General features: G+C 48.2%; 40 protein-coding genes and 1 rRNA gene (1 of these 41 cut by a window edge). 19 read left to right on the top strand and 22 right to left on the bottom strand.

Annotated features, from left to right (window positions below; all coding sequences use genetic code 11):
• From rrf to aroA, 3 genes are all read left to right on the top strand, one after another.
• A 5S ribosomal RNA gene (rrf, locus tag NC996_RS15135) occupies window positions 1-112 on the top strand; the annotation flags it as partial.
• 137 nt (window positions 113-249) lie between these two features.
• A complete protein-coding gene (locus tag NC996_RS15130; protein ID WP_190689086.1) occupies window positions 250-1,587 on the top strand; it encodes a hypothetical protein in 1,338 nt (445 codons plus the stop codon).
• 202 nt (window positions 1,588-1,789) lie between these two features.
• Entirely contained in the window at window positions 1,790-3,136 is a 1,347-nt protein-coding gene (aroA, locus tag NC996_RS15125; protein WP_190689083.1) for a 3-phosphoshikimate 1-carboxyvinyltransferase, read from the top strand.
• A gap of 95 nt (window positions 3,137-3,231) precedes the next feature.
• Here the strand turns inward: aroA and NC996_RS15120 are convergent, their stop codons facing one another.
• From NC996_RS15120 to NC996_RS15105, 4 genes are all read right to left on the bottom strand, one after another.
• Window positions 3,232-4,221, bottom strand: a complete 990-nt coding sequence (locus NC996_RS15120; RefSeq protein WP_190689081.1) for a glutathione S-transferase family protein — start codon at window positions 4,219-4,221, stop codon at window positions 3,232-3,234.
• Window positions 4,222-4,334: 113 nt separating this feature from the next.
• Window positions 4,335-4,625: an Asp-tRNA(Asn)/Glu-tRNA(Gln) amidotransferase subunit GatC gene (gene gatC, locus NC996_RS15115; protein ID WP_190414356.1), complete on the bottom strand. Its 291-nt coding sequence runs from the start codon at window positions 4,623-4,625 to the stop codon at window positions 4,335-4,337.
• 90 nt (window positions 4,626-4,715) lie between these two features.
• Complete coding sequence (locus NC996_RS15110; protein WP_190430410.1) at window positions 4,716-5,237, bottom strand: photosystem I assembly protein Ycf3; 522 nt, start codon at window positions 5,235-5,237, stop codon at window positions 4,716-4,718.
• Between the two features lie 318 nt (window positions 5,238-5,555).
• Entirely contained in the window at window positions 5,556-6,203 is a 648-nt protein-coding gene (locus NC996_RS15105; protein WP_190689079.1) for a pentapeptide repeat-containing protein, read from the bottom strand.
• 68 nt (window positions 6,204-6,271) lie between these two features.
• On the opposite strand from NC996_RS15105, the gene NC996_RS15100 reads away from it, so the two are divergent.
• On the top strand, window positions 6,272-7,597 hold the full coding sequence (locus NC996_RS15100; RefSeq protein ID WP_190689077.1) for a hypothetical protein: 1,326 nt from the start codon (window positions 6,272-6,274) through the stop codon (window positions 7,595-7,597).
• Here the strand turns inward: NC996_RS15100 and NC996_RS15095 are convergent.
• Both NC996_RS15095 and NC996_RS15090 read right to left on the bottom strand, forming a co-directional pair.
• Entirely contained in the window at window positions 7,592-7,816 is a 225-nt protein-coding gene (locus NC996_RS15095; protein ID WP_190689075.1) for a hypothetical protein, read from the bottom strand. The two genes, NC996_RS15100 and NC996_RS15095, sit on opposite strands and share 6 nt — an antisense overlap.
• A 130-nt stretch (window positions 7,817-7,946) precedes the next feature.
• Entirely contained in the window at window positions 7,947-9,092 is a 1,146-nt protein-coding gene (locus NC996_RS15090) for a SpoIID/LytB domain-containing protein (RefSeq protein WP_190430423.1), read from the bottom strand.
• A gap of 471 nt (window positions 9,093-9,563) precedes the next feature.
• On the opposite strand from NC996_RS15090, the gene NC996_RS15085 reads away from it, so the two are divergent.
• On the top strand, window positions 9,564-10,529 hold the full coding sequence (locus NC996_RS15085; protein WP_190414364.1) for a ribonuclease Z: 966 nt from the start codon (window positions 9,564-9,566) through the stop codon (window positions 10,527-10,529).
• A gap of 24 nt (window positions 10,530-10,553) precedes the next feature.
• On the opposite strand, the gene NC996_RS15080 is transcribed toward NC996_RS15085, so the two are convergent.
• Together NC996_RS15080 and cobU are read right to left on the bottom strand one after the other, a co-directional pair.
• Window positions 10,554-10,976, bottom strand: coding sequence for a hypothetical protein (locus tag NC996_RS15080; protein WP_190689071.1), 423 nt, complete (start codon window positions 10,974-10,976; stop codon window positions 10,554-10,556).
• Window positions 10,977-11,089: 113 nt separating this feature from the next.
• The gene (cobU, locus tag NC996_RS15075; protein WP_190414368.1) at window positions 11,090-11,644 is read right to left on the bottom strand and encodes a bifunctional adenosylcobinamide kinase/adenosylcobinamide-phosphate guanylyltransferase; all 555 of its coding nucleotides are present in this window, start codon (window positions 11,642-11,644) and stop codon (window positions 11,090-11,092) included.
• A gap of 315 nt (window positions 11,645-11,959) precedes the next feature.
• On the opposite strand from cobU, the gene NC996_RS15070 reads away from it, so the two are divergent.
• The 4 genes from NC996_RS15070 (at window position 11,960) to hpsU (ending at window position 15,353) form a co-directional block, all read left to right on the top strand.
• Entirely contained in the window at window positions 11,960-12,697 is a 738-nt protein-coding gene (locus NC996_RS15070; RefSeq protein WP_190689067.1) for a hypothetical protein, read from the top strand.
• A gap of 93 nt (window positions 12,698-12,790) precedes the next feature.
• Window positions 12,791-13,753: a glycosyltransferase family 2 protein gene (locus NC996_RS15065; RefSeq protein ID WP_190526341.1), complete on the top strand. Its 963-nt coding sequence runs from the start codon at window positions 12,791-12,793 to the stop codon at window positions 13,751-13,753.
• 51 nt (window positions 13,754-13,804) lie between these two features.
• Window positions 13,805-14,758: a glycosyltransferase family 2 protein gene (locus tag NC996_RS15060; RefSeq protein WP_190689064.1), complete on the top strand. Its 954-nt coding sequence runs from the start codon at window positions 13,805-13,807 to the stop codon at window positions 14,756-14,758.
• Window position 14,759: 1 nt separating this feature from the next.
• Window positions 14,760-15,353 (top strand): hormogonium polysaccharide biosynthesis acetyltransferase HpsU, encoded by a 594-nt coding sequence (hpsU, locus tag NC996_RS15055; protein ID WP_339380476.1) that lies wholly within the window; start codon window positions 14,760-14,762, stop codon window positions 15,351-15,353.
• 61 nt (window positions 15,354-15,414) lie between these two features.
• On the opposite strand, the gene NC996_RS15050 is transcribed toward hpsU, so the two are convergent.
• Window positions 15,415-16,791, bottom strand: coding sequence for a proton extrusion protein PcxA (locus NC996_RS15050; protein ID WP_190531662.1), 1,377 nt, complete (start codon window positions 16,789-16,791; stop codon window positions 15,415-15,417).
• A gap of 44 nt (window positions 16,792-16,835) precedes the next feature.
• On the opposite strand from NC996_RS15050, the gene NC996_RS15045 reads away from it, so the two are divergent.
• Window positions 16,836-19,028, top strand: coding sequence for a recombinase family protein (locus tag NC996_RS15045; RefSeq protein WP_190689061.1), 2,193 nt, complete (start codon window positions 16,836-16,838; stop codon window positions 19,026-19,028).
• A 22-nt stretch (window positions 19,029-19,050) separates the two neighbouring features.
• Here NC996_RS15045 and NC996_RS15040 read toward each other — a convergent pair whose 3' ends face one another.
• The 3 genes from NC996_RS15040 to NC996_RS15030 form a co-directional block, all read right to left on the bottom strand.
• The gene (locus NC996_RS15040) at window positions 19,051-20,238 is read right to left on the bottom strand and encodes a serine/threonine-protein kinase (RefSeq protein WP_190689058.1); all 1,188 of its coding nucleotides are present in this window, start codon (window positions 20,236-20,238) and stop codon (window positions 19,051-19,053) included.
• A 106-nt stretch (window positions 20,239-20,344) separates the two neighbouring features.
• Window positions 20,345-21,712, bottom strand: coding sequence for a type IV pilin-like G/H family protein (locus tag NC996_RS15035; RefSeq protein ID WP_190689054.1), 1,368 nt, complete (start codon window positions 21,710-21,712; stop codon window positions 20,345-20,347).
• Between the two features lie 73 nt (window positions 21,713-21,785).
• Window positions 21,786-23,204, bottom strand: a complete 1,419-nt coding sequence (locus NC996_RS15030; protein WP_190689051.1) for a serine/threonine-protein kinase — start codon at window positions 23,202-23,204, stop codon at window positions 21,786-21,788.
• Between the two features lie 25 nt (window positions 23,205-23,229).
• Between NC996_RS15030 and NC996_RS15025 the strand changes: the two genes are divergently transcribed.
• Window positions 23,230-23,460, top strand: a complete 231-nt coding sequence (locus NC996_RS15025; RefSeq protein ID WP_190427812.1) for a hypothetical protein — start codon at window positions 23,230-23,232, stop codon at window positions 23,458-23,460.
• Here NC996_RS15025 and NC996_RS15020 read toward each other — a convergent pair.
• Complete coding sequence (locus NC996_RS15020; protein ID WP_190427814.1) at window positions 23,457-24,656, bottom strand: phosphoglycerate kinase; 1,200 nt, start codon at window positions 24,654-24,656, stop codon at window positions 23,457-23,459. The two genes, NC996_RS15025 and NC996_RS15020, sit on opposite strands and share 4 nt — an antisense overlap.
• Window positions 24,657-24,833: 177 nt before the next feature.
• Between NC996_RS15020 and NC996_RS15015 the strand changes: the two genes are divergently transcribed.
• On the top strand, window positions 24,834-25,256 hold the full coding sequence (locus NC996_RS15015; RefSeq protein ID WP_190433305.1) for a universal stress protein: 423 nt from the start codon (window positions 24,834-24,836) through the stop codon (window positions 25,254-25,256).
• A gap of 77 nt (window positions 25,257-25,333) precedes the next feature.
• Complete coding sequence (gene ylqF, locus NC996_RS15010; RefSeq protein WP_190433307.1) at window positions 25,334-26,197, top strand: ribosome biogenesis GTPase YlqF; 864 nt, start codon at window positions 25,334-25,336, stop codon at window positions 26,195-26,197.
• Window positions 26,198-26,244: 47 nt separating this feature from the next.
• Here the strand turns inward: ylqF and NC996_RS15005 are convergent, their stop codons facing one another.
• Window positions 26,245-27,768, bottom strand: coding sequence for a protein kinase (locus NC996_RS15005; protein WP_190689097.1), 1,524 nt, complete (start codon window positions 27,766-27,768; stop codon window positions 26,245-26,247).
• 529 nt (window positions 27,769-28,297) lie between these two features.
• On the opposite strand from NC996_RS15005, the gene NC996_RS15000 reads away from it, so the two are divergent.
• Both NC996_RS15000 and NC996_RS14995 read left to right on the top strand, forming a co-directional pair.
• A complete protein-coding gene (locus NC996_RS15000) occupies window positions 28,298-29,908 on the top strand; it encodes an adenylate/guanylate cyclase domain-containing protein (protein WP_190526322.1) in 1,611 nt (536 codons plus the stop codon).
• Between the two features lie 403 nt (window positions 29,909-30,311).
• Window positions 30,312-31,964, top strand: a complete 1,653-nt coding sequence (locus NC996_RS14995) for an adenylate/guanylate cyclase domain-containing protein (RefSeq protein ID WP_190689045.1) — start codon at window positions 30,312-30,314, stop codon at window positions 31,962-31,964.
• An 8-nt stretch (window positions 31,965-31,972) separates the two neighbouring features.
• Here NC996_RS14995 and NC996_RS14990 read toward each other — a convergent pair whose 3' ends face one another.
• Entirely contained in the window at window positions 31,973-33,145 is a 1,173-nt protein-coding gene (locus NC996_RS14990) for a tetratricopeptide repeat protein (RefSeq protein ID WP_190689095.1), read from the bottom strand.
• Between the two features lie 270 nt (window positions 33,146-33,415).
• Between NC996_RS14990 and NC996_RS14985 the strand changes: the two genes are divergently transcribed.
• Window positions 33,416-33,826 (top strand): VOC family protein, encoded by a 411-nt coding sequence (locus NC996_RS14985; RefSeq protein ID WP_190689042.1) that lies wholly within the window; start codon window positions 33,416-33,418, stop codon window positions 33,824-33,826.
• A gap of 52 nt (window positions 33,827-33,878) precedes the next feature.
• On the opposite strand, the gene NC996_RS14980 is transcribed toward NC996_RS14985, so the two are convergent.
• Together NC996_RS14980 and NC996_RS14975 are read right to left on the bottom strand one after the other, a co-directional pair.
• On the bottom strand, window positions 33,879-36,074 hold the full coding sequence (locus NC996_RS14980) for a pentapeptide repeat-containing protein (protein WP_190689039.1): 2,196 nt from the start codon (window positions 36,072-36,074) through the stop codon (window positions 33,879-33,881).
• Window positions 36,075-36,250: 176 nt separating this feature from the next.
• The gene (locus NC996_RS14975; RefSeq protein ID WP_190414387.1) at window positions 36,251-36,601 is read right to left on the bottom strand and encodes a hypothetical protein; all 351 of its coding nucleotides are present in this window, start codon (window positions 36,599-36,601) and stop codon (window positions 36,251-36,253) included.
• 246 nt (window positions 36,602-36,847) lie between these two features.
• On the opposite strand from NC996_RS14975, the gene NC996_RS14970 reads away from it, so the two are divergent.
• Window positions 36,848-37,282, top strand: a complete 435-nt coding sequence (locus NC996_RS14970) for a hypothetical protein (RefSeq protein ID WP_190689036.1) — start codon at window positions 36,848-36,850, stop codon at window positions 37,280-37,282.
• A gap of 58 nt (window positions 37,283-37,340) precedes the next feature.
• Here NC996_RS14970 and NC996_RS14965 read toward each other — a convergent pair whose 3' ends face one another.
• From NC996_RS14965 to petB, 5 genes are all read right to left on the bottom strand, one after another.
• Window positions 37,341-37,721: a hypothetical protein gene (locus tag NC996_RS14965; protein WP_190414389.1), complete on the bottom strand. Its 381-nt coding sequence runs from the start codon at window positions 37,719-37,721 to the stop codon at window positions 37,341-37,343.
• 114 nt (window positions 37,722-37,835) lie between these two features.
• Window positions 37,836-38,984: a glycosyltransferase gene (locus tag NC996_RS14960; protein ID WP_190689033.1), complete on the bottom strand. Its 1,149-nt coding sequence runs from the start codon at window positions 38,982-38,984 to the stop codon at window positions 37,836-37,838.
• 18 nt (window positions 38,985-39,002) lie between these two features.
• The gene (locus NC996_RS14955) at window positions 39,003-40,004 is read right to left on the bottom strand and encodes a GDP-mannose 4,6-dehydratase (RefSeq protein WP_190689029.1); all 1,002 of its coding nucleotides are present in this window, start codon (window positions 40,002-40,004) and stop codon (window positions 39,003-39,005) included.
• Window positions 40,005-40,193: 189 nt separating this feature from the next.
• Window positions 40,194-40,676, bottom strand: a complete 483-nt coding sequence (petD, locus tag NC996_RS14950; RefSeq protein WP_190414392.1) for a cytochrome b6-f complex subunit IV — start codon at window positions 40,674-40,676, stop codon at window positions 40,194-40,196.
• Between the two features lie 210 nt (window positions 40,677-40,886).
• Entirely contained in the window at window positions 40,887-41,555 is a 669-nt protein-coding gene (gene petB, locus NC996_RS14945) for a cytochrome b6 (protein ID WP_190430667.1), read from the bottom strand.
• 181 nt (window positions 41,556-41,736) lie between these two features.
• On the opposite strand from petB, the gene ctpA reads away from it, so the two are divergent.
• Window positions 41,737-42,972 carry a carboxyl-terminal processing protease CtpA gene (ctpA, locus tag NC996_RS14940; RefSeq protein WP_190689026.1) on the top strand — a complete coding sequence of 412 codons (1,236 nt, stop codon included), beginning with the start codon at window positions 41,737-41,739 and terminating at the stop codon, window positions 42,970-42,972.
• A gap of 656 nt (window positions 42,973-43,628) precedes the next feature.
• Window positions 43,629-45,543, top strand: the 5' portion of a protein-coding gene (locus tag NC996_RS14935; RefSeq protein ID WP_190689023.1) for an ATP-binding protein. 1,034 nt of this gene lie beyond the right edge of the window; only the first 1,915 of its 2,949 coding nucleotides appear in the window; its start codon is at window positions 43,629-43,631; its stop codon lies off the right edge, out of view.

The following is a 45,543-nucleotide window of genomic DNA, read 5'->3' as shown; positions in this document are numbered from 1 at the left end:
GCTACTAGCGTTGTGGAACCACACCGACTCCATCCCGAACTCGGAGGTGAAACGCAACTGCGGCGAAGATACTCGGTGGGTGACTGCCTGGGAAAATAGCTCAGTGCCAGGTTAATTATCAAAAAGCTCTCTTGCCCAATGATTATGGATGCAAGTGAGCTTTTTTGCTTTTTGTATTGGGGGATAAATACTTTTGCTTAATTTCTTGAATAACCTTTAACCTAGAATTGTTGAACGAGAGATTGAGCTGTGGATGCCATATTAGAGCGATCGCATGAATTAAAACAAGCCTTAATTGAGTTTGTCTTGGAGGCGGAAGGAGAGCTGGCGCAATCGCTAGAAGCTTATGCCGCTGCTCAGCAACACCGAGAGCGTCAGGATATTGCACAAAGAGACCTAATTATTGATACCTTCTTAACTGAAGGAAAAGTAGGGGATGGGGATAAAGACGTTTTGGATTTGTTTCTGGAGAGCCAGCCAGAATTGTCCGAAAACGATCGCAACTTAGTCAGTAGCTGGCGGTGCAGCTTCATTGGCTTGTTTGCTACGCTTCAAGTCTTATCAGATGGCTTTGAGTTGATGAACTGGCTGACCGCTAAGCGCTACATCGTCAAGCCAAACACGCTTCTAACATGGCAGGAGATGAGCCGGTTTAAAGAGGGAGAAATTTTACTCACTCGCATTGCACCTGTAACCGAGAGCGTCTGGATGTTTTCTGGTCCTTGTATCCCAATGGGGAGATTAGGAAAACCCAAGCTGGCAGTGGCAATCGGAAATTTTAAGGAAAATTACAACAAATCGCTTTATAGTGACGCTCCAGAACTTCTAGAACTGGCATGGCAATCAGTAGAACAATATCACCAGGATTTTCTGAGCTTTTTTGGTAGCGACGAAGTCGTAATGCCTGGGTACCAGATGAATAAGAGGATAGAAGAATTTCAGGAATTACTAACTAAGAAACGCTTAGCAGCGGCAGGCATTGATGAAAATAAATCGCTCTCGGAAATAGCCGCAGAAGCTGGGGTTACAGAAGAGGAAATGAAAGCAGCCGCAGAAGAATCAGGTGCCGATTCAAAAGCGATCGCTCAGATGTTTGACAGCAAAAACCCAACTAAGATGGTGACACCTAAAGTTGAGTTGCCTGCAAATCTCAAGAAAGCCGAACAGCTAACAGCCCTCACCCATCCTCGTTGGGGTCAAATATTTCTGCCTACATACAGCCGGTTCAAGGCAATGCTAGAAGCAGAAGACTGGCAGAACAACATTGAAAACACTGAGAAGCTGGTTCGTCAGTATCTAGAAGACTCGACGATTAATGCCTTCATTTGGCATCGCTTAGCCGAAACTTATCCAGCCCAAATGGAAAAGCTGTTGAAAACAGTGTTACAGCGTCCAGAATTGAAAATTGACCGCGATTTAGACGCTTTACTCCAAGAATATAACAAGGCGTTAGAGCCTGATTTACCGGAGATTGCCAGTGTGCCAGTGCATTTACATGATTTATTTCAGGAAGCGCTGGCAGATGTTAATAAATCAAAATCTAAGGGCAAGAGTAAAAAGAAGATAGGAATAGGCTTTCAAAAGTAGCGATTGGGGCTGAAGTGGTTACTGTAGCACTTCTCAGTTGGATGGAATGTATTGGGGTTCTAAGGTTTGGTAGGGGCTTTTTGATTGCCATGCCCCTACAGATGTATCGCAACCCAATCGAGAACTGCTATAACTCCAGTGCTATCTTCAGTGTCAGCAATTGGTAGAATCACTATTTGCAACTTCATCCCAGTCCCTCTTCATGCCAGCCGCAGTTGTCACGCTAAAAAACACTGAAAATCAGGATCGTTTAATCATTCAGAATCCCGCAGCAGGGCTATCCTTGCAGGGACGTATTCGGGTACCAGGGGATAAATCTATCTCCCACCGGGCTTTGATGTTGGGAGCGATCGCCCAAGGAGAAACCACCATTCAGGGACTCCTCTTGGGAGAAGATCCCCGCAGCACTGCTAGCTGTTTTCGGGCGATGGGTGCCGAAATTTCGGAACTGAATACGGAAATGGTGCGAATTCAGGGCATCGGACTCGGCTGCCTACAAGAACCAACCTCAGTCTTGGACGCCGGTAACTCAGGTACTACCTTGCGACTGATGCTGGGGCTTCTCGCCTCTCATCCGGGACGTTTTTTTGCTGTGACGGGGGATAGCTCGCTGCGCTCGCGCCCAATGTCTCGCGTTGTTAAACCGTTACAAGAGATGGGCGCTCAAATTTGGGGACGTCAGAACGACTCTTTAGCGCCTCTAGCAATTCAAGGACAACAACTGCGACCGATTCACTATCACTCTCCGATTGCTTCAGCACAAGTCAAATCTTGTATCCTCCTAGCTGGATTGATGGTGGAAGGACAAACTACCGTTACCGAACCCGCCCTCTCCCGCGACCATAGCGAACGGATGCTCAAAGCTTTCGGGGCAGAACTCAGCATCGATCCAGAAACCAATAGCGTCACCATTACTGGCTCAGCCAAGCTGCAAGGGCAGCCGGTGGTTGTGCCTGGGGATATCAGCTCAGCTGCCTTTTGGCTGGTTGCTGGGGCGATTGTACCGGGTTCGGAGTTGTGCGTGGAAAATGTAGGGGTCAATCCCACCCGCACCGGCATTCTGGAAGCTCTGGAGAGGATGGGCGCTGACATTCAGATGGAAAATCAGCGGATTGTCGCGGGTGAGCCAGTAGCAGATTTGCGGGTACGTTCCAGTGCCCTTAAAGCATGTGAAATTGCTGGCGATCTAATTCCTTGCCTGATTGATGAGATTCCGATTTTGGCTGTAGCGGCAGTGTTTGCCCAAGGAACTACTGTAATTCGAGATGCAGCAGAGTTGCGGGTCAAAGAAAGCGATCGCATTGCCGTTATGGCATCTCAGCTCAACCGCATGGGTGCCAAGGTTACAGAAAGACCCGATGGGTTAGAAATTACGGGGGGCACTCCTCTCATCGGCACTGATGTTGATAGTCATACCGACCATCGAATTGCCATGAGTTTAGCAATTGCTGCCCTGAATGCAGAAGGCACTACCACAATTGGGCGTGCCGAAGCAGCCGCTATTTCTTACCCGGACTTCTTTCAATCCTTAATCGGGATTATCAAGTGATATTTAAGCTCAGATGCTTACAGCATTTGCGTTTTTACTCTAGTTATTAAAAAAAGCAAGGTGGGTAGTATCCACCTTGCTTTTTAAATGAGGAATCACACAGCGGTCGCCTTAGCTTTAGGCGATAATTGTTCGCGGTTATGAGGTTCCTCAAAATCAATTAACGGCCCTTTCGGAACAATTCTGGTGGGATTAACTTTTGGGTGGCTTTTATAGTAATGGCGTTTGATATGGTCGAGGTTGCAGGTTTCCTTTACCCCCGGCACCTGGTAGAGGTCTTTCAGGTAATTCCAGAGATTGGGGTAATCCACAATCCGGCGTAAATTGCACTTGAAGTGGACATAGTAAACGGCATCGAAGCGCAAGAGAGTGGTAAACATACACCAATCTGCCTCGGTGAGGCTTTCTCCACACAGATAGCGGTGCTCCGCTAACACTTTTTCCCAACGATCGAGAGCATCGAATAGTTCCGTCACCGCTTCATCGTAGGCGGCTTGGCTAGTCGCAAATCCTGCCCGATAAACGCCATTATTAATCGGTTGGTAAATTGCATCAATCGTCTTATCAACCACCTCCTGCAATTCTGTTGGATAAAAATTCATCTCAGACTTGGCGAAATCATCGAATTCTGTATCAAACATCCGAATGATCTCGCGGGATTCATTATTCACAATCGTGGCAGTTTCTTTATCCCAAAGAACTGGGACAGTCACCCGCCCATTGTAATTAGAATCCGCTTTAAGATAAACTTCCCACAAATAGCGAGTCTTATTTACCGTATCGGGGATAGAACCTGGTTCTTCTGAGAATTCCCAACTATTTTGATCAATTTCGGGTGCCACAACTGAGAGACTGATAACATCTTCTAATCCCTTCAATTGGCGCATAATTGCGGTTCGTTGCGCCCAAGGACAAGCCCAGGAAATATAGAGATGATAGCGACCCGGTTCAGCCTTAAAGCCACTATAACCATCAGCTGTAATTTTGTTGCGGAAGGTTGTTGATGGGCGAATAAATTTTCCTTGGGAGTCTTCTTGTTCTCGTTCGCTAACCCACTTTCCATCAATCAAAAGACCTAAACCCATAACGTTCTCCTTTGAGAGTATGAAGGGCAACCCCAGGAAGATTGCCCCACACTTATTGGGTCAGGTTCTCACCTAAAATTCATCGGTCTTAGGTGCAAAATAGGGCGATTACCTTACTCAGCGCTGAGGATTTTTGGCACTTTGAAAAAGTCACCCTCTTGATCTGGGGCACCTGTGAGAATAGCTTCCCGGTTGGGAAAGGGTTGCAGTTCATCAGGGCGTGTCACATTGCTGACATCAATTGCCCTTGTTGTGGGTTGCACATCACTGACATCAAGTTCGCTTAATTGTTCAAAATACTCCAAAATACTGCCTAGTTGGGTTGTAAATTGGGCTTCTTCTTCGGGGGTCAGTTCTAGGCGAGCCAGATGGGCAACTTTGCGAACTTGTTCGCGGTCAATCATAACAGTGGTAATGGCTTATTGGTAATTGGTCATTGGATAGTAGGTAGTAGGTAATTTTTTCTCTTTTGTTGATTACCTATTCCCTGTTACCTAAAAGAAGATATCCATCGTAGAGCGCCCAGTCGTTTTGAGCCAATTTTGGGCTTCGATGTAGTTATTCGGAGCCATACTAATCGCTTGTTTCCAATATTCTCCTGCTTTGTCAAACAAAGCTTCAGCAGCTTCGGGATCTCCATCTTCCTTGATCTTTTCACCCTGGAAGTGGTAAATGACGGCAATATTATTCAACGCTTGAGGCAGGCGGGGATTACAGTCAAGCGCTTGGTGGTAGTATTCCAAAGCCTGCTCGTGGTCACCATTGCTGGCGTATATCAGCCCCATATTGTAGAGGATATAACTGCGGTCGTAAGTGTCTTCCTCTAGCGTTAGGGCTTCTCTGTAATTGTCTAGAGCTTCGGCGTATTCACCATCTGCCTGCGCTGACATACCATCGCGGTAGTAGATGAAGGCTTCTTTTGCTTTCTTGTTGGCAGGCAGGATTTTCAGGATTATATCCGCCATTACCGTGAAGCTCTTGTCAATGAAGTTATCGTTTTTTTGCGTTCTTGGCATATCCGGCTCTGTAATGCTGCGCTAATTAGGAGAGTGTAGACTGGTCAGTTTATCGCTCAGTGATGCTCTTTAAGCTAATTTAACGCGCTCTGGGAGTCAACTGGATTGAGATTAACAAATGCGATCGCGCATTTGTTGTTCTTTCCTCAATCAACCGAGTTCCTCAGTATTTTTTTCGCAGACGTATTATTTTATACAAAATAAATACTAGTTCTTGTGTATATTTAGAGAATGGAAATCTGTGCGCTTATATATACGGAATTAAAGCTTGGCGATCGCTCAGCCGTAAGGCTAATGCACCCTTGACTATGGTTGGGTTTAATAATGCAAAGTGCCATCTGGGAGAATTGCACTATTGAGCTGGACGCCTTCGAGAAGCGCATTCTCAAAATCAGCATTTCGCAAATCTGCCCCCCGCAAGTCCGTTCCTCGGAGAATGGCATTGCTCAAGTCAGCACTAATCAGATTAGTTTCCCGCAAATCAGCCTTTGTGAGGTCAGCGCCCGGTAACTTCGCCATCGTCAACTCAGAACCGGCAAGGTTAGCGCCTGTGAGATTGGCTTTAATCAACGCCGCTAAATTCAAATTAACGCCGCTCAAGTTAGCACCGCTGAGGTCACTATTAATAAAGCTGGCACCGCCTAGATTTGCCCCACCAAAGTTGGCACCTCTTAAATCGGCAGCACTGAGATTGGCACCGGCGAGATCGGCACGCCTCAAGTCAGCCGCCCTTAAGTCCGCATCTCTCAACTCAGCACCCCTCAAGTCACACTGAGGACATTGTTTAGTTTTTAGCAAATGTTGAACGTGTTCCAGATTGGCTGCTTTGAGTGGTGTGGTTAATCCCAAAAGTGAGAATAGGAGAGCGAACAGCCACGTTAGCGTTGCCAAGCGGCGCTTCGGTTTAGGGTGGCATACGCTAAGAGCGAATAGGTTAAGAGCGATCGCGCGAGTTCTTGGTTTCATAATCTGCCTGCTGGAATTTGCCAAAATTTTATACTGGTGATAGTAGCCTCCGTCCTTGAGGAAAGCACATGGCTCCCAATCCCACCCTCATGCAAGCAGTTGAACACCTGGGCTACCGTGTCACAGTTGGCGATGTGGCAACCCAAGCTGGGTTAAATGTCAACATGGCTCAGGCTGGATTACTCGCTCTGGCATCCGACGCCGGTGGACACTTGCAGGTAGCAGAAACCGGCGAGATAGTCTACCTTTTCCCTAAGAATTTCCGGACAGTTCTCCGCAATAAGTTCTTGCGGTTGCGACTGAAGGAATGGTGGGAAAAAATTTGGAAAGTTTTGTTTTACCTGATCCGGATTTCCTTCGGGATTATCCTGATTGCTTCCATTGTCCTAATTTTTGTCGCGATCGCAGTTATTCTAATCGCCGTCAATAGCAGCCGCGACAGCGATGATTCCGGCGGCGGTCATCACGGTGGCGGCGGTATGGTTTTTATGCCCCGCTTCTGGTTTGGCCCTGACATCTGGTGGTTTTTCTATCCAGACTATAGCGATCGCTACCAGCAGCGTCGTGTCTCATCCCCCGAAGGCAAGAGACAGATGAACTTCTTAGAAGCCGTCTTCTCCTTCCTGTTTGGCGATGGGAATCCTAATGCCGATTTAGAAGAACGCCGCTGGCAAGAAATTGCCACTGTAATCCGCAATAACCAGGGTGCTGTCACCGCCGAGCAAATCGCACCTTATCTCGATGACATGGGCAAAGGCTGGGGCAAAGAATACGAAGATTATATGCTTCCCGTCCTCACTCGTTTTAATGGGCAACCAGAAGTCAGCCCAGACGGGGAAATCGTCTATCACTTCCCAGAATTACAAACTACAGCGCAAGAGCGAAATTCGCAGCCGGTGGCTGCTTATCTTCGAGAGCGTCCTTGGCGCTTTAGCCAAGCCGATAGCGGACAAATTATGCTCTCTGCTGGATTAGGTGCCGTGAATATTATCGGTGCTTTAGTTCTTAATTCCCTGTTACGGGGTGAGATAGGAGTTCAATTAGCACAATCTGGCGGACTCATCGCCTTCGTGCAGTCAATTTACTGGATTTTACTGAGTTACGGCATCGCCTTCCTGTCAATTCCCCTAATCCGCTATTTCTGGATTCAGTGGAGAAATCAGCGAATTGAAGCCCGAAATCAACAACGACAAGAACGAGCCATCTTGTTGAATCAAGCGAATTCTGCTTTGCAGAAGAAAATTGCTTATGCTCAACAATTTGCTGCGAAAACAGTAATCGGTCGCGAGGATTTAGCCTACACGACCGAAACCGAGCTGATAGAACAGGAGATTGAGCAAGCCGATAAGATTGATGCAGAATGGCAGCGTCGCCTCAACCAAAGTGGTTCATAAAGATTCTTTGGGGCGTTTAAAAATCAAGAAACCATAACCATAACCCGGATGGGAATTCACGCCGGTTAATTCCCAGCCTTCCTGTCCTAGTTGATTGGATAATTCATGGAGAGGTGGGAGGTCTTGTTTATCTCGAAAGTCTTTTTCGTTGACACTTTTGGGTCGGAGATCGCCTGCAAAGTAGTCAAACCGAACAAAGAGATACTCCCACTTTTTCACAGCAATCCTTCTGGCGTTTGATTAAGTCAGCTGAAAAGCAAGGAGCGATCGCTCCGGGATGAGCGAAGCGATGTCACTTGGTGGCTACCGCTTCGCTCATCGCGACTTTGGGGAGGTAACAGCCCCGCCTCTACTGCACTTTCATGCTAGCGATCGCGGTGCGCTGGTAATAATGCCCCAAAATTTGCTGGTAGTTTGTCCCCTGCTGAGCTAAATTGTAAGCCCCCCACTGGCTTAAACCAAGACCGTGACCGAAACCACGACCGTTGAGCTGAAAACCCGTTCCTGTAGAGCTAACCGTGAACAACGTACTCCTAAGCTTCAGTGCTTGACGCAGCTGACTTCCAGTCATCCGCCGCGTGCTACCACTTCCAACGACTTTCATCGTCATAATCCGTCCGCTAGGAGTGGTGCGTTCCGGTATCAAAGATTTAACATTGCTTACACCCAGAAGCCGACTAAGTTCGTTGCGGGAGAAGCTTTTCTGCCACTGGTAGCCCGGTGTCCCTTGGTCGTAGTCTGGAACGCCGCGCAGGTAAGCCAAGGGTTCCGACCAAACATTTTCCACATTTTCCGTGTGTCCTCCAGAAGCGGAGTGGAAGACAGCAAGAATAATTTGACCGTTGTAGGTTAAAACTTGCCCAGCCGTGGCATTCACAGCCATTTGCGTTGACTCGGCTTCGGTTTCCAGACCTTTGTAAACTTGCCAAGTCTGGGTATCGCCGACATCAAAAACGCTATTGCCAGCAGTTTGACGCTTATACAGGGCGTAGGAACGAGCGGCGACAGCTTGCGCCTTCAAGGCTTCCAGAGGCCAATTAGCACTCATTTCCGAGCCTAAGACGCTGTAAAGATATTGTTCTAAATCAACTTGGTTGACGGCGGTGAGTCCTTTGCCGGTGCGAACCAATCGAGTGCGTCCCCGATACCAGCGATCGCCGATCCAAACATAACCGCCAGCCGTCGGTTCCACTATCAGTTGCGTGCTTTGCTCTCCGCCCAGCGCCACGCCACCGCCTGTAGGACGGGCTTCCATGCCATCCATTGCCGCCATTTGCCCTACTACTCGACCGGCACTATCGCGGATTACGGCTTTGGTGGAACTGCCCACGGTAATCTTGCTGACGCCTTCTTGAATCGCTACGCGCAGTTCCATCGCTTTCGCAGGAGCAACCAGCATGAGCCACAACAAAAAAGTCAGCCACCATTTAGAAGGATGTAGCCGCCCGGAGGACGCCTTCCCGAAGCCTAAGATGAAGCAAGAAGTCTGAAGCATGAAGGATTTCTGTTTGCCTAGGAGCTGTTTAGTTACCATCTATTAAAATCTCCTCACACGATGCCAAATAGAGTGCTAGGGATAGTCATTATTAAATTCCACTTAAATTGAACATGAGAGCAAGAATCCCGTCCTTGAACTTCTCTTAGGAAGGTGGATTTATTAAGTCCCAATTCAAAAGCGTATGGGTATGGCACAGAAAAAGCCCTTACATGAAGATGAATGAGTGTCAGTTATTTAATCCACGTTCCTTAGTTCAAGACCCTTGAGAGCTGATCCGCTTATAAATTGGCACAACCCACTGACTTTTCTTATCGTGGATATATTTACCATGTTTGCTGCCGGAGTGCTACTCATAAACCTTGTGAACTTTTATCCTGAGTCTTCAGCGGAACTGCGTGTTCCTCAGATGCTGTGTCAGGATAGTTACGGAAGGCAATTCCTAGACTTTGTGACCGTTTTCTTGCCAAAATGCAAATTACTTTTTTAGGGACAAGCTCCGGTGTACCGACGCGATCGCGCAATGTGTCCAGCGTGGCTTTACGGCTACCTCAACGAGGAGAACTCTGGCTGTTTGACTGTGGTGAAGGTACCCAACACCAGCTATTACGGAGTGACCTGAAAATCGGTCAACTGAACCGTATTTTTATCACCCATATGCACGGAGACCATATATTCGGCTTAATGGGTCTTTTAGCAACCTGTGGTTTGGCTGGCAATGTTCAACGCATTGACCTCTACGGTCCCCCCGGTCTCAATGAATACCTGCGTGCTTGCAGACAATACTCTTCAACCCATTTTTCCTACCCGGTTCAGGTTCACATCGTACAGCCTGGAGTGGTGTATGAAGATGAAGAATTTATCGTTACCTGTGGTCCCCTGAAGCATCGCGTCACTGCTTTTGGCTACCGAGTCACCGAAAAAGACCGTCCGGGGCGCTTTGATGTAGAAAAAGCCGCAGCCCTCTCAATTCCTCCGGGTCGGGTCTATGGGCAACTCAAACGCGGCGAAACGGTGACGCTGCTAGATGGGCGGCAAATTCATGGGGCGGATCTGTGTGGACCGACAGAAATCGGTCGCAAAATTGTTTACTGTACCGACACAGTTTATTGTGACGAGGCGGTGGAACTTTCGCAGGATGCGGATGTGTTAATTCACGAAGCGACCTTTGCCCACCAAGACGCCCAGCTAGCTTTTGATCGCTTGCACTCCACTTCAACGATGGCGGCTCAAGTTGCTCATACTGCTGGTGTTAAGCACTTGATCATGACTCATTTCAGTCCCCGCTATGCCCCCGGTAATGCCATTGTGCTGGATGACCTGCTTACGGAAGCGCGTGCCATTTTTCCGAGTACGGAATTGGCTTATGATTTTCTAAATTATGAGGTGCCTCGGCGGCGGGAAGAGGAATTAAAAATTAAAAATTCTCTTTTTTAATTTTTAATTGTGCATTGTTACTGTTTACAGACCGCTGGCGTTCCGCAGCCGGTCGCGTATTTCAACGAGACGGTTTTGACTGCTGATGGGCGATCGCGGTAGCGGAACTTCTGTGTTGGGCCAGCCGCTGAGATCGTTACAAGGACACGCTAAAGGCGGCATTCCTACAGTCCGGACGGGGACGGGCATGGTGCAACGAGAACAGGGTGACACATCCCATGCTGGTGTCAGCAACTGGGCAATTGGTTCTGCGGTGCCCTCTAAGTAGCAGTCCCCCGAGTCTGGGGAGAGGATTTGCTGCCAGCAGTTTTCAAATTCTTGCGAGTAGCGATCGCCCCGAATCACGGGTTGTGGCAGCAGCGCTTCTTGACCATTCCGAATCAAAACTTTTTTGCCTAACTGAAACCAATAAGCAAGATACTGTTTGACTTGGTGTTGAGATGCCATAGCAAAGGAGTGAATGGTAATAGGTATAGGGTAATGAACAACTCGCTTTTTCTCAATTAGCAATGAGTCATTCGCAATTGCCAGTTTGCCTTTAAGTCTTTCTATGCTAGCGCCTATGATAATTTTGGTAACGGCGTTCCCAGGTGGCTCAGGTTGAGAACGTGACCGGCAGTAACTAAGTAGACTGGGTTAGCGATCGCGCCCACTCGACGCACCAGCCTTCCCAAGCGATCGCGGAACATTCGACCGAGGGGATAGGCGGGAACAACGCCCCACCCCGTTTCCTCTGCCACCAAAATCGCATCACTGACGCTACTTTCCAAACTTTCCAGCAACTCCTGGCACGTCCTTTCCCAAGATTCATCGTCTTGGTCTAAAAAATTCGCCACCCAAGTTCCCAAAGAATCAACGAGGAGACAACTAGAATTCTGAGATGCCCGAATCGTTGCCGCCAGTGTTAGCGGCACTTGCAGCGTTGTCCATTCCCTAGGGCGTCGTTGTTGATGTTGTTCAATTCGAGCCAGCCATTCTAGATCGTTGGGGTCAACGTGAGCCGTTGCCACATAGATAACCGGCTTACCCGAACGCATTGCCAGAGTCTCCGCCCACTCACTTTTCCCGGAACGGGCTGGACCAGTCACTAAGATTAAATGCTTAACAGAAGTCATTCAGATGCGATCGCAAAGAACTTTTTTATCCGTTTCCGGCGAGTTGTGCATTAAAGTTAAATTCAACAGTGGCAGGATTTGTATCTTACCCACCTGTACAGTGTCCGGGTTATTCTAGCGGTCAGGCTTCCCATAAATTTTCATTTTGTGCATCGAGACCGTTAATCCTACCAGACAAATAAACAAATAAAATAGAAACACAAAGCATAGAAACACAAACCAAGTAGAAATACCAGGAAAAGCACCAATCCCAATCTTTTAGAGATTCTAGCGGCAGTTAACAGGTTTGATTTGCAGGAGTGGCGTCAGATAACTATGAAACCAGAATTAAAACGGATTGAGACAACACTGGATCGATTGGCGGATCAAAGTCCTGTCATAGACAATCCGTCCCCTTGGGAAGATCGGCCCGATCCGAAGGGGTGGGGTTCAGAGGCATCATCAGATGCCAATCGCTCAATTTCAATGACCGTACAGGCTTTCTCTGACCAAAAGCAATCTGGCAAGACACCCGTCCTGCCAAAATTAAAAACTCCCAGTTTCACTAACCATCGGAACGCTGCCAATCCTGCCTTGGCGATGACCCTGTTGCAAGAAATTGAAGCGATTGTTGGGGGTTGGCAGAAGGAACTTCATCAAACCTTGCGCCAAATTCAAGATATTTATCTAGAAGGGCCGATTGTTGATGGTTGGTTAGAGTCTCATTCCCGCGAACCAGAGGTTGGGGTTGAGGCGCTGCGTCAGGTGGTAGACAAGGGTCATGCCAAGTCCGTACACCAGCTGATGGACTATGTAGAAGAACAGTGCAATCAACCCGATGAAAAGGTGACTTGTGAATCTCCACGGGCTGGATACCGCCTGGTAGGAATGGATGAGAATGGTCAATTTTGGTCGCGTCCCTGTCCACCCGAACAGATTCCGAGTGTGAGTGTCGCGATCGCTCGTTATCAAAAGCTGCGCTTGCTGCTGAATCGCAAAGAGGATCTGGAAACCCGCCTCAGCCAACTGGCGGAAACACTCGTTGTTCTACATAGTCATCTAAGTGAGAATTAAAAATACAAAATTAAAAATTAAAAAGTTCAGAAATTCCTGATTTTTAATTTTTAATTTTGCTTTTTTAATTGAGCTAGCCCTAACCCCAAATTTATGACAGAGCCTAAAATTTCTGCGATTATATGTACTCACAATCGAGAGCAGTATTTAGGTGCTGCCATTGATAGTTTGCTGAATCAGGATTTTCCGGATTTTGAAGTCGTGGTAGTGGATAATGCCTCCAGCGATCGCACATCCGAGATAATCAAAGCACGACCGGGGGTAAAATACGTCTACGAAGGCGTTATGGGTCTATCTGTCGCCCGCAACACGGGTGCCAAGGAAGCCAAAAGTGAAATTCTCGCCTATTTAGATGATGATGCCGTTGCTAGCCCGTCTTGGCTGTCGGCACTCTATGATGCTTATCAAAGCAATGAAAAACTAGCGATCGCGGGTGGCAAAGTTACCTTAATCTGGCCCGATGGCATCACGCCTCCTCTGTGGCTTTCCCCTGGACTATCTGGGTGCTTGGGAGCATACGATTTAGGAGATTCCATCGTCTATATCAAACAACCTGGTATGACCCCCAGAGGCTTGAATTACTCGCTCAGACGTACGTTTTTAGAGCAAATTGACGGGTTCGATGTTAATCTGGGTCGAGTCGGAAAAAATTTGTTATCAAATGAAGAATTACACATGACAGAACGGGCACTCAAATTAGGTTGGCAAGTTGCCTATCTGCCTGACGCCTTAGTTGCCCACAATGTCTCCCCCGAACGCCTTGAACAAGCTTGGTTTTTAAGCCGAGGCTGGTGGCAGGGCATTAGTGAATGTTACCGCGAACAAATCGCTGGTAAGGCAGGACCGCGCCAGCTACTGTTAGGAGGCGAACGACTCGTGCGAGGTCTCTACAAATCTGTTAAATATTTTGGCGATGCCGCCCAACGCTTCGATAATCTCGTGTATGCCTACGGTCAAGTGGGTTATTTGAGTGCAGCAATTCAAGGGATGTTATCTGCTCCTTTCAAAGTGCAAAACCCAGAGCCGGAATTAAAAATTGAAAAAGAAAATTCTTAATTTTTAATTCTTAATTGCTAATTTCTAATTGTTCTTTCATCCTTCACGGTCATGACCTCCACACCCTCCAAACTTCCTGTTTCGGTTCTGATTCCCGCTAAAAATGAACAAGCAAATCTGGCGGCTTGCCTGGAGAGTGTAGCCAGGGCTGATGAAGTGTTTGTCGTAGATTCCCAAAGTAGCGATCGCTCGATTGAAATTTCCGAAAGTTACGGCGCAAAAGTTGTCCAATTTCACTTCAACGGTCGCTGGCCTAAAAAGAAAAACTGGGCTTTGGACAATCTGCCTTTTAGTAACGAATGGGTGCTAATTGTTGATTGTGATGAGCGGATTACCCCCGAACTCTGGGATGAAATTGCAACTGCCATTCAGAATCCAGAATACGAAGGCTACTACCTGAACCGTAAAGTATTTTTCCTCGGCAAATGGATTCAACATGGCGGTAGGTATCCCGACTGGAACCTGCGTTTGTTTAAGCACAAAACAGGTCGCTACGAAAACTTGGGGACAGAAGAAATCCGCAACACAGGCGACAACGAAGTTCACGAACACGTCATTTTGCAAGGCAAAGCAGGCTATCTGAAAAACGATATGCTGCACATTGACTTTCGGGACGTGTTCCACTGGTTGGAACGACATAACCGCTACTCGAACTGGGAAGCCCGCGTTTATTTAAATATCCTGACTGGCAAAGACGAAAGCGGTACGATTGGCGCTAATTTGTTTGGGGATGCGGTACAGCGCAAGCGGTATCTCAAAAAAACTTGGGTGCGCCTTCCATTCAAACCGTTGATTCGGTTTATTTTGATTTACATTATTCAGCGAGGCTTTTTGGATGGGAAAGCTGGATACATCTATGCACGGTTGATGAGTCAATACGAGTATCAAATTGGCGTCAAACTTTATGAATTAATGGAGTTTGGCGGTCAGTTGAACGTAGCGGCTTCCTCCTCCGTGCCTCCCCAGTCCGTACCCCAGCCAGATTCATTAAAAGGAAGCGTGTAGGGTGTTGGAACCAGGCGAACAACCGCCAGCGATCGCGTCGGAATCTCTTGTTGATTTACGCCGCTACGACCAATCCTGGTTTGACAGAGGACGACCGGGTTGGTTTGTCTTGCTGTGGTGGTTGGTACAAGCGATCGCCTTTCCCTTAACTCCCCATCCCTCTAGCGGTATCCGCTGCTGGCTTTTGCGTCTGTTTGGGGCAAAAATCGGCAGCGGCTTAGTCATCCGACCAACCGCCCGCTTTACTTATCCCTGGAAAATCGAAATCGGAGATTATAGCTGGATTGGGGATGATGTCGTTTTATACAGCCTTGACCGCATTCAGATCGGTCAGCACTGCGTCATTTCCCAAAAAAGCTACCTCTGTACCGGCAGTCATGACATCCAAGACCCAGCTTTCAAGCTAATGACAGCCAGTATCACGATTGGCAACGGCGTCTGGATTGCCACAGATTGCTTTATTGCGCCTGGGGTTGAAATCGGAGCGAATTCTGTGATTGGGGCACGTAGCAGCGTTTTCGGTAACATTCCACCCCAGCAGGTCTGCTGGGGCAGTCCTTGCCGTCCCCACTACCCTAGAGAAATTAAAAATTAGAAATTAAAAGTGGTGGAAAGAATCCCTTTTCTTTAGTTTTTAAGTTTGCATTTTTAATTATTCATTCATTCATATTCCGATAAGTAGCAACGGCTGACGGAGAGATTCGGTTTAAGTAGCGGAAAATCCAATACTTAAATATCGTGTCCAAAATGACGGGAAAGGTAGCAATAAATAGAAAGTTAAAATCTCTGTTTTCTGGTAAGCCTAAATGCCTTGCCGTTCCTTCCAGAATCACTTCCCAGCCGTGAGGAGAGTGAAATCCCACAAAGATGTCAGTGAACAAGATAATAATAAAAGCTTTAGCACTGTCACTGAGACCATAAACTACGTCATCTATAAAAGCTTTGAAAACTGCAATTTCTCTTTGGCTATTAAGCAGCAAAAGGTAAAGAGATCCCGCTGCAATAAGATCGGCAAAAACATTTTTGATAGCGTTGGCACTTCTGTAACTATATTCTTCCCCAATTTTTAATGCCTTCTCTTTAACTTCTTCTTCCATTTCCTCCTTAGATAATTGAGGAGCTACACCGATTAAGCTTTTGAATTTTAGTAATTCTTCAAATCTTTGCAATTCCTGAAAGGCTTCTTCTTCTAGATCAACATTCAGGAAAATTTCAGTTCTGTTTGGCTCCCGGAAGCGATCGACAAGAGGGCCGACGAAGAAAGTTTTACTTACTTGTTGAGTTAATAGAGGAACTAAAATTAAAACTAAAATAAACCGAATAGAAACAATGGTTTTCGTTTGAGAAGTACGAAAACTTTGAACAACTTCTTCTTCTGAATTCGGGTCAAAGTTTCTCTTGAGTCGATCTAGCGTACTCAAGATTGAGCGAGGCACAAAACTGGTTGTGTCAGTCATTGTTTCTGCCTCATCAGCCACTCGGTCGTCTGTAGAAAACAAAGTTGGCTGATTGACTAGATTCTTCGCTTCAATCCGGTCAACCTTCCTCAAATTTACTTCTACAGATTTAGATTTAGGAACAGGGACTAAGGCTGATGAGGAACGATTTTTTTCAGGCTTGTATTTAGATAAAACATCATCAATAAATTTAAGCTTTTCTAAAGTTATGGATTGTTTATCTTGAGGTTCAAAATCTTCTGTTCTAAAATTTGCCGCTCCAGTCGTCCTTGTTTTTCTTGTTACATCTGGATTAGAACGAGTCACTACTGAAGTGCTGGCCTGAAACTCTGCTAGCCCAAATTTAGCCGTTTTTAAATATTTTTTAAGTTTCGTTTCAAAAAAAGACATGGCATTTTCACGGTATTTTTGACCATCGGGGGAGATTTTTTTACCGTCAAAATGTTCATCTTCCAAAGCCTTAATCATTAAGGCTGCCTTATATGCGCGATCCAAGGCTCTCTCAGGAGTTTCTGAGAACCACTGGTTGGCAGTTCCTAAGTAAGATTGGAGCTGTGACAAGAAAGATAGTTTCATAATAGAAACCGAACGATTACACAAGTATCACTCAGCGTTTAGCAATGTTAACGCAATCGCAGACCATCTGGATCGTCGGGCCGACTCGCAGTGGAAAGACAACTCGCCTCGTAAACCTGTTTTGCCAGTGGGTTGAACGGGGATCTCAACCGCGAGGTTCGCGTCGGAAGGCGGGAAGGCGGGAGCAGGCACCGACAATTTTAGTCTTTGCGGCTAATGATGATAATCGGAGCGAATTAGCTGACCGCTTGGCTACGGCAACACAGGGGCGGTATCCGATTCAATCTAAAACGCCTTTGGGTTTCTTTCAGGATGAGGCGATCTTATTTTGGCCTTTATTGATTCAGCGGTTGAATCTTAGGGCACAATTTCCAGTTAGACTGCGCCCAGAAACTGAGCAGGAGTTAGCCACCCGGTTGTGGCGTCCGGAGTTGGATAATGGTAGCCTTCAGTTGTTGGGGGTGAGCGAGTCTCGTTCGGTGCGTCGCATTCTGGACTTGTTGCAGCTGTGCGCGATCGCAGGACGACCTATTGAGGAAATTCCCAGTCTTCTCGAACAAGGTTTCGCAGAGCAACAAGGGTTTGCCAGGGACGACGATCCGGTGGTGGAGCGCCCCGACTGGGAAAAAATCGGAAAATTGCTGATTGATTGGCGGCAATGGTGTTTAGACCGGGGATTGCTGACCTATGGGATTATTTGCGAACTTTATTGGCGTTATCTGCTGCCAGACGAAGCTTATCAGCAGCACTTGATTCGCCGGTATCAGGGAGTACTGGCGGATAATGTGGATGATTATCCAGCGATCGCCTGCGATCTATTCAACTTCCTTTTAGATAAAGGAGCAGCCGGAGCCTTTACCTATAATCCGGATGGGGCAGTGCGACTCGGTTTGAACGCCGATCCAAATTATCTAGCCAGTCTAGAGTGGCGCTGTCAGGTAGAAACTTTGAGCCAGGAACCGAGCAGTGTGGCGGCACTTTACGGAAAGCCGGTGGTGGAAGCGGTGAGCGACCCCATGTTTCTGTTGACCTTACCAGAGTCGGTACAGTTGATTCAAACCACATCCCGCGCTCAGTTGTTGCGAGAAACCGCTTTAGCGATCGCAACGGCGATACACAACGGACAGGTGCAGCCTCAGGAAGTGGCAGTGATTGCCCCTGGTTTGGATGCGATCGCCCGCTATACCTTAATCGAAATCCTCAGCAGCCAGGAGATCCCCGTCCAAACCTTGAGCGAACAGCGCCCCCTGAATGCTTCCCCGACGATCCGGGCGCTGCTGACGCTGCTGGCGCTCGTTTATCCAGGCTTGGGGCGTCTGGTAGACCGGGATTCCGTGGCGGAAATGCTGGTGGTACTGAGTCAGGAGTCCGGATTCAGGAGTCCGGAGTCAGGAGGTAGCACCCATTCATCCCCGATCGTTCATCCTTCATCCTTCAAGATTGACCCAGTCAGGGCGGGTTTATTAGCCGATTACTGCTATTCCCCCGATCCAGAGCAACCCCGGTTGCTGCCGGTGACGTATTTCCCCCGCTGGGATCGGCTAGGGCACTCAGCCTGTGCTGCTTATGAAGAGATTTTGCAGTGGCTAGAAGTGCAACGAGGTCAGCTGGAACAGCGTCTGATTCCCAACTGCGTCGCCCTGCTTGACCGGGCAATTCAGCAGTTTTTGTGGAAAGGCAGCAATCTCCCCTACGACCAGCTAGCCGCCTTACGCGAACTGATGGAAACCGCCCAACACTACTGGGAAGTTGATGGACGGTTGCGGCAGAGCGATCGCATTGAAACCCCAGATTACACCACGATCGATCGGTTTATCTGCTTGTTGCGTCGCGGTACTGTCACCGCGAACCCTTACCCCGTGCGCCCCCTCGGTCTTGACCGTCACGCCGTGACTTTGGCAACCATCTTCCAATATCGGGCGGCTCGTCGGTTCCACCGATGGCAATTTTGGCTGGATGCCGGTTCGCACCTCTGGTCAAAAGGCGGTGCTGCCACTCTCTACGGTGCCCCTTTGTTTCTCAAGGATTGGTCGGGAGAGGCGCTAACCGAAGAAGATACCCAAGAAGCAGATGAGCAAAGACTGCGGCGGATTTTGCTGGATTTACTGGGGCGAGTGGGGGAGCGAATTTATCTGTGCCATAGCGATTTGGCGACCAATGGACAGGAGCAAACTGGCCCGTTATTGTCCTTAGTCAATGCTTCAATTCCTTTGAACCCTGATTATGCACTCAGCTAACCACGCGATCTTGGCGAGGTTTTTAGAGGGCATGGAGAAAAAGGGTGAGTATCCAGATATATGCCCAAGCCATCGGTATCCCGATAAATAATCCCGCGATCGCCCAGCCTCTTTGATGGGCTTTGAATTGTTCAATACTCCGCCATTTTTTACTTTTCCAAGCCCATTCATTGCCCTTAGAACCGAGGGCGAACCCCATCAACCAACCGACACTCGGTATCCAGGCTAAAAGTCCAATCCAAACATGATTGCTCAAAGGCCATAGATAAGGCATCAGAAATGCGCCCCAATTCCAACCTTTGATTTCATCGGGTACTGGTACTGTCTCATCCAATAAACCGCCTTGCCCAGAATTATTGACCAGGGTTGGTTGCTTTGAAGGTTGGATACCCGTTGAAGTTTTAATCTTTGTTCCTTCTTTAAGCGCTTTCAGGGCAGATTTTGCACTCGCGAACCGTTCCTCTGGAGCTGGTTCTGTTAACTTTTGAATCCAGCTAATGAATGGGGGACTGATGCTCACCTGTTCAGAAAATTGAATCCGCAAGTTCCGAGAAGGCAAATCTGCCGGTGCCGTACCTGTCAACAAATGAATTAAAGTGGCTCCCAGGGAATACAAGTCTGAAGCTGGAACAGACCTTCCGCCAAATTGTTCCATCGGCGCATAGCCGTAAGTTCCGACGACAGTAAAGGTAGCTCCCTCTTTCGCGGCTTTATCTTGCACCGCTCCAAAATCAACCAAATATACCTTGTCGTCATCACCCCAAATTAAATTGCTCGGTTTGATGTCTCGGTGTAGGACTGGGGGACTCAGCTCGTGTAGATAAATCAGAATATTCAGAATTTCCGAGGCAATCTTACGGACTTCCTTTTCAGTGAACTTTTTCCCTTGTACGAGTAATTCCTTCAGAGAGGTACCGGGGATGTGTTCTTGGACTAACCCGAACCAGAGCGATCGCTCATCGATACAAAAATCATCCCCATATTTAGGAATTCGGGGATGATTCAACTGCTTAAGGATTTGTGCTTCTCGCTCAAACAGTTTGAGATCGTCCCACTGTACCTCGCCGCCAAATGCGAGGAGTTTGACAACGACTAAATTTTTTTCTTCAGTTTCAATATCCGTCGCTAACCAAGTTTGTCGTCCCGCATTTTGTCCCAATCTTTGTTTGAGTTGATAACGCCCCTGTAATATCTGTTCGGCTTGCAGCATTATTCGTTATTTTCCGTAGAAAGCTGAGATGAGGGATTTAGAAACTTAGTATTTGCCTTCACGTATACTGATAATTCGGTTTTTCATCTTGTCACAGCGCCCTTATCTACCTTCCTATCTGCTCTTTTGGTATCTCTAGTGTGCCCGCAGGACAGGCTGGTTTGCCATTGTTATAAATTGGCTCTGGTAGTTTGGTAGCACCAACAGCATTAGATTCACACAAAATTGCTATTGTTTTCATCTTGCCCTTAACAGCATCTGAGGATTTTGCAGGTACTATAAACACACCTCCAACATAGCTTTTGTTATTACGATGGGGTATTGCGTAGTTAAATGCAGCTTTACTCGCCAGCACACGAGTTGCATATTCGTAGTTTCCTTTCTGAGTTTTCATGCCAATTCCTAGTTTTTCAACCGAATTAGAAAATTCATTGTTTTCTATGAAATAAGCTTTCTGACCACGATTCATCGCCCCAACAGATTGTCTTGCTTCGGATTTTTCAATGATTGCCCGTTTGGTAAAAAAACTTGGCAGAGCAATAGCCGCGATGAGAGCCATAAAAGTAAATAATGGCAGCGCAGTTGAAAGTGCTAAACGACCATAACGAACCGAATTGCCATTTGCCTGAGCCTCTGTTTCGCTATCGGAGCTTTTAAAACTTTCCACTTGTTGCAAAGCTTCAAGTGCCTCGCGTGCCGTGCTGAATCGTTTTTCTGGAGCTGGCTCTATAAGCTTCTCAATCCAACTGCTGAAATTGGGATTGAGGCTGACTTTATCGCTAAATTGAATCCGCATCTGATGCTGCGGTAACTCAGAAGGCGGCGTTCCAGTTAACAAGTGAATTAGGGTGGCTCCTAGCGCATAAAGGTCTGATGCTGGAACTGCACGTCCCCACAACTGTTCTGGCGGCGCATAGCCACTGGTTCCTACCACAGTAAAGGTAACACCCTCTGCCTTAGCGCGATCTTGAACCGCACCAAAATCAACCAAATAAAACTGCCGATCTTCCCCCAAAATTATGTTGCTAGGTTTAATGTCTCGATGTAATACAGGTGGACTTAATTCGTGCAGATAAATTAGAATTTCTAGGATGTCCGTGGCAACATAGCGTACCTGCTCTGGTGTAAATTTTTTGCCTTTATCTAATAGCTGGCGCAGGGAACTGCCGGGAATGTAATCCTGCACTAATCCAAACCAAGGTAAGCCACCACCCGCCTGTTCAGTGAGAGAAAAATAATCTCGATAGGTTGGAATTCTGGGATGGTTTAAGTTTTTCAAAACTTGAGCTTCCCGTTCAAAAAGCTTGAGTTCCTCCCACTGCATTTGAGGACTGAAAGCTAGCAATTTAACAATTACCGATTCGCTGGGTTCTGCTTCTAAATCTTCTGCCAGCCAGGTTTGACGCCCTGCATTTTGTCCCAGTTGTTGTGTGAGCTGATAGCGACCCTGTAAGACTTTTTCTGCTTGCAGCATGGTAATTTTCCTTGATTAGTTGCATTTAAGGATTACAAATACCTAGTTTGGGATGGCCCTTGGTCATTCGCTCCTATCTCAGCCAGTCTTGGATCTGTCGAGCTATCCAGTTACGTTCAGGTTCAGTCAGGTTCTGAGCGAAACAGTATTTCAGCAACCCTGTTTCGAGAGTGACTCCTTCTAAAGGAATTGCTTCAACATTTTTGATGCTGGAAATTTTCCCCCGATGGCTAAGATATTTCAACCCAAACAATTCCCTTTTAATTACAAAGTTATCTTGATAGAATTCGATGCAATAATCTCCCCAATAATTGAGCAGGGGCCATTTCAAATCGGCTGGAATTTTCCACAATTCATTGTGTAGGCTCATCCATAGCCGACCCAAAAACAGCGTTGATAGAATGGGTAAAATCAAAAAAAATATTAAATGAATCGATGACAACACGGACAAGAGCATATAAAATATTAAGAAACCTAGCCATAACAGCAATAAACCTAGCAGAAATAGAGAGATGACAGAGGTCGCTACTAGCATCAATTTCCCTGTAAAGGTGAGAATGTCTGTAAGTAGCAATATTCCCCGTCCAGGAATTTTGATTTTTAACTGGGTAGAAGACTTCCAAAGCTGAACGCGACTGCCAACAGGCTGACGGATTTGTTGCAGGAGAGCGTTGAGAGAACGATTGGCTTTAAGGTCTTCTAGTGCTTGACGGGCAGTGCGATATCGTTGCTCTAAATCGGGTTCGGCGATCGCTTCAATCCACCGGACAAAATTGGAGTTAAGGCTAACCTTGTCGCTAAAGTGAATCCGTAAATTCTTTTGAGGCAAATCTGCCGGGGCGATGCCGGTTAACAAATGGATCAAAGTCGCCCCCAGCGCATACAAGTCGGATGCCGGAACTGCCTTTCCCCAAAATTGCTCTAGCGGGGCATAGCCAGTCGTTCCCACCACGGTGAAGGTGACTCCCTCCGCTACGGCAGAATCTTGAACTGCGCCGAAATCCACCAGATAAATTTGTTCATCTTCTCCCCAAATCAAGTTGCTGGGCTTGATGTCGCGGTGTAGCAACGGCGGGCTTAACTCGTGCAGATAGGTGAGAATATTCAGCACCTCGGTGGCAATCTGCCGCACCTGGGCTTCGGTAAAGCGTTTGCCCTGTTTCAATAATTCTTGCAGGGAAGCACCGGGAATGTATTCTTGCACCAATCCAAACCAGCACAAACCAGCGCCAACCTGTTTATCGAGGGAAAAATAATCTCGATACCGGGGAATTTTGGGGTAATCGAGATTTTTCAAAACTTGCGCTTCACGCTCAAATAACTTGAATTCGTCCCACTGCATCTGGGGGCTGAAGGCTAGCAGTTTGACGATGACTTGTTGTGGCGGTGATGCCTCAATGTCAGTTGCCAGCCAGGTTTGACGCCCAGCATTTTGTCCTAATTTTTCTTGAAGTTGATAACGCCCTTGCAATACCTGCTGTGCTTCCAGCATCTCGCCCTTGGTTCCTTAGCGCCGTATGTACTCCAATTTAGCTAGCGATCGCTCTAAGCGCTACCGTTTCGCTACCACCCCGTCAGGTGTCCACTCTATTTCACTTAATACTGAATACAAGCGATCGCCCTCTCTTTCCCAACAAACGCGATCGCTCTCTTTGAGAAGGACAGCGAAGCAATATACCCCAAAAAGGGTAGAGACGCGATTAATCGCGTCTCTACAAGAATTTTATTTGTTTACTCTTAGAACTTAGGCATCATTCAACGCCGCAATACCAGGAAGTTCCTTCCCTTCCAGCAACTCCAGACTAGCGCCACCGCCAGTCGAGATGTGGCTCATTTGTTCGCCCAAGTTCAACTGTTCCACGGCTGCCACCGAGTCGCCACCGCCGATAATGGTAGTCGTCCCGCTCTTAGTGAGATCGGCAAGAGTCCGCGCGATCGCTTCCGTTCCCTTGGCAAATTGCGGAAACTCGAATACTCCCATCGGACCATTCCAGATTACCGTCTTGCAATCAGCAAGCGATTCCTGGAAGAATTTCACCGAGTCAGGACCAATATCCAAACCCATCCAACCATCGGGAATGGCGTCAATGCTAACCGTTTGAGCATTGGCATCAGCAGCAAAATTATCTGCAAGGATGACATCTGTCGGCAATAGCAGTTGAACACCACGCTCTTTCGCCTTCGCTTCCAAAGACTTCGCCAGTTCTAACTTATCTTCTTCCACCAGCGACTTCCCGACACTTAGCCCACGAGCCTTGTAGAAGGTAAAAATCATGCCGCCGCCCAGGATCAGCTTATCGCACTTATCCAGCAGCGTTTCGATGACGCCAATCTTGCTAGAAACCTTGGAACCCCCGATAATTGCTGCCAAAGGACGCTGAGGACTTTCAATCGCGCTTTGCAGATACTGGAGTTCCTTTTCAATCAAGTACCCCGCCACCGATGGGCTGAGATACTTGGTTACACCTTCTGTAGAAGCATGAGCGCGGTGAGCTGTTCCAAACGCATCATTCACATATAAATCGGCAACTGAAGCCAGTTTTTTAGCGAATTCTGGGTCATTCTTCTCTTCTTCCGGGTAGAAGCGGACATTTTCCAGCAGCAGCACGTCGCCATCTTGCATCGCCCCCACCTTGGCAGCGACATCATCACCGATACAGTCGTCAGTCTTGACAACTTCTTTACCCAGCAATTCAGACAGGCGCTTTGCCACCGGCGTCAGGCGGTATTTATCATCGACACCTTTGGGACGCCCAAAGTGACTAGACAGAATTACCTTAGCGCCTTTGGAAGTTAAATCCTGAATTGTCGGCAGAGCTGCCCGAATGCGAGTATCGTCAGTAATGTTGCCATTGTCCAGCGGTACATTAAAATCCGCCCGTACCAGTACCCTTTTGCCGGATAAATCGGATGCCGATAAATTTGCTACAGTTTTCTTGGACACAGCGTAAACCTCCTAATTGCGTCTTTTTATACTCTTCACTAGCAACCGCGTGTCACTGGTCGTTTGCCCTTTTCCCTCAAAAGCTAGATAGACCAAACCAAATGCAGGGGTAAGGTTATTTCTAGCTCTCTAGCCGTCCACATTTTACAAGAGTTGGGGTTTCTACAGGAGCGTGCCATGTTCAAGACTGTTCTGTTTCCTGTCGATCAAAGTCGAGAAGCGCGCGAAGCGGCTGATGTCGTTGTGAATGTTGTGCAAAAGTATGGTAGTAAATTAATTTTGCTTTCGGTGGTAGAAGAACCCAGCCAAGAGCCAGAGGTGTCGCCGCTCAATTCAGATGCTGCAATGACATCGCCAGAAGCAGTCGCCGAACTGCTCAAAACAGCTCAAAATCTATTTGCCGATCAAGGCATCCAGTCTCAAACGATTGAGCGTCAAGGCAAACCAGCTTTTACCATCTGCGATGTTGCTGACGAAATTGACGCCGATTTAATTGTGATGGGCTGTCGAGGGCTGGGTTTGACTGAAGAAGGCATGACTGACAGCGTCACGAACCGGGTAATTAATTTATCTCCTTGTCCGGTATTGATTGTTCCTTAGTCAAAGTTTAGATTTTGGATTTTGGATTTTAGATTCAATCTAAAATCTAAAATCTAAAATCTAAAATCTAAAATCTTATGACGACTCCTTCAATTCAGTGGTATCCCGGACACATTGCCAAGGCTGAGAAAGCGCTTAAAGAACAGCTCAAGCGTGTGGATGTGGTGTTAGAAGTGCGAGACGCCCGAATTCCCATCTCTACGCACCATCCCCGCGTGCCAGAGTGGATAGGCGGCAAGGCAAAGGTATTGGTACTTAACCGCACGGATATGATTTCTCCCGCAGTCCGGCAACTGTGGACTGAGTGGTTTAGGGATCGGGGGGAAACGCCATACTTCACAGATGCCCAGCATGGGAAGGGTGTTGCAGCAGTGGCACAGGCGGCGCAGGCAGCGGGTGTAGAGATGAATCAACGAAGAAGCGATCGCGGGATGCTTCCTCGTCCAGTTCGTGCCGTTGCGATTGGGTTTCCCAATGTCGGTAAATCGGCGCTCATTAATCGTTTATTAGGAAAGCGGGTGGTAGAAAGCGCACGTCGTGCTGGTGTAACGCGCCAGCTGCGCTGGATACGCATTTCCGATGAGATTGAACTTTTAGATGCCCCTGGCGTTTTGCCTTCCAAATTAGAAAATCAGCCTGCTGCCTTCAAGTTGGCGATTTGTGATGATATTGGTGAAGCGTCTTACGACAATCAACGAGTGGCATCTGCGTTAGTCGATTTGCTCAAAACGCTCAACGCCCCCGATGCCGATTTATTTCTATTGAAGTCTTTACAGTCTCGCTACGGAGTAGATCCCACTTCGTTCGCAGGCGACGAATATCTACAAGCTGTGGCAGATGAACGTCATAAAGGCGATGTAGAGCGCACAGCACGACAGCTATTAAATGATTTTCGCACGGGTTTATTAGGTGCGATTCCCCTAGAATTGCCGCCAGTCTGAATCGCAAAAGCTTCTGACAATTAAATGTCTTGCAGTCAGAAATTTTCCTATTTAGAAGGACAGGTGTTTTTTGTCCGACCCTTCCAAATCCAACCGGAGACTGGAGAATTAATTTCTATCCAGCCACCTTCTTCTTTTCCAGTGACAGAGACTTTGGTTCCTGCTTTCACAACATCCCCTGTTTTCTTTCGTCCATCCACAGAGCGGACATTGGATGAACTAAGAACAACAACACAAGTGTTTTTCACTTCATTTTTAGCTGGCGCAGTAATTTGATTTTTAGCCGTTTCAGGAGAGGACGGGACTTGACGACTTGCAAAAATTACCCCAATTGCAATGACAAAGATAGCAGTGCTTGCTCCAATTAACAGCGGCAATTTGTTAGGAGATTTAAGTCCAGAATCCAGGCTGGACGACGAACTAATCGGAGCTGGGGCGGGATTTCCAGGAGCAATTGTCACCGTGTTCTGCGTGACGGGCGCGGTTGGGGGCGTTGCTTCATCTGCGACGCTAGCCGGAGAATCCACTGTCTTTTCCGATGAATTGCCTGTAGCAATGGTTACGGTATTGTCCGTAGGGGGCGCGATCGCCGGGGTGGAAATAGGAGCAGGGGCGTTATTGGGCGAGACGTGGGGATTGGTGCGTTCTTGGAGCGAGCGCAGTGCCTTATTTGCCGACACAGAACCGTCTTTCCAGTAACCGCGCACCTTCTGTCCCAAGACTGCGGCGATCGCTGCCGGGGAATTCGGATTGGTTAGGGAAGCAAGCGATCGCAATGCCTCGGTTGCTGACTGATAGCGGAATTTGAAGTAGTGGCGTACCATTTGACTCAGGACAGCGGCTAACCCATCGCTAACTTGAGCCAAGTGCCGCCAGAGAATCTCCCCGCTGTCGGGATCTTCTGCTAATTGCCTGGGATTCAGCCCGGTCAAGGCTTGGATACCAATCATGCCCAGTGCGTACAGATCGCTGCTAGGGCGGGGTCTGCCTTGTCCCTGTTCGCTAGGCATATAGCCTGGGGTACCAATCGCAACCGTCTCATTCATCCCTTCTTGAGCGATGACGGATTGCCTCTGCACCTGTTTGACGGCACCAAAATCTACCAAAACTAACTTCTTATCGGAAGAACGGCGAATTAAATTATCCGGTTTGAGATCCCGATGAATCACCCCGTTCTCGTGTACAAATTCCAGAATAGATAATACTTCAGACAGCAGTTGAATCACCTGACTTTCGCTCCACTGCTGTCCTGGTGGCAGTTCTACACTTAGAGGCTGTCCGTCGATAAATTCCTGCACTAAGTAAAACTCTTCCTGCTCCTCAAAGTAAGCTAACAGCCGGGGAATTTGGTCGTGGTTCCCCAACTTTTCCAGAGTTTCGGCTTCGCTATTAAACAGGCGTCTCGCTGTTTGTAAAAATTCGGGATTGCTAGTCGCGGGTTTGAGGTGTTTAACAACGCAGGTAGGGTTCCCAGGTCGGCGAGTGTCTTGGGCAATGTAAGTATGACCAAATCCACCTTGGCCTAGCGCCTGGATCACCTGGTAGCGCTGGTCTAGTAATATGCCTATCATGGTGTCGCTGCCCTGAGCTGAGGTAAACCGTTTAACATAATTGAGTTTTTCCAAAAAGGAAGCAGTGTTTTCCGGATGTTTCATCAGATATGCACGGATTGCATATCTGATGAAAGAGCTACCCCCTTTCAGGGAATCGCTCTCTCCCGCCGCACTCTTGATTGACTGCGTATGAAAACCGCACTTTCGCGTCTTCTCTGGTGCCCAGTTGTCAAGGCTTCGACGGTCTCGCTAAAACCTCGACCTGACATCGGGAACCAGCGAATACTATGATACTGTTGTTCAAGGAATGAGGGGTATGACCCCCCATTTATATAAGGTAAGGCTGAAGGGCGCAGAGGCATTAACGCTAAAACTCAAACGATTTGCCGATTAAGCTGCCCTAAGCGTGTAGCTTGGGCAGGGTTGCATAAATGCCTTTGAGAATGCCATAACCTTGAGGGGAAGTGAGGGAAACCAATCAAAAGCCCCTTACTTTGCTGAGTTTTTGCACGCCTCGTTCGCTTCGCTTCAAAAAGGGATAGGAGTCATGGCTGAACTCAATCTGCGTCTACGAGAGGGAGATACAGAAAGAACGATTACGGTGAATCGGGATGAATTTACAATCGGTCGTTTGCCAGAATGCAACTTGCATTTGCCTTTCGAGGGAATTTCCCGGTGTCATGCCCGCTTTTTGAAAACGCCTTCTGGGGCGTGGACAATTGAGGATATGGGCAGCAAAAACGGAACGCGATTGAATGAACGCCCTGTCATCTCGCCTCAACAGGTAAATCACGGCGATATTCTTTGGCTGGGAGATATTAGCCTGAATATTCTTTTGAGCCATCCTGCTCAACCCCATCTAACACAGCTGGTGGAACCCGTGGCTCAAGGAACCACCATCTTTCGCAATGTTCAGGAGCTGCAACAGCAGTGGATACAAGCGGAAGGGACGCTAGACGTAGTTAGCAATAAGGAAAAAGCGATCGCTCGTCTCAAAGATTTGGTGAATATTGCCAAGAATTTGAGCGCAGCTGAATCGATCGAAGCAATTTTCTACCAGGTGCAGGAAGTCGTTTTCCGCGAACTTCAAAGCATTGAGCGCTTGGCATTGTTAATCGATGTAGAGGGTTCCGGCAAACTAGAATTGCTGAATGCCGCCGCTAGAGATATTTTGGAACAACAGAATCTAACGGCAAATGGCAGTTGGATTAGCCGCACCATTTGTCAAAAGGTATTTGCCGAGAAAGTCGCAATTCAAACCGCTGATGCCCAGATGGATAAAAGGTTTGAGGGGCAACAGAGCATTTTAGTCAAAGGGATCAAGAGCGCGATCGCCGTCCCGCTTTGGGATGAAAATAAAGTAGTCGGTGTTCTTTATGCCGATGCTCATCTTTCCTCTAGCCATTGGACGAAAGGAGGCGAGGAAGACCTCAGCTTTTTTTCGGCTTTAGCAAATCTGGTCGCATCCGCAGTCCAACGTTGGCTGTTAACGCGGAAACTGAGAAACGAAGAAACCATTCGGACTCGACTAGAGCGCTATCACTCCCCTGCCGTTGTACAGCACATTATGACCCTGGGGGCCTTAGACAACGGTCGTCTCACGCCTGCGGAGGTTGATATCAGCATTCTCTTTGCCGATATTGTTGGCTTTACCGCCCTTTCGGAACGGTTGAGTCCTACAGAAATTGCCCAATTACTCAATGATTTCTTCGAGGAAATGCTACAGGAGGTTTTTACTGCCGGAGGAACGTTAGACAAGTATATTGGAGACTGCATCATGGCATTTTTTGGCGCTCCTGAACCTCAACCGGATCATGCCGACCGAGCTTTCGCCGCCGCCAAAGGAATGCTGACTCGTCTAGAGAAATTAAATGCCGCTCGAGTCTGGCGCGAACCGCTGCAAATTCGAGTTGCCATCAACAGCGGTAGAGCCGTGATTGGAGATGTCGGTAGCTCTCAAAGAGTAGACTATACCGCTTTAGGAGCAACGATTAATCTAGCCTCCCGCATGGAAGGAATCTGCCCCCCTGGTGAATGTGTCGTCAGTGAAGCCACGTATTCATTGCTGAAGCGATCCCAAGACTTGCAGACGGTAGGAGAACACCATTTCAAAGGCATAGACCGACCTGTCAGAGTTTATCAAACCAAGCGGCATTAAAGTGCTGGCTCCCCTCTGAGTTTTAGTGGAGCTAAAGGGCGGATTTCGAGTTTTCGGCTAAGACCAAGCCAAACCCTTTCTCGACGACGAAATCAAGGAGTTTATCGCTTCTCCTCACCAGCCCAAAAAATTTATTCCTCACCTTCCCCGTATCGGGGTGGGTTAGCTAGAGGTGGCAAGAGGTTGAGCAGAAGGTTAACCGAAAAGGAGCTGGGTGCGATTTCCCGGTCGTTGCGACCTATGGCAACACAGCGTATCATCTGTCGAAGGATTTCGTCAGAGTTAAGATGGTGGCAGTAATTGCCGGGAAAACGCATATATTTGTGGGTGCTTTCTTTGACTATTGCTTTGTCCAGGAGTTTTAGCAAGCCTTGTTCGCCTTGGTTCAAGGAGGTTTAGAGTCATGGCTGAACTCAAGCTGCGCCTACAAGTTGAGGAAAATGCTGAAAGCACCGTCACGGTGGATAAAGAGGAATTTATTATTGGTCGTTTGCCAGAATGCGATCTGTACTTGCCTTATTTTGAAATTTCCCGCTGTCATGCCCGGTTGTTAAATACACCGGATGGCGTGTGGGTAGTCGAAGATATGCATAGCACAAACGGAACGCGGTTAAATGACCGTCTGCTAGCAGCGCCCCAAAGAGTGAATCATGGGGATGTTATTCAGATGGGTCATGTTTTCATCCACGTTCTTTTAGCCAGTTCTCCTCAACAAAAAACTCAACTCAATCCCATCAATGCAGATCCGATCCCCGAAGAAGTGACGATTCTTCGCAATGCCAAAGAACTGCAACAGCAATGGATACAAGCGGATGATGAAGGGAGTAATATTGCGAATCCCCACAAAGCGATCGCTCGGCTGAAAGACTTGGTTGATATCGCTAGATGTCTGAATTCTGCCGAATCGATCGAAGCAATTTTCCAGCAGATACAAGAAATTGTTTTCCGCGATCTCATTAGTATCGATCGGTTGGCATTGTTGATTGATGTCGATTGTTCGGGGGAACTTGAATTACTTCAAGCAGCAGCGAGAGATATTTCTCAGCAGGAAAATCTCGCCGCAGATGGCAGTTGGATTAGCCGCACCATTTGTCAAAAAGTATTTACGGATAAAGTCGCCATTAAAACCGCTGATGCCCAAATGGATGAACGGTTTGAAGGCGAACATAGTATTTTAGCAAAAGGCATTCGTAGCGCTCTAGCGGTTCCTCTGTGGGATGAAAATCAGGTAGTCGGCGTTCTTTATGCCGATGCCCATCTTTCTTTTACCCATTGGAACAAAGGAGGAGATGAAGACCTCAGCTTTTTTTCAGCTTTAGCGAATTTGGTGGCGTCGGCGGTGCAACGTTGGCTGTTAGCAGAGAAACTCAGAAGCGAAGCCAACATTCGACACCGATTAGAACGCTATCACTCTCCTTCAGTTGTGCAGCATATTATGAATGTAGGAGGATTAGAAGGCGGTCGTCTTACCCCCACAGAAGGCGAAATCAGCATTCTTTTTGCCGATATTGTTGGCTTTACTGCGCTTTCGGAACGTTTAACTCCGACAGAAATTGCCGATTTGCTCAATAGTTTCTTTGAGGAGATGCTCAAAGAAGTTTTTGCCGCCAGAGGAACGCTAGATAAATTTATTGGAGATTGCATTATGGCATTTTTTGGCGCTCCAGAACCCCAGCCGGATCATGCCGACCGGGCTTTTGCCGCTGCTTGGGGAATGCTGGAACGTCTGGAGCGTCTGAATGCTCGTAAGTTCTTTCAACAACCGCTGCAATTGCGGATAGCGATTAACAGCGGTAAAGCGGTGGTTGGAGATGTGGGCAGCTCTCAGAGAGTAGACTATACCGTCTTAGGCGCTACGATTAATCTTGCCTCGCGGATGGAAGGAATTTGTCCCCCTGGTGAATGTGTCGTGAGTGAAGCCAGCTATTCTTTGCTCAGTCAACCGAAAGATTTGTTTCCGATGGGAGAGTACCGTTTTAAAGGTATTGACCGACCGATACGGGTTTATCAGACTAAGCGGCAGAGCGTTATCCACGATGGTATTCAGTCGGGTTAGAGATGAGATTAAACCTGGAACCCCATTTCTTGCAATCCTTGGCGGAGCCTAGCGGCTTCCTCTGGGTTGTGTTGCTCGTGAAGGGCGATCGCTTTCCCAAATGCTTCTAAACTTTCGATTACGTTCCCCATTTTCAACAGGGCAACTCCCAGATTTTGATACGCCTCTGCATAGTCTGGGTTCAGTTGAATCGCTTGGCGGTAAGCAGCGATCGCATCCGGCAAACGCCCCATTGCTTTTAATGCCATGCCCAGATTGTACTTTCCGACCGCAAAACTAGGGTCAATCTGTAAGGTCGTTTCATAAGCTTTTTGGGCATTAGTAAAATCCCCAGATGCTATCAACAAGTTGCCTAAATTGTTATAAGCCCCTAGTTTAAGTTTGGGCAGAATTGGCTGTTGAATGGCGACTTGATAATGTGTCGTCGCTTGTGCAAGATCGTTCACACGAATATAGGCATTGCCCAGATGGTAGTGCAACTCGTATAAAACAGAAGCATCAGTCTCTGCTGATTTTAAGCCGCGCTTTAGGATTCCGATTCCCTTACTAATTTTCCCTGTTTCGACATAAAGCGCCCCCAATTTACAACAATCATAGGGATCGTTGGGATGGCTTGCCAGATAGCCTTCCATCGCCGCCTGCGCCCTATCGAATTTGTTTAAAGATGCGATCGCTCCCGGTTGATAGCCGTAGTGCAAAATTGCGACATCCGACAGAGAAACGATTTGCCACTGGGGTTCTCTCTGCAACAGTTGGGCAACGCTATCATCCACTAGAGAATGGTAAGGACGAGAAAAGCGCACGTCTGGGTGATTGCGAAATAGACGAGAAACTAGGGAATAGGGCGATTGGGATGCCCCAACTTCTTGACGAATCAGGTTGATAACGAGGTTGCGATCGCTTTCCATCGCTTGCTTCATCTGCGGCACAATTTCCGGTGTCAGCACTTCATCCGCATCCAGCACCAGCACCCAATCTCCCTGAACGTACTTCAACGACTCATTTCGCGCTGCTGAAAAGTTATTGCACCATTCAAAGTGATAAACCTTCGCCCCAAATTCTCTGGCAATTTCAACAGTTTTGTCAGTGGAGCCGGTATCCAGCACCACCATTTCATCTACCACATCTTTGACACTATTCAAGCATTGTGGTAGAGAGGCTTCTTCGTTTTTGACAATCATGCAGAAGCTTAGCTTCATTGGACACCATGAACTGGCTTAAGGGACTCGTGGTTATTTTAAATGCGATCGCATAAAGCTAATTAAACAGTAAAAAAAGAATTCTTTTTTTGCCTGCCCTTCGGTAGATAGGGATCAAAACTTATATATTTTTGATGTGTAACAGCATACAAAATTTCGGCTCCTGGCTAAAAATTGGATTTCCTGCTCTGAACCAACTTGCAAAACGGGAGTTTATAATACATTTGTTCTTCCGAAACAGGGTAGACTTGTATGACCCTTGGTACCTTGAATCACCTAAGCTTGACGGTTAGCGATCGCTCGAAATCGGAACCGTTTTATAACGCAATTTTGGAATTCATGGGCTACCAGCAGGTGGAAAAAAATGATGAGTTTATTATGTGGTGGTCAAAGGATGTCGGGGCAATTTTGATTTATGCTGCGAATCCAGATTCCCCGAACAAACTACACGATCGCTACTCGCCAGGACTACACCATCTTGCCTTTAACGCCGACAGCCGCGAACAGGTAGATAACTTATACAACCTGATTCTTGAACTAGGCGCTACAGTCCTCGATCCGCCAGCCGAATACAACAAGTATGCACCGGGCTACTACGCTGTCTTCTTTGCCGATCCCGATGGGATCAAACTGGAATTGGTTCATATGCCCAATCTGCCCTAGATGCTTTTTTGCTCGCTGGATCTTGCGGTTTCTAGGTGCCCTTCTGCCTGATTTACTGACAGCGAGGATGACGCCCTCCTTGGTCGCAAATCAAGCCAATTTGCTTGGCATCTAAATTTTTCACTTGAGAAAAATCGACGCCTTGAACGCGAGCTAAGGATGCTGCATTGGGTGCCTCTTGAATGAATTGATCCGACTGCACGGGTTTTGGGGCGGCAAAGGTTGCCCCCTTCAAATTAGCTCCTGCGAGATTCGCCCCGCGCAGGTCTGCCGCACTCAGATTTGTGTTTTGTAAATTGGCATTTTGCAGCTGAGCCTGAGCAAGATTGGCACCAACCAGCCTGGTGGCGCTGAGATCGGCTTTTTGGAGATTGGCGTTCTGAAAATCTGCTTCCGAAAGGTCTGCTCCTTGCCAGTTGGAGTTCGTCAGCAGCGCAAAGGGAAACTTAGCCCCGACAGCGCTAACTTGTCCGAGACGGGCGCTAGAGAGATTGGACTGGGTAAAGTTGGCATTGGCTAAATCTGCACCCGTCAGGCTGGCATTTTCTAAGACAGCTTGACGCAAATCTGCACCGATTAGCTTGGAACTGCTGAGATTTGCGCCCACGAGTTGAGCCTGGGACAAATTAGCCCGATTCAAGGTGGCACGGATTAGGTTGGTGCGATTCAGGGGGACACGGCTCAAAAGAGCGCCACTGAGGTTCGCTTCTTTAAGATCGGCTCCATTGAAGTCCGCAATCCGATCATCAAAGGTGCCCAGACGCCCATCCTCACCGGCACCCAAGAAGCGGCTATTCCGTAAACTGGCACCTGCGAGGGAGGCTCCTTTGAAGAGAATCCCAGAAAGATCAGCTTTGTCTAGAACCAGAGTAAATGGAGCAGGCTCGTGGCGTACCTGTGCGAGGTCGGTGCGACTGAGATCGGCCTTGTAGACTTGAGCGGGGTAGATGCTGAGAATTTTAGCGATCGCGCGTTGAGTGCCCACCAGTCGCCTTGCTATTAACTGTCGCTCTACGAATCCACTCCCTTGCAGCAGCGCTTCGTCCTTTTGCAGGGAAAGATTTAAGCGCTGCAAGTAGGGTAAAGCTTCCGGACCCGTACTGACTAAGGTTTGCCCAATTGTCTCCATCAAAGCAGGTACCCTTTCTTGACCCAGCAAATCTACTAAGAAGGGAATCGCTCGCGAGTCGTCCAACCTTGCCAGCGCCAGGATAGCACTCCGTCGTTCTTCTAATTGGTTGGGGGAAGATCGACTTAACCGCTCGACTAGCGCCAGAAACACCTGGTTATTCTGTTGCTTAGATGAGCGCCAATTTGCCTGATTTTGAATGTACATTTGAGTGCCGACGAAGGTTCCCAAGACAGCACTCATGCAAGAAAAGCCGACAATTATCAGCGTCAGACTGGGGTTTTGGCGCATCCAATCCCAAAGACGCAGCGATCGCTTGGAAGAGGGCTTGGAAGATTGAGAAGTCAGGGCAATGCTTGTGATGGTTTCCCTTGCTCGCTTCGCTGGCTGTTCGGTTCCCGGCAATTGGTTGAACTGAGGAGCATTCCGCGACCGATCGGGTACAAAAGCCCTGGCTCCATCAATGACAAAGGTTCCAGCGATTCTATCGTGCAAGGTGCGACGTTCGGGATTGAACAGCGCGATCGCATTTTCCCCCAGCCACATCAAAGCAGACAATCCCAGCAAAATCCCCAAATCCGGAAAAGCACCGCTGTAGCGCCAAATCAGATAAGCCGTCGAAAGCGGCAATCCCCACCTGCCGACTCCCTCTCTCCAAATCGCGCGAATCAATCCCGGCGGGTCGCCTGGTGCTTGTACTACTTGGACGCCTAGCCAGCCCTTGGGCGAAGTTTGCCCGGTTTTTCCCAATTTATACAGTTGCCAGCCTACGACCAGGACAGGAGCCACCAGCGCCCCGCACCAAAACAAATTGGTGAGTGGAGCAACCCGTTGGTTGCTTGCGCGCCGGGGAATTGCTAACGTTTGAGCGATCGCATCCTCAGTGGTTGCTAGCACTGGGTTGAGAGGAACGGTTTCCGGAGAGACACACGCGCCAGCATTCGTACAAAACTTGGCGGCAAGACCGATGCTATAGGGAACTAAAGCACTCGCAAGCACCAGCGAGACTTCCACAATCGTGGCAGCACCCCGTCGGGTACCCAGTGGTAGTCGGTGCATCTGTATCCGCCAAGACGGGCTTTTGCGATTCGAGCTTTTTTTCACGCTTTGGGTAGCCATTCGAGCATTCCACAAATAGCAGTTAGCTGTTCGCTTCTAGCAGATTTTGTCCGGGCAGGCAACCCTTATTTTGCTAGTAAAGGTCCGCATTAGTAATGAACCTGCCCTACGTCCTTAGATGACTATACTCGTCCGGAGTCCATAGTCCTCATTGCTACCCAAAAAATTAAGACTTGCTAATCAGGGGACTTGGGGGCAATAAACAGTTTGTACGCCAAATACACTAATCCTGCCAAGATGCCGAGACTTATCAGGGATGCAACTAGATACAAAACGCTTCTGATTAGCCCAAAACCAACCAAAGCCGCGACGGCGACAACAGCAACTTTACCAGCACCAGGAAGCCCTTGAAACCAGTTAGCAATTTTGTTGAACAGAGACTGAATTGATTGAGATTCTTTAGGTTGAACCTGGAGAGGTTTCCCCGGTTCGGTTTCTATCATTGGCGCGGGAGGGTTGCTCTGATTGATTTGAGCATCTAGTTCTTGGAGTTTACGCTCCCAGTCTTGATTTTCTTGAGGATTCATCTTTTGTTTTTATAGTGAGTGACGAAAATGACGGTTACAAATGAAAAACTGACAGTCAAGCATGTATTGTCTTGGTGATTTAAACAAAAGTTTGTTTTAGCAACACCATGACTTAAAAAAGAAGAAATTTTAGCGCCCTCTCAGATACGTGACACTTTAAGAAAAGGAACACACTCGAAACACCTTTATTTACTTCTGTAGGACACTTATAGTAAGACTTCCTTAAAAAGGCAAGGGGATGACGAAATGAAGATGCTTCGCAAATGGATAGTTATTCCCACAACCTTGGCGTTAATCTTAACAGGCGCTGGGGCGGCTCGTAGTGATGCCCCAGTGTTAGAACTGTCGTCGAAGTTGTCGAACGATCCGGTCGTCCTCAACGGAGCTTCTGGCGGTCAAACAAGTAGTAATTGTGGTTATATCTCCCAAACCCCGAATCAAGTTGTTCGGGTAACGGCAGATCGGATCGATTACTTGCGGTTGAGTATCCAAAGCAGTGGCGAGCCTACGCTTCTGGTTGATGGCCCAGGAGGACGATTCTGCGTGTTGGCAGATAGTTTTTCTGGAGATAAGCCGGAGATTTCAGGAGTTTGGCTTCGGGGGGATTATAACGTTTATGTCGGCGATCGCGCGGGTGGCACCCATCCTTATACTCTATCGATTACTGGACAGACTAAATAATCAGTCATTCGTCAGTCGTAATCAATCAAAAACGAGTGACGAATAACTTGATTTTGTTCTAGTCTTCCAAAGAGCGGGCAGATACCTCAACGGCTTCAACGTCAATCGTTCCGGGAGGCGTCAAACGGTTAAAGTGTCCCTGTTCGATTTTGAGCGACTCGCCACAATTGGGGCACTGGCACTCGGTTCGATTCAAAGCTGTAAATTCATAGCTACAGACGGGACACTGGTCGGCAATGAGGTTGCGTTGCAACCACCAGCGAAAGCCCAGGAAGGCAAGGACTGGTGCGACGAGGATTAAACCTATCAGAATCAGAAAAGATTTCACCAACCAGCCAAGCCCAATCGACCCCAGCAACCAAATGATGAGCAGCAGGGTAAGCCAAGAGCCGACGCCAGAAAGCTTGAATTGAAAGGAATTGGGGCTGTTCTGGTTCACGGCAGTCTCCAACAAAAGCAAGGTAGTATGGACTACTTCCATCCTAAATCAGAATCGATTATGTCTGAGAACAGAGGCAGTTCGGCATTGATTTTTAAGCGTGCCTAATCGCATTTAAACAAGCAGCTGTTTTAACTGCTGGGCAAGGGCATCTTTGCCAAACAAAGCGAGGCTTTGTTCTCGCAACCACTGAGGGTCGCAGCGCTGGTCGTCCCCTTTGAGGATTTCAATACAGGCATTTGCCACGGCTTCTGGATTGCGATGGGGGACGCGCCAGCCTAAACCTCCATCCTGAAGGGGATCGGCGGAGCCATCATCGTTACCGGATAGGACGGGGATGCCACAAGCCATCGCCTCTAAATAGACAATGCCGAAGCCTTCTTGGGAAGGCATGATGTAAGCATCAGCGACGCGGTAATGGTCTACCAGGTCTTCGGTGGGAACGAACCCGGCAAAGACAACCCGGTCGGCAACTCCTAAATCTTTGGCAAGCTGTGCCAGTCGGGGTTGATCGTCGCCACGACCGATCACCAAATATTTGACTTCTGGAAATACTTGGGCGATCGCAGGGATGGCTCGAATGGTAACGTCTACGCCTTTGTAGATATCGCCCGACCACAGCCGCGCTACAGTCATCAAAACTTTGGCACCGCCAAGATTATACCGTTCGATCAATGCGGGTGGCTTCGGGCCTGGAGTAAAGTAATTCCCATCCACCGCACAGGGTAGCATTTGCACTTTCTTGGGGTCTAGGTCATTCACCGCGCAGGCGCGATCGCGGCTATAGCGACTAATTGTCCAAATTCCCTCCGCCTGCTTGAGTGCCCTTCGTTCTTGATTGGCTAAGGGTTCCCAAAATTCTTTTCCGTAAGTCAGCACCGTATAGGGAATCCCCAGCGGCTGACACAGCAGCCTTACCAAGGGTGACAGATTAATATGACCACAAAAAACATGGTGGGGACGGCGTTGTAACAGACAAGCTAGCAGTGAAGTTGCTAGCCTTAAGCGTCCCTTTTGGGGATTTTGGTTTTTGAGATAATGAAATTTGAGGTTTTTTCCCTCAAAGGGATTTGGGCAGCCAACGCCATCCCGTAGCAAAAATACCTCGCCTTTGGCTTGATTTCCCAATGAGGTATAAGACTGCAAAATATCCTTAACGTAGGATTGGATGCCCCCTTCGCATCCAAAAACTTCCAGAAAAATAAATATATGGTTTGCGACTGGTTTAATAGTCGGCTCTAAATAATCTATCTTTTCTCCCACTTCAATAATCCCTGAATTTTAGGAGTTTTGTTCCATCTGGGCGATGGACGGCACCTCAGCACTTTGTAAACGTTCCAAGTCCTTCAACACCATTTTTTCCAAAAGACCCTCGAAGCTAACTTGCGGTTCCCAGTTGAGTTGGCGCTTGGCTTTTTCTGGATTTGCCACCAGATAGAAATGTTCATCCGATCGCAGAAACTTGGGATCGACAACGACATAACGAGTCCAATCTAGCCCCACACACTCAAAAGCTGTCGCCACCAATTCCCGAACGCTGTGTAACTGACCCGTCCCAATCACATAGTCTTCCGGTTCATCTGCCTGCAAGATCCGCCACATTGCTTCCACATGATCGCCAGCATAACCCCAGTCGCGTTTGGCGTCCAGGTTGCCCATTTCCAGGCGATCGCTTAACCCCAATTTAATCGAGGCTGCTGCTAAAGACACCTTCCGCGTGACAAAATTTGGAGGTCGTCTCGATGACTCGTGGTTGTATAAAATACCGCTACAGGCAAACCAACCGTAGCGCTGTCGGTGATGTACCATCGTCCAATGGGCGTGCAACTTTGCCGCTGCGTAAGGGTTCATCGGACGAAAAGGCGTATTCTCATCTTGAGGCGACCGATCCACCTGCCCAAACATCTCGGAACTGCTGGCTTGATAAAACCGCGTGTTCAATCCAGCCAGACGCACTGCATCTAACAGCCTGGTCGCCGTACCCGTTACCAAGTCCAGCGTTCCCAGCGGGTCTTGCCACGAATCTGGGACGAAACTGGGAGCTGCTAAATTATAAATTTCTTGGGGCTGTAGTTGTTCCACCACTTCCAACAGAGTCGCGCTATCCCTCATGTCAACCGCACAAACCTCAATCTGGCTGGCGAGGGAACCCAGTTTAGCCAGACTGGATTGCCGGTGCAGCGGTACCAACCCAGCCACCCGATAACCCCGTTCCAAAAGTAAACGGCTGAGATAGTAGCCGTCTTGCCCAGTGATTCCTGTAATTAGCGCTGTCTTTGCCATGAGTCGAGTTTAACCACTTAATGTTGCGTTCGGGCTGGAGTTGGGTTCAGGCAGCTACATCCTATGTTCTTTTATACTTTGCTTTTTCGGAAGCGACCAGATAATACTTAACGCCTGTAGATGCTTCAAAAGCAGCACAAAAGCACTGCTTTTGAAACCCACAGGCGTCAAAGGTAACAAATAATTGTCTTAAAACAGACCCAATGTCAGAGATTTGTCAATGGGGAAGGTGGCACCGATACCCAACCAGAGGGTAAAGAAGGTTCCAAACAGGAAAACCGCCGTGGCGACTGGGCGACGGAAGGGATTTTGGAATTTGTTAACGTTCTCAATGAAGGGAACGAGAATCAAGCCCAAAGGAATCCCTGCCATGCAGGCGATACCCAGGAGTTTATTGGGTAGAATCCGCAGAATTTGGAAAACAGGCCAGAAGTACCATTCTGGGAGAATTTCCAGAGGGGTAGCAAAGGGGTTTGCCGGTTCGCCAATCATCGCTGGGTCAAGCACAGCCAGACCCGTACACAGTGCAATCGTCCCCATAATTACTACAGGAAAAATGTAGAGTAGGTCGTTGGGCCAAGCGGGTTCGCCATAGTAGTTATGACCCATGCCTTTGGCAAGTTTTTCACGTAACTGCGGATCGGTTAGATCCGGCTTTTTTTGGGTTCCCATTGTTGTATGTGTTCTCCTATGCGTTTTGAAAGCTTTGAGCTAAGCAAGAGGCAAAGTGGTCAGGGGGTAATAGGGGGATAGATGATGCAGGGAAGAAAAATGACTTTCCCACTTTCTCTCCTCTCCCCATTGGGCGTTGGACAGGGGCTGGATATCTCTTGCCCTGCTGTAGGGACGGAGATATCCCGTCTCTACAGCACTCAGTACTTTTTACAATGGGCCAGAGATGCCTTGCTTGCGAATCATCAAGAAGTGTAGCAACATGAAGACGGCAATCAGCCAGGGCAGCACAAAGGTATGCAGGCTGTAGAAGCGTGTCAGAGTGGCTTGTCCAACGCTGGAACTCCCGCGCATCAGCTCGACGATTTGATCGCCGACCAAGGGAATCGCAGCAGGGACGCCAGAGACAATCTTAACGGCCCAGTAACCAACCTGATCCCAAGGAAGTGAATAGCCGGTGACGCCGAAAGAAACGGTGATCACAGCCAGAGTCACACCCGTCACCCAGGTCAACTCGCGGGGCTTTTTGAAACCGCCGGTGAGGTAAACCCGAAAGGTGTGCAAAATCATCATCAGCACCATCATGCTGGCAGACCAGCGGTGGATGGAGCGAATCAGCCAACCGAAGTTGACGTCCGTCATCAGGTACTGGATGGAGGAAAAAGCCTCGGTGACGGTCGGCTTGTAGTAAAACGTCATGGCGAATCCAGTGGCAAACTGGATCAAAAAGCAAGTCAGTGTAATTCCACCCAGGCAGTAGAAGATATTTACGTGGGGAGGCACATACTTGCTGCTGACGTCATCGGCAAGCGCCTGAATCTCCAGACGCTCCTCAAACCAGTTGTAGGCTTTTGAATCAGTTACCTGCTTAGAAAACATGAACCCAGAGTTCCTAAAAATTTATTGCTGTTTTTGACACGAGCCAACCCCATGAGACAGTTTTCCGCTCTTTTCGGGGGCATGAAGCTGCAATGGGGATCGGTAGACACCGCGATAGAGAGAAGTCTAGGCGTAGCCTCTACAAAAAATGTAACATAGCCCGAAAGGGGGATTCTGTGTCATGCACAAACGAGTGTTAAGGGTTGTATTCGTACTAATCATACAAACTATCTTTACGTTAAGTTGGTGGACTTCGCCAGCGATCGCTTTAACGGAGGAACAGCAGCTTTTATCGGAAGCATGGCGAATTGTCAACTATGCTTACGTGGATGACAGTTTCAATCAACAAAACTGGTGGATGGCTCGTCAGAAGGCGATCAAGCAGCCTCTGTCTAATCGTGAGGCGACTTACACGGCAATTCAAAATATGCTCAAAACTCTGGAAGATCCGTTCACGCGGTTTTTAAAACCTGACCAGTACCGAAGTTTACAGGTGAATACTTCCGGAGAGCTTCAAGGGGTGGGACTGCAAATTGCCCTTGATGCCGAGACGGGCGAGTTGCAAGTGGTGGCACCGATTGACGGTTCGCCTGCTGCGAAGGCGGGAATCCGATCGCGCGATCGCATCCTGGAAATTGATGGCATCCAGAGTGCCCAACTGACCCTCGATGAAGCCGCCGCGAGGATGCGGGGCGCTGCGGGCACAGAGGTAAGGCTCCTGATGCAACGGGAGACAAAAACGCCTGAAGAAATTACGCTAGTGCGATCGCGAATTGCCCTCAACCCTGTTTATGCAGTCTTAGATTCCAGCAGTTCTAGCTTCCCGGTGGGTTACATTCGCCTGAGCCAGTTTAGTGCCAATGCCCCAACTGAGCTGGCGAATGCCGTTACCAAGTTAGAGAAACAAGGGGCACAAGCTTATCTGCTCGATTTGAGAAATAATCCAGGAGGGCTTTTGCAGGCAGGTATTGAGATTGCCCGGATGTGGTTGGATGAAGGCACGATTGTCTATACGGTCAACCGACAAGGCATTCTGGGCAGTTTTGAGGCGTCTGCACCAGCTCTTACCCACGCTCCTCTCGTTGTTTTAGTGAATCAGGGAAGCGCCAGTGCTAGCGAGATTCTGGCTGGGGCACTTCAAGATAATGGTCGTGCCCAATTGGTAGGCGCTCGAACTTTTGGCAAAGGCTTAATTCAATCATTGTTTGACCTCTCAGATGGGTCAGGATTGGCGGTGACGGTTGCCAAGTACGAAACGCCAAACCATCACGATATTAACAAGCTAGGCATTACGCCAGATCGGGAAGTGCCTCTGGAGCCAATTACGCTTGACCAGGTGGGTACGGAAGCAGACCAGCAATACAAAACGGCGTTGGAGGTGTTAACCGCTAATGCGGTCGTTGCCGATGCGGCTTGATTCAGGAGTCAGGACTGAGGACTGAGGGCTGAGGACTGAGGGCTGAGGAGTTAGGACTGAGGACTGAGGGCTGAGGGCTGAGGAGTTAGGGCTGAGGGCTGAGGAGTTAGGAGTTAGGACTGAGGAACTGAAGAGGCACAGGTGCTTCAGGGGCAGATGGATTGAGAGAATTCTTGCTTAGTGCTTAGTCCGTGCTTCGCACCGAACACAACGACTATAAACATTAACGGATATCGCCTAACGGCTGATAATAACAGCCTTCAGTTTTTTTATTTCTGTTGTGAGTAATACCAAAATCGCAAAAAAAGAAAATCTAGATAAAACTTAATAGTGCATTTACCGAAGCGAGTGCAGTAAGTTTGATTCCACAATGAAAGAGCAGTGTAAATTGGGAATCAAGCAATGCTCGGCTTGAGTGGAAATAGATTCTAGAAAAATCTGAGGCTGAGTGGGTTTTAACTGCGATCGCACGGGCCCATGCGATTGCTTAATTTTTAAGGCACGCCTACCACTGGTGAGAGTTTTTACCCCTAAATATAGCGATCGCGCTCATGGTTTTCCTGGCAAACGATCTTAGATACTCTATCAGTCGGTCAACAGTTTTATCTGTTGCCCACTCATTGCTGAAGTTTTTAGCTTCACAACCAGATTCCAGAGTGGTACTCATCGCCGGGGGTAAGTCTGACTTTACTCCGAGCGACCTGTGCCCGGAGAGACAATCAAAAGGAGCGCGGTGCGGGTATGCATCCCCAAAAGCAGGTGCTTTGGGTTTGCCGGAGCTGCTGACCCCACCCAACTGTTTTTTGAATCTGGCAATGGGGAAGCCATCAGCAACCCATTGCGAGAATAAATGTGAGAATCAACACAGATGGTTGCCTTGTTCGTTGAAGCTGCGGAAGTTAACTCGAACCCTTAGCTCAACTCCAGAGACTCAAAGCAAGGTGCCCTCGTTGGTAATTTTGGGACTGGGCGATCGCTTCAATGTGATGTTGCACAGCTACAAAACCACTGAGAATTCTGAACTAAACGCCAATCCTTACGAGCTGTGTTTTGGCTTCGATCCGGCGATTGTGGGCAGTATTTGCGCCGAAATTTCTCGCGGGTTGCACTTAACCCCAGAAATCTCCCCTCTTTTCGAGCGAGCCATTGCCGATTGGTTCCCTCAACCCAATCTCCCAGCTTTGCAGAGCGAATTCACATCAACGCTGGTGAGTGCTATCTTAACCAGCCAAATTAGCACTCAGACTCCAGAAAAAGCAGATACAGATGCTTGTAGCAGTGCTGGGGCGAGTTTAATCGGCAACCCTACAACCGACATTCAGATAAAAACCGCCTTGTTGAGGGAGCCGGGAATCCAGGCGCACCTTGTCCAACCCCCCATTCCCCAGGCTGTAGTGCCGAGTTGGCAACAGCCAGAAAAGTTACTCCAAGAACTGCTACGAATTAGCTGGTCAAGCCAGGGAGCGCAGGTAATTTTGCAGCGTTCGGCGGTGTTGATTCAAGAGACTTTTGGGGTTAGTCGGTGTTTAATTGCGTTCTATAGCGCCAAAGATGAGCGTACCTTGTGGAGTGCGATCGCCCACGATTCATCTATCCCCCTTTCGGCTCGGCAAACTCACGATCCTGAATGGGCAAACATCGAACAGTGCCTTCTCAAACATCATCAGGGCAATCCTTGGGCAACTGAGCGAAACATTGGCTCAACGGCTGCCGAATCTATCTTTTTGACCTGGTTGCATACACACCCGCAGAAAATCGAGCCGCGAGAGATGGCATCTCTACACGGTGCGTCTGGACTGGTTGGTTTGCTACTGCTTGAGCAATGGGATGAGAAGCGGGAGTGGCAACCGGGAGAGCGGCAATTACTGCATCTGGCGCTGCAATTGGTAGAGCGAGGACACAACCTGGCGACGCTTTACCAGCAAGCGGAGGAACGAATTACTCATGCGGCGCTATTAAATCGGCTGGTTGCCCAAATCCGGGCCTCTTTAGAACTGTCCCATATCTTTGAAACGGTGACGCTGGAACTGGGTCATCTTTTGGTGGCAGATCGATGTTTGATTTTTCAGTATTTAGAGGAACAGCAGTGTTGGAAGCCGCTGACTGAGTATCGCGCTCATGCTGATATCCTCACAGCCATGAACTTGATCGTTCCCGATCAAAAAAACTGTTGTTCCAGAACGCTGCGAAATCTACAGGTTGTCCAGGTGAGCGATACGCGCTTAGTGGATGACCCGATGAATCGCTCTTTGGCGGCAAAATATCCGGGCGCTTGGTTAATGGTGCCAATTCACCGACAGCAAAAGATTTGGGGCTGCTTAACCTTCGCTCAGGATCAATTTCCCCGTTACTGGCACGAGTCGGAGTTAAGATTTATCACGACCGTTGCCGACCAACTAGCGATCGCTATCTACCAAGCAACCCTTTACCAACAAATTCAGGCGCAAAACCAAACCCTAGAAGCCTTGGTACGAGAACGCACCGCTGAGCTGGAAAGTTTCTTTGATGCTCACCCAGACTACATTTTTGTGGTCGAGCGCGAGAATCTGCGTCTGCGCTTTTGCAATCATG

Source organism: Trichocoleus sp. ST-U2 (assembly GCF_039961875.1).
Classification (GTDB): Bacteria; Cyanobacteriota; Cyanobacteriia; order Cyanobacteriales; family FACHB-T130; genus FACHB-T130.
This window is presented reverse-complemented; position numbering and strand designations above follow the sequence as displayed.

Excerpts from the sequence above, each read along its gene's own strand:
- aroA (WP_190689083.1), top strand. The coding sequence starts at position 1,790 with ATGCCAGCCGCAGTTGTCACGCTAAAAAACACTGAAAATCAGGATCGT.
- NC996_RS15120 (WP_190689081.1), bottom strand. The coding sequence starts at position 4,221 with ATGGGTTTAGGTCTTTTGATTGATGGAAAGTGGGTTAGCGAACGAGAA.
- gatC (WP_190414356.1), bottom strand. The coding sequence starts at position 4,625 with ATGATTGACCGCGAACAAGTTCGCAAAGTTGCCCATCTGGCTCGCCTA.
- NC996_RS15110 (WP_190430410.1), bottom strand. The coding sequence starts at position 5,237 with ATGCCAAGAACGCAAAAAAACGATAACTTCATTGACAAGAGCTTCACG.
- NC996_RS15105 (WP_190689079.1), bottom strand. The coding sequence starts at position 6,203 with ATGAAACCAAGAACTCGCGCGATCGCTCTTAACCTATTCGCTCTTAGC.
- NC996_RS15100 (WP_190689077.1), top strand. The coding sequence starts at position 6,272 with ATGGCTCCCAATCCCACCCTCATGCAAGCAGTTGAACACCTGGGCTAC.
- NC996_RS15090 (WP_190430423.1), bottom strand. The coding sequence starts at position 9,092 with ATGCTTCAGACTTCTTGCTTCATCTTAGGCTTCGGGAAGGCGTCCTCC.
- NC996_RS15085 (WP_190414364.1), top strand. The coding sequence starts at position 9,564 with ATGCAAATTACTTTTTTAGGGACAAGCTCCGGTGTACCGACGCGATCG.
- NC996_RS15080 (WP_190689071.1), bottom strand. The coding sequence starts at position 10,976 with ATGGCATCTCAACACCAAGTCAAACAGTATCTTGCTTATTGGTTTCAG.
- cobU (WP_190414368.1), bottom strand. The coding sequence starts at position 11,644 with ATGACTTCTGTTAAGCATTTAATCTTAGTGACTGGTCCAGCCCGTTCC.
- NC996_RS15070 (WP_190689067.1), top strand. The coding sequence starts at position 11,960 with ATGAAACCAGAATTAAAACGGATTGAGACAACACTGGATCGATTGGCG.
- NC996_RS15065 (WP_190526341.1), top strand. The coding sequence starts at position 12,791 with ATGACAGAGCCTAAAATTTCTGCGATTATATGTACTCACAATCGAGAG.
- NC996_RS15060 (WP_190689064.1), top strand. The coding sequence starts at position 13,805 with ATGACCTCCACACCCTCCAAACTTCCTGTTTCGGTTCTGATTCCCGCT.
- NC996_RS15050 (WP_190531662.1), bottom strand. The coding sequence starts at position 16,791 with ATGAAACTATCTTTCTTGTCACAGCTCCAATCTTACTTAGGAACTGCC.
- NC996_RS15045 (WP_190689061.1), top strand. The coding sequence starts at position 16,836 with ATGTTAACGCAATCGCAGACCATCTGGATCGTCGGGCCGACTCGCAGT.
- NC996_RS15040 (WP_190689058.1), bottom strand. The coding sequence starts at position 20,238 with ATGCTGCAAGCCGAACAGATATTACAGGGGCGTTATCAACTCAAACAA.
- NC996_RS15035 (WP_190689054.1), bottom strand. The coding sequence starts at position 21,712 with ATGCTGCAAGCAGAAAAAGTCTTACAGGGTCGCTATCAGCTCACACAA.
- NC996_RS15030 (WP_190689051.1), bottom strand. The coding sequence starts at position 23,204 with ATGCTGGAAGCACAGCAGGTATTGCAAGGGCGTTATCAACTTCAAGAA.
- NC996_RS15025 (WP_190427812.1), top strand. The coding sequence starts at position 23,230 with ATGTACTCCAATTTAGCTAGCGATCGCTCTAAGCGCTACCGTTTCGCT.
- NC996_RS15015 (WP_190433305.1), top strand. The coding sequence starts at position 24,834 with ATGTTCAAGACTGTTCTGTTTCCTGTCGATCAAAGTCGAGAAGCGCGC.
- ylqF (WP_190433307.1), top strand. The coding sequence starts at position 25,334 with ATGACGACTCCTTCAATTCAGTGGTATCCCGGACACATTGCCAAGGCT.
- NC996_RS15005 (WP_190689097.1), bottom strand. The coding sequence starts at position 27,768 with ATGATAGGCATATTACTAGACCAGCGCTACCAGGTGATCCAGGCGCTA.
- NC996_RS15000 (WP_190526322.1), top strand. The coding sequence starts at position 28,298 with ATGGCTGAACTCAATCTGCGTCTACGAGAGGGAGATACAGAAAGAACG.
- NC996_RS14995 (WP_190689045.1), top strand. The coding sequence starts at position 30,312 with ATGGCTGAACTCAAGCTGCGCCTACAAGTTGAGGAAAATGCTGAAAGC.
- NC996_RS14990 (WP_190689095.1), bottom strand. The coding sequence starts at position 33,145 with ATGATTGTCAAAAACGAAGAAGCCTCTCTACCACAATGCTTGAATAGT.
- NC996_RS14985 (WP_190689042.1), top strand. The coding sequence starts at position 33,416 with ATGACCCTTGGTACCTTGAATCACCTAAGCTTGACGGTTAGCGATCGC.
- NC996_RS14980 (WP_190689039.1), bottom strand. The coding sequence starts at position 36,074 with ATGGCTACCCAAAGCGTGAAAAAAAGCTCGAATCGCAAAAGCCCGTCT.
- NC996_RS14975 (WP_190414387.1), bottom strand. The coding sequence starts at position 36,601 with ATGAATCCTCAAGAAAATCAAGACTGGGAGCGTAAACTCCAAGAACTA.
- NC996_RS14970 (WP_190689036.1), top strand. The coding sequence starts at position 36,848 with ATGAAGATGCTTCGCAAATGGATAGTTATTCCCACAACCTTGGCGTTA.
- NC996_RS14955 (WP_190689029.1), bottom strand. The coding sequence starts at position 40,004 with ATGGCAAAGACAGCGCTAATTACAGGAATCACTGGGCAAGACGGCTAC.
- petD (WP_190414392.1), bottom strand. The coding sequence starts at position 40,676 with ATGGGAACCCAAAAAAAGCCGGATCTAACCGATCCGCAGTTACGTGAA.
- petB (WP_190430667.1), bottom strand. The coding sequence starts at position 41,555 with ATGTTTTCTAAGCAGGTAACTGATTCAAAAGCCTACAACTGGTTTGAG.
- ctpA (WP_190689026.1), top strand. The coding sequence starts at position 41,737 with ATGCACAAACGAGTGTTAAGGGTTGTATTCGTACTAATCATACAAACT.